The 57,671-nt window shown below is 42.6% G+C and carries 47 protein-coding genes (1 of these 47 running past the window's edge); 10 read left to right on the plus strand and 37 right to left on the minus strand.

All coding sequences use genetic code 11. The features are described 5' to 3' along the window. Positions 1-149: 149 nt before the first annotated feature. From EHR06_RS00905 to EHR06_RS00980, 16 genes are all read right to left on the minus strand, one after another. Positions 150-632 carry an SRPBCC family protein gene (locus EHR06_RS00905; RefSeq protein WP_135755306.1) on the minus strand — a complete coding sequence of 161 codons (483 nt, stop codon included), beginning with the start codon at positions 630-632 and terminating at the stop codon, positions 150-152. Then, a complete protein-coding gene (locus EHR06_RS00910; protein ID WP_135755307.1) occupies positions 619-948 on the minus strand; it encodes an ArsR/SmtB family transcription factor in 330 nt (109 codons plus the stop codon). Before EHR06_RS00910 ends, EHR06_RS00905 begins: the two co-directional genes overlap by 14 nt. A gap of 338 nt (positions 949-1,286) precedes the next feature. Continuing rightward, positions 1,287-3,524 (minus strand): GAF domain-containing protein, encoded by a 2,238-nt coding sequence (locus EHR06_RS00915; protein WP_135755308.1) that lies wholly within the window; start codon positions 3,522-3,524, stop codon positions 1,287-1,289. A gap of 2 nt (positions 3,525-3,526) precedes the next feature. Further along, a complete protein-coding gene (locus EHR06_RS00920) occupies positions 3,527-6,202 on the minus strand; it encodes a hypothetical protein (protein WP_135755309.1) in 2,676 nt (891 codons plus the stop codon). 192 nt (positions 6,203-6,394) lie between these two features. Then, complete coding sequence (gene atpC / locus EHR06_RS00925; RefSeq protein WP_020771277.1) at positions 6,395-6,775, minus strand: ATP synthase F1 subunit epsilon; 381 nt, start codon at positions 6,773-6,775, stop codon at positions 6,395-6,397. A 3-nt stretch (positions 6,776-6,778) separates the two neighbouring features. Next, a complete protein-coding gene (gene atpD, locus EHR06_RS00930; RefSeq protein ID WP_135755310.1) occupies positions 6,779-8,182 on the minus strand; it encodes a F0F1 ATP synthase subunit beta in 1,404 nt (467 codons plus the stop codon). Positions 8,183-8,203: 21 nt separating this feature from the next. Then, the gene (atpG, locus tag EHR06_RS00935; protein ID WP_086446203.1) at positions 8,204-9,064 is read right to left on the minus strand and encodes an ATP synthase F1 subunit gamma; all 861 of its coding nucleotides are present in this window, start codon (positions 9,062-9,064) and stop codon (positions 8,204-8,206) included. A gap of 13 nt (positions 9,065-9,077) precedes the next feature. Continuing rightward, on the minus strand, positions 9,078-10,592 hold the full coding sequence (gene atpA / locus EHR06_RS00940; RefSeq protein ID WP_086446202.1) for a F0F1 ATP synthase subunit alpha: 1,515 nt from the start codon (positions 10,590-10,592) through the stop codon (positions 9,078-9,080). Next, entirely contained in the window at positions 10,582-11,142 is a 561-nt protein-coding gene (gene atpH, locus EHR06_RS00945; protein ID WP_135755311.1) for an ATP synthase F1 subunit delta, read from the minus strand. The genes atpA and atpH overlap by 11 nt, the downstream gene beginning before the upstream one ends. A gap of 1 nt (position 11,143) precedes the next feature. Further along, on the minus strand, positions 11,144-11,671 hold the full coding sequence (locus tag EHR06_RS00950) for a F0F1 ATP synthase subunit B (protein WP_086446200.1): 528 nt from the start codon (positions 11,669-11,671) through the stop codon (positions 11,144-11,146). A gap of 2 nt (positions 11,672-11,673) precedes the next feature. Further along, complete coding sequence (gene atpE / locus EHR06_RS00955) at positions 11,674-11,964, minus strand: ATP synthase F0 subunit C (protein ID WP_008595212.1); 291 nt, start codon at positions 11,962-11,964, stop codon at positions 11,674-11,676. Positions 11,965-12,009: 45 nt separating this feature from the next. Then, on the minus strand, positions 12,010-13,056 hold the full coding sequence (atpB, locus tag EHR06_RS00960) for a F0F1 ATP synthase subunit A (protein WP_135755312.1): 1,047 nt from the start codon (positions 13,054-13,056) through the stop codon (positions 12,010-12,012). Between the two features lie 113 nt (positions 13,057-13,169). Continuing rightward, positions 13,170-13,523: a hypothetical protein gene (locus EHR06_RS00965; RefSeq protein ID WP_135755313.1), complete on the minus strand. Its 354-nt coding sequence runs from the start codon at positions 13,521-13,523 to the stop codon at positions 13,170-13,172. An 11-nt stretch (positions 13,524-13,534) separates the two neighbouring features. Further along, a complete protein-coding gene (locus EHR06_RS00970; protein WP_135755314.1) occupies positions 13,535-13,768 on the minus strand; it encodes an AtpZ/AtpI family protein in 234 nt (77 codons plus the stop codon). A gap of 4 nt (positions 13,769-13,772) precedes the next feature. Then, positions 13,773-14,768: a signal peptidase I gene (lepB, locus tag EHR06_RS00975; protein WP_244288455.1), complete on the minus strand. Its 996-nt coding sequence runs from the start codon at positions 14,766-14,768 to the stop codon at positions 13,773-13,775. Between the two features lie 119 nt (positions 14,769-14,887). Then, positions 14,888-15,244: a hypothetical protein gene (locus EHR06_RS00980; RefSeq protein WP_244288456.1), complete on the minus strand. Its 357-nt coding sequence runs from the start codon at positions 15,242-15,244 to the stop codon at positions 14,888-14,890. Positions 15,245-15,481: 237 nt separating this feature from the next. On the opposite strand from EHR06_RS00980, the gene EHR06_RS00985 reads away from it, so the two are divergent. From EHR06_RS00985 to EHR06_RS01000, 4 genes are read left to right on the plus strand one after another with little or no spacing between them, the layout of a single operon-like run. Further along, positions 15,482-16,285 (plus strand): aldolase/citrate lyase family protein, encoded by an 804-nt coding sequence (locus tag EHR06_RS00985; RefSeq protein WP_135755316.1) that lies wholly within the window; start codon positions 15,482-15,484, stop codon positions 16,283-16,285. Between the two features lie 3 nt (positions 16,286-16,288). Further along, positions 16,289-16,840 (plus strand): TetR/AcrR family transcriptional regulator, encoded by a 552-nt coding sequence (locus EHR06_RS00990; RefSeq protein WP_100768526.1) that lies wholly within the window; start codon positions 16,289-16,291, stop codon positions 16,838-16,840. 44 nt (positions 16,841-16,884) lie between these two features. Then, positions 16,885-17,886, plus strand: a complete 1,002-nt coding sequence (gene corA / locus EHR06_RS00995) for a magnesium/cobalt transporter CorA (RefSeq protein WP_135755317.1) — start codon at positions 16,885-16,887, stop codon at positions 17,884-17,886. Between the two features lie 10 nt (positions 17,887-17,896). Continuing rightward, positions 17,897-18,595 (plus strand): SDR family oxidoreductase, encoded by a 699-nt coding sequence (locus EHR06_RS01000; RefSeq protein WP_135755318.1) that lies wholly within the window; start codon positions 17,897-17,899, stop codon positions 18,593-18,595. Positions 18,596-18,792: 197 nt separating this feature from the next. On the opposite strand, the gene EHR06_RS01005 is transcribed toward EHR06_RS01000, so the two are convergent. Together EHR06_RS01005 and EHR06_RS01010 are read right to left on the minus strand one after the other, a co-directional pair. Continuing rightward, positions 18,793-19,533, minus strand: coding sequence for a LytR/AlgR family response regulator transcription factor (locus EHR06_RS01005; protein ID WP_135755319.1), 741 nt, complete (start codon positions 19,531-19,533; stop codon positions 18,793-18,795). Further along, positions 19,530-20,495 (minus strand): sensor histidine kinase, encoded by a 966-nt coding sequence (locus EHR06_RS01010; protein ID WP_135755320.1) that lies wholly within the window; start codon positions 20,493-20,495, stop codon positions 19,530-19,532. Before EHR06_RS01010 ends, EHR06_RS01005 begins: the two co-directional genes overlap by 4 nt. Positions 20,496-20,800: 305 nt before the next feature. Between EHR06_RS01010 and EHR06_RS01020 the strand changes: the two genes are divergently transcribed. Together EHR06_RS01020 and EHR06_RS01025 are read left to right on the plus strand one after the other, a co-directional pair. Then, the gene (locus EHR06_RS01020) at positions 20,801-22,243 is read left to right on the plus strand and encodes a hypothetical protein (protein WP_135755322.1); all 1,443 of its coding nucleotides are present in this window, start codon (positions 20,801-20,803) and stop codon (positions 22,241-22,243) included. Positions 22,244-22,253: 10 nt separating this feature from the next. Continuing rightward, positions 22,254-22,988: a FecR family protein gene (locus EHR06_RS01025; RefSeq protein ID WP_135755323.1), complete on the plus strand. Its 735-nt coding sequence runs from the start codon at positions 22,254-22,256 to the stop codon at positions 22,986-22,988. A gap of 62 nt (positions 22,989-23,050) precedes the next feature. Here EHR06_RS01025 and EHR06_RS01030 read toward each other — a convergent pair whose 3' ends face one another. From EHR06_RS01030 to EHR06_RS01055, 6 genes are all read right to left on the minus strand, one after another. After that, the gene (locus EHR06_RS01030; RefSeq protein ID WP_244288457.1) at positions 23,051-26,074 is read right to left on the minus strand and encodes an Ig-like domain-containing domain; all 3,024 of its coding nucleotides are present in this window, start codon (positions 26,072-26,074) and stop codon (positions 23,051-23,053) included. A 342-nt stretch (positions 26,075-26,416) separates the two neighbouring features. After that, complete coding sequence (locus tag EHR06_RS01035) at positions 26,417-29,515, minus strand: Ig-like domain-containing domain (protein WP_135755324.1); 3,099 nt, start codon at positions 29,513-29,515, stop codon at positions 26,417-26,419. Between the two features lie 32 nt (positions 29,516-29,547). Further along, on the minus strand, positions 29,548-33,318 hold the full coding sequence (locus EHR06_RS01040) for a hypothetical protein (protein WP_208757726.1): 3,771 nt from the start codon (positions 33,316-33,318) through the stop codon (positions 29,548-29,550). A gap of 425 nt (positions 33,319-33,743) precedes the next feature. Continuing rightward, positions 33,744-34,814 carry a TMEM43 family protein gene (locus tag EHR06_RS01045; protein ID WP_135755326.1) on the minus strand — a complete coding sequence of 357 codons (1,071 nt, stop codon included), beginning with the start codon at positions 34,812-34,814 and terminating at the stop codon, positions 33,744-33,746. A 752-nt stretch (positions 34,815-35,566) separates the two neighbouring features. Continuing rightward, positions 35,567-36,319 carry a beta/alpha barrel domain-containing protein gene (locus EHR06_RS01050; RefSeq protein ID WP_135755327.1) on the minus strand — a complete coding sequence of 251 codons (753 nt, stop codon included), beginning with the start codon at positions 36,317-36,319 and terminating at the stop codon, positions 35,567-35,569. Between the two features lie 4 nt (positions 36,320-36,323). Further along, complete coding sequence (locus EHR06_RS01055) at positions 36,324-36,662, minus strand: STAS domain-containing protein (RefSeq protein ID WP_008596972.1); 339 nt, start codon at positions 36,660-36,662, stop codon at positions 36,324-36,326. 73 nt (positions 36,663-36,735) lie between these two features. On the opposite strand from EHR06_RS01055, the gene murD reads away from it, so the two are divergent. Next, a complete protein-coding gene (gene murD, locus EHR06_RS01060; RefSeq protein ID WP_135755328.1) occupies positions 36,736-38,085 on the plus strand; it encodes a UDP-N-acetylmuramoyl-L-alanine--D-glutamate ligase in 1,350 nt (449 codons plus the stop codon). Positions 38,086-38,087: 2 nt separating this feature from the next. Here murD and EHR06_RS01065 read toward each other — a convergent pair whose 3' ends face one another. From EHR06_RS01065 to EHR06_RS01115, 11 genes are all read right to left on the minus strand, one after another. Then, positions 38,088-40,070 (minus strand): HD family phosphohydrolase, encoded by a 1,983-nt coding sequence (locus EHR06_RS01065; RefSeq protein WP_135755329.1) that lies wholly within the window; start codon positions 40,068-40,070, stop codon positions 38,088-38,090. 95 nt (positions 40,071-40,165) lie between these two features. Further along, entirely contained in the window at positions 40,166-42,517 is a 2,352-nt protein-coding gene (locus EHR06_RS01070; RefSeq protein ID WP_244288458.1) for a cyclic nucleotide-binding domain-containing protein, read from the minus strand. A 222-nt stretch (positions 42,518-42,739) separates the two neighbouring features. After that, positions 42,740-44,134: a flagellar hook protein FlgE gene (gene flgE, locus EHR06_RS01075; protein ID WP_135755331.1), complete on the minus strand. Its 1,395-nt coding sequence runs from the start codon at positions 44,132-44,134 to the stop codon at positions 42,740-42,742. A 30-nt stretch (positions 44,135-44,164) separates the two neighbouring features. Beyond that, a complete protein-coding gene (locus EHR06_RS01080; RefSeq protein ID WP_135755332.1) occupies positions 44,165-44,857 on the minus strand; it encodes a flagellar hook capping FlgD N-terminal domain-containing protein in 693 nt (230 codons plus the stop codon). 10 nt (positions 44,858-44,867) lie between these two features. Further along, positions 44,868-46,346, minus strand: a complete 1,479-nt coding sequence (locus tag EHR06_RS01085) for a flagellar hook-length control protein FliK (protein WP_135755333.1) — start codon at positions 46,344-46,346, stop codon at positions 44,868-44,870. Positions 46,347-46,467: 121 nt separating this feature from the next. Continuing rightward, on the minus strand, positions 46,468-46,665 hold the full coding sequence (locus EHR06_RS01090) for a hypothetical protein (RefSeq protein WP_086446179.1): 198 nt from the start codon (positions 46,663-46,665) through the stop codon (positions 46,468-46,470). A gap of 406 nt (positions 46,666-47,071) precedes the next feature. Then, positions 47,072-50,383 (minus strand): carbamoyl-phosphate synthase large subunit, encoded by a 3,312-nt coding sequence (carB, locus tag EHR06_RS01095; protein ID WP_135755334.1) that lies wholly within the window; start codon positions 50,381-50,383, stop codon positions 47,072-47,074. 70 nt (positions 50,384-50,453) lie between these two features. Then, the gene (locus EHR06_RS01100; protein WP_135755335.1) at positions 50,454-52,715 is read right to left on the minus strand and encodes a sulfatase family protein; all 2,262 of its coding nucleotides are present in this window, start codon (positions 52,713-52,715) and stop codon (positions 50,454-50,456) included. After that, complete coding sequence (locus EHR06_RS01105; RefSeq protein WP_135755336.1) at positions 52,696-53,280, minus strand: RsmD family RNA methyltransferase; 585 nt, start codon at positions 53,278-53,280, stop codon at positions 52,696-52,698. Before EHR06_RS01105 ends, EHR06_RS01100 begins: the two co-directional genes overlap by 20 nt. Beyond that, the gene (locus tag EHR06_RS01110) at positions 53,277-53,879 is read right to left on the minus strand and encodes a hypothetical protein (protein WP_425269470.1); all 603 of its coding nucleotides are present in this window, start codon (positions 53,877-53,879) and stop codon (positions 53,277-53,279) included. Before EHR06_RS01110 ends, EHR06_RS01105 begins: the two co-directional genes overlap by 4 nt. Further along, the gene (locus EHR06_RS01115) at positions 53,849-54,040 is read right to left on the minus strand and encodes a hypothetical protein (protein ID WP_100722977.1); all 192 of its coding nucleotides are present in this window, start codon (positions 54,038-54,040) and stop codon (positions 53,849-53,851) included. Before EHR06_RS01115 ends, EHR06_RS01110 begins: the two co-directional genes overlap by 31 nt. A 106-nt stretch (positions 54,041-54,146) precedes the next feature. On the opposite strand from EHR06_RS01115, the gene EHR06_RS01120 reads away from it, so the two are divergent. After that, positions 54,147-55,139, plus strand: coding sequence for a hypothetical protein (locus tag EHR06_RS01120; protein WP_135755338.1), 993 nt, complete (start codon positions 54,147-54,149; stop codon positions 55,137-55,139). 4 nt (positions 55,140-55,143) lie between these two features. Continuing rightward, positions 55,144-55,503, plus strand: a complete 360-nt coding sequence (locus EHR06_RS01125) for an LIC12806 family lipoprotein (RefSeq protein WP_135755339.1) — start codon at positions 55,144-55,146, stop codon at positions 55,501-55,503. Between the two features lie 160 nt (positions 55,504-55,663). Here EHR06_RS01125 and EHR06_RS01130 read toward each other — a convergent pair whose 3' ends face one another. Both EHR06_RS01130 and EHR06_RS01135 read right to left on the minus strand, forming a co-directional pair. After that, on the minus strand, positions 55,664-56,074 hold the full coding sequence (locus tag EHR06_RS01130; protein WP_135755340.1) for a type II toxin-antitoxin system VapC family toxin: 411 nt from the start codon (positions 56,072-56,074) through the stop codon (positions 55,664-55,666). Next, positions 56,075-56,305, minus strand: coding sequence for a type II toxin-antitoxin system Phd/YefM family antitoxin (locus EHR06_RS01135; RefSeq protein ID WP_135755369.1), 231 nt, complete (start codon positions 56,303-56,305; stop codon positions 56,075-56,077). A 220-nt stretch (positions 56,306-56,525) separates the two neighbouring features. Between EHR06_RS01135 and EHR06_RS01140 the strand changes: the two genes are divergently transcribed. Continuing rightward, positions 56,526-57,671: the 5' portion of an adenylate/guanylate cyclase domain-containing protein gene (locus tag EHR06_RS01140; RefSeq protein WP_135755341.1), read on the plus strand. The gene runs 900 nt beyond the window's last position; 1,146 of the gene's 2,046 nt are visible here — the first part of the coding sequence; its start codon is at positions 56,526-56,528; the stop codon falls past the right edge of the window.

Below are 57,671 nucleotides of genomic sequence, written 5' to 3' on the forward strand. Positions count from 1 at the left end.
ATTAACCCTCCTTTGCATACGTTTAGTGTTACCTATGTTCCCGGTCTATTTTGTTACCCATGTCTCCGGTTTGTACCAGGGTGGGGGCGATCTTAATACAATTGTAGGAACTCCTACAATTTCACTCTTCGCAAAAGATCGCCGGTTGATTATTTCAGTTTTTCCAAGTATTTTCCAAGGTTGCCGATATGTTGTTTGCCGCCTTCGATCGCACCGTATTTTTCATTCACTCTTTCCAGTTCTTCTTTGCTCGGGAAAATTTGCTCCATTATAAGATTTGTGCCTTCTCCAACTTCTTCGAATATAATTTTTGATTCGAAATGGACGTCCTGATCACCTTCTCCATCACCTAGATGTTTATAGTGAATGTGAAGAGGTTCTTTGATATCGGTGAATTGGATCTTGTTTTTATAATCATGTCCGTCCGGCCCGTGCATAATAAATTCCCAAATTCCACCGTTGGTAAAATCCATACGCTTAGTGGTTAATGTAAATCCGTCAGGTCCCCACCATTCCGCAAGATGTTCCGGGATCGACCATACTTCAAAGAGAAGTTCCGTTGGTACGTCGAAATATCTTTTATAAATGACCTTGTTACCTTCTATAATTGTTTCCACGTTATTTTTTATCACGGGTTCTCTCCTTTTTGATCTTTAATACGTATCGATCTAATTTATCCAGACGCTTATTCCATAGATCGATGATATCCAATAACCAATCTTCCATTTCGTTAATACTCGGACCGTTAAGACTATAGATACGTTTTTGCGCTTCCTTCTTCATGTTCAGAACTTTGGCGCTCTTTAATACTTTCAAGTGATGAGAAATAGCAGGTGCGCTTATTTTAAAATTTTGCCCGATCTCGGTCGAGGTGAGTTCGCCATTTTTGGCCACCAATCTCACTATTTCTCTTCTTGTATCGTCTGCAAGAGCGGCGAAAGCGTTCATAAATCTATTATTTAAACAGTTATTTAATTAAGTCAATGTTTAAATAATAGATTTTTTGTTTTAGGAATGAGGGCTTAGAGATCGGTTTATTAGAAGAGGAACCGGGACTCGAAGGCTGGTCGGATTTTGGCTTAAGAAGGGAATATTAGAGAAGTAGTTAGCGATGTTGGAATTCCAACATGAGTTTGTGGTGGAGGATTTTGTTGACAAAAGGAGAATTTTGTGGTAAGCGAAGAACGAACTCTCCCACGAGGCCCTCCTCCTCCACCCGAATCTGGGTGGGGGCGCCGGCTTGAACCATTGTAGGAACTCCTACGGCATCATCCAGATAAACTAAATCAGGATTCTTCTATTAGTTCCAACATTCTTTCTTTCTCTCTGGTATCCGCAGGATAACAAAGAGTTTGGTTGGCCGTAGAAGTCTGGAAGTCTTTGTTCTTTCTATCCAATTCTACGATTCTGTTTCGGATCTTACGAACTACGATCTGGGTCTCTTCCCTATCTTTTCCATCGAGGACAACTACGTATTTTCCTTGGCCGACTCTATAACAATAATCCGTTTCTCCCAGATTTTCCTGGATGGACGCTCTGAGTTCTTCGCAATAATGAGCAAAAAAACCGGCGCCTTTGATTCGGACCATTCTAGTTGTGTTTTGGACCTTGAAAACAGTAAGACTGAAAGGAGTTCCTATCTTAGTGGCTCTTGAGATTGCTTCGTCTATTCTGGATTCTACGGGACTGAACGGATCTCTGAATACCGCGTCTCTTTCTTCCAACATTAATAAATTAGAAAGTACCGGAGATGCAATTTCAGAAATACCAACTGCGGTTTCTCGATCCGTATCTGTCCAAGGTCTTTCCGTTTCGTGGATGAATAACATTCCCACAAGCCAATTCAGGTTTAAAAATGGAAGAATGTCGAAATCGTGCATGAGTCCGATCTCATCGTTGGACAATTGAGATAATAGCTCTGGATTTTTTCTGAAATTTGCGATCCTGAATACTCCAGGAACGTTAGCGACTATTCCAACTAAATTGGAATCCAATCCTAATCTAAATTTTCCGGAAGTATCCGGTGTAAGTAAGTTTGTTCCGAATACTTTGTATTCTTTTCTGGTGCTTCTATCTAAAAGCAGGAAACTCCAACGTCTTAGCCCGAGCTCCTTTTTTAATACTTCGACTAAATAATCATATGCCTCGTCCATATCTCGGACTCCGGCCAGGTCTCTTGCTGTAGCGAGTATTCTTTCGTTACTCTTGACAACTTGGTTCAGGCGATCGTTTTCTTGGTGAAGCGCTTCCAAGTCCATGATCCTTCTTAATACGGATCCTGCCATTTCTCCTACGATCTTCAAAAATTCCAGGTCTTCGATCGTATAGTCTTCGCCTGCGACCGTTTTGCTTAATATTATAATTCCATAAAACTCGTCGTAACTACGGATCGGAACGAGCATCTCTGCTTCCGTTTTTTCTAGGATCTCTTTCTCTTTTTTAGGAGGAGAATGTTTTAAGATCTCTTTCGCATATACTACGGAAGGTGTTTTTAATGCAGCTTGGTAACTTTCGTCCCCAACCTCTAAAACCCAGTCAGGATCCGCTCCGATACCTTGGGCCTCCACTACTCTGAGCACATCGTATTCTCCATTTGTAGAAGAGAAGACTACGATTGATTCGGCACCGATCTGCCCTTGGATAGAGAAACTTAAGTTCTCGAAGAAGTTGGTAAAATCTTTGGAAGCTGAAATCTCTTTAGAGATTTCGAATGCAGATAAATAGTTCTCCAATTTTTTACGGGAAGCGATCTGTAGATCGATCGGCATCGTAGAATAATCGGAATCATCATCGAATAAGAACTGTGCGTTCTCGGTATCGCTCTGCTCTTTACTGAAAGGACGAGTTGCTTCTTGGCTTGCTTGGTTTTCCGCGTCCTTAACCCAATCATCGAATGGATCTTGAATCGCATCCGGTTTAGAAAGTCCGAGAGGGATATTCTCTTCTTCCTTTGCTTCTTCCGCTTTAGACAATAATCCTTTGTGTTGAGTTTCTTCCGGAAGATCTCCGAAGTCCGCACCCAGATCCGAATCTTCCAAACCCAATCCGAGGTCGGGATCTACTCCAAAATCCGATTCTTCTTCCGTAAAAGAACCGAAGTCTGTAGAAGAAAGATCAAAGTCGCTGCTTACATCTTCTCCAAAACTTTCCTCGCCGAAAGCGGAGTCTGGGAAAGAAACTTCCGAATCTGAATCTTCTCCTCCGAAAGTTTCATTTGAAGTTTCTGTTCCGAAATCAATATCTCCGAAATCTGCAGAAGGAGAATCAAAACTAAAATCTTCATCAGAGGAAGTGGAGACAGTCGCAGGTTCGAAGTTAGTAGGGTCTTCATAGGCAGAAGATGCCTTCTCTTTTCTTCCGCCAAAATCCATTGCCTTTTCTAAAAGGCCTTTGGCACGTACTGCCATGGATTTTTTCAAAAGAGAAGGTTTTTCATCTCCGGAAACTGCAACCGAAGATGATTTAGTTCCGGATTCCAAATTCCCGGAACGAATAAGACGAGTGACCTTGTCTAATAGACCCATCGTCAAACGCCGATTTGTTTCATTAATTTCTTATAAAGTTCGAAATAGTCGGAACGAGAGAAGTCACGGATCATATCGTCCGGAAGATTTCCGAGTAACTCATCCAGATAGAGAAGAATTCGTTTCATCTCATCTTGGGTAGGAGTTGCTTCACCGGTTTCGACTTCTTCTGCAGCAGCTCCTGCTTGGCGGATCTCTTCCAGAGGAGAAAGTTCATTCTCGTCGGCATACTCGTCCAAGATAAAGTTCAGTTCCGATTCCGGAGCCAATTTTTCTATAGTCGGGATAATCTCCCCGCCCACATCTTCTGCAAAATCCAAACCTGAAATTTGGATATCATCTTCAAAGGAGCCCAATGCGTTCAGGTCGTTTGCTTCAGGAGGAGAAGATAATAATTGGTCCAAGTCCTCTGAATCCACCTCTTGCGGAGTTTCATCCGAGAGTAAATTCCCTAATTCGTCATTGGATAATGTGATCGGCTCATCCGCTCCTTCTCCCAGATCCCAATCGGAAGGTGCGGCAACGGAATTCTCTTCTCCTGTGCCAAGATCGTTGAGATCCGCAACAGGTCCGTCCCAATCTATATCATAATCGGTAGATACGTCAGGTGTCCCTATATCGTCTAACTCGTTGATCGGAAGTGAGATTGGTTCGTCAGAATCTTCCATTAGATCGGAAGAAGCGGTATCTACTTCAGGCTCTTCTTCCAATAAATGTCCCAACTCGTCTTCAGAAAGTGCGATAGGTTCATCCGCTTCTGCATCTAAACTGAAGTCTCCGAATTCTACAGGAGCAGCGTCTTCATGTTCCTCAGGTGGAGCATCCGCAAATATATCCGCATCCGAAGCTTCTTCTTCTCCGGAAGATAATAGGTCTCCTAATTCGTCGTCTGAGAGTGCGATCGGTTCGTCTTCTTCCGAATCCAAGGAAGAGACTGTTTCCTCTTCTCCGGAGAGTAAGTTTCCGAGTTCATCGTCTGAAAGTGCAATCGGTTCGTTATCATCTAAGTCGGAGGAAAGATCTAAAGAAGTTCCGGTATGTTCTTCTTCCTCTTCTGTTCCGGATGATAATAGATTTCCAAGTTCGTCGTCTGAAAGTGCGATCGGTTCGTCCGGATCGGAACTTTCGGAGAAGAAATCTTCTTCGGAAGTTTCCGTAGGAGAGAAGCCCAGCAGATCGGAATCGGAACTTCCTAAAATGTCCTCATCGCTTGCGGAAGTGAAGTCCCCTAAAGATTCTTCGAATGCTTTTTCTTCGGACTTAGCATTGTCTTCGAAATCTCCCAGATCCAATCCTGTATCCAGAGGATTTTCTTCTTCTCCCATTCCGAAATTGTCGAAATCTGAAACAGGAAGAGAAATAGACTCCTCTTCTCCGCCAAATTCGTCTTTGGCCTCTTCAGGCTCTGAATCAAAATTAAAATCGCTTAGGTCTAGTTCAGAAGAAGGATCAGTATCTTCTTCCATTCCAAACTCCGACTCTGCAGTAGGAGCTCCTACAGAATCAAGATCGTCTAGTTGGATACTTTCGATCTCGTCCTCATCACCTGAGGATAATAAATTGCCTAATTCGTCGTCGGAGAGTGCGATCGGCTCGTTTGCTTCTTCTATATCAGAGGAAGAAGTATGCTCTTCGGAAACCGAACCAAGATCCAGATCTCCAAAATCTCCCATCTCATCGAAAGAATTTTTGCTCTCTAAAGAAGGATCACCTTCTAAAAGATGATCCAATTCGTCCGTGGAAAGTGCGATGTCTTTCTCTTCTTCGCCTTCGAAATTAATGTCTTCGGTCAATTCGGAAGAAGGAGTAGATATATCGTCTCCGCCAAGATCTCCGAATCCTTCTTCTTCCATATTCGGACTGAAGTCTTCCGCCATGATATCGTCTAACTCATGTTCGGAGAGCGAGATCGGACCTTCGTCATCCGAAACGATTTCGTCTTCGAATGTTTTGGAACCTGAATCTTCCGGCGCGGAAACTTCTTCTTCGTCCATGGAGAAGTCTGCAAGATTGGAACCTATATCAATATTATGTAATTCGTCATCTGAAAGTGAGATAGGTGTCTCATCATCCAAGTCTGCGTCCGAGAGTCCGACTACCTCGTCTTGGTCGGAACCTTCTCCGCCCCAATCGAATGGTTGGTCGTCTGAATGGAATGCGGAAGACGGCACTTCTCCAGGCTGAGAAAAATCTCCCAGGTCCAAGGAGCCTAAGTCTCCGAATGCTTCCTCATGATCTTCTACGGAAGAAGTAGAAGGACTAGATTCTTTCCAAGAAGGAGCGGAGGAAGAAGATGTAGAAGGAGATAGATCATCGTCAATATCCAGAAGTCTGTCGATCTCAGCATCGATCATCGGATCTGTGAGTTCGAAATCGAAATCTTCGTCCAGATGGACAGACTCATCTAATTGGCTTAGGTCTGAACCGAAATCCGTTTCTTCCGGTTCGAAGTTCGGAATATCATCCGGATAATCGTCTCCGGAGGAAGCGAGTAATTCCTCAAAGCCTTCGCTGTCTGGAGAATCTCCCGGAACGGAATCGAAATTAAAATCGGAGGAATCCCCATCGCTAGCCAAGAGAGAATCTATTTCGTCCAAGCTCATTTCACTCGGATCAAAATCCTCTCCATTTCCGGCTGGAAACCCCTCTCCCTCGTCTATCGTAAAATCGTCCGCCATGCTTCCTACAGTATTCTAAAAATCCGTCTGTCTAATTCGGAGGATCTCCTAAGTTGCAGGAAATACAATCCGAAAAAATTTCGAGGCAAGTCCTCTATATTAGAAGACCTTCTCTCATTTATGGGACACTTCTTTCGGCTGAACCGATAGAAGTGTCCCTTTATAATTTTCGGAATTTGGAACCCCTAAATATTAGCGGGAAGCTGCTAAAATTCGGGTTTTTGCTTTTAGGACGAGAGTATTTTTCTCGCTGGAGGCAGGAAGAGCTTCCGCTTCTTCTAGGGCTTTTTGGGCGGCTGCAAGGTCGATATCTTCTTTCAGGCTGCCGTGGTCCGTCAAAATCGTAACTTTATTGTCTCTTACTTCGAAAAACCCGCCTTCGATTGCGGCGATTTTGGTTTTATTTCCTTGTCGGACTTCCAATACGCCGATCCCAAGCAGGGAAACAAGAGATGTATGGCCCGGATACACTCCGAAAAACCCTTCGCTTCCAGGCACGACGATGCTGTCCGCATCGCCGTGGAAGAGTAGTTTTTCTGGAGAGATTACCGATACGTCTAGCTTGGCTGCCATCGATTATGCTCTCAGGTTTTTGGACTTCTCGATCGCGTCTTCTATGGTTCCTACCATGTAGAAGGCTTGCTCTGGAAGATGGTCGCAATTTCCGGAAATCAACTCTTTGAAAGAGCGAACTGTATCCGCAAGTTTTACGTATTTTCCGGGAGATCCTGTGAATACTTCCGCTACGTGGAAAGGTTGAGAAAGGAATTTCTCGATCTTTCTTGCTCTCGCAACAAGAACCTTATCATCCTCGGAAAGTTCGTCCATACCAAGGATCGCGATAATATCTTGAAGATCTTTATAACGCTGAAGGATCCTTTGCACCTCACGAGCAACACCGTAGTGTTCCGCTCCCAGAACTTCTGCGTTCATCACGCGGGAAGTAGAATCGAGTGGGTCAACCGCAGGATAAATTCCTTTATCAGAGATCGCACGAGAAAGAACCGTAGTTGCATCCAAGTGAGCGAACGCGTTCGCAGGAGCAGGGTCAGTCAAGTCGTCCGCAGGAACGTAAATCGCCTGAACGGAAGTAATGGATCCCTTACGAGTGGAAGTAATACGCTCTTGAAGAGCACCCATCTCTGTGGAAAGAGTCGGTTGGTATCCTACCGCAGAAGGCATACGTCCGAGTAGAGCCGATACTTCCGATCCCGCTTGGGAGAAACGGAAGATATTGTCTACGAAGAGTAGTACGTCTGTTCCGATGGAATCACGGAAATGTTCCGCCATTGTAAGTGCAGAAAGAGCGACACGAAGACGAGCGCCAGGAGGCTCGTTCATCTGACCGTAACAAAGAACGGTCTTGTTGATAACTCCGGATTCTTTCATCTCTCTCCAGAGGTCGTTTCCTTCTCTAGTTCTTTCGCCAACACCTGCGAATACGGAGAATCCACCGTGTTGTTTCGCGATATTATTGATCAACTCTTGGATAAGAACTGTCTTACCTACTCCGGCTCCTCCGAAGAGTCCGGTCTTTCCACCTTTGATATAAGGTGCAAGAAGGTCGATAACCTTGATCCCTGTTTCGAATACTTCCGTTTTAGGAGAAAGGTCTTCGTAACTTGGAGCCGCTCTGTGAATAGGCTTACGCTCTTTCACTTGGATAGGAGCGCCTTCATCGACTGGATCTCCCAGAACGTTAAAGATCCTTCCGAGGGTTACATCCCCAACCGGAACGGAAATAGGAGCTCCTGTATCGGAAACATCCTGTCCTCGGACCAAGCCGTCAGTGGAAGAAAGAGCGATCGCTCTTACTGCACTACCACCGATATGCTGCTGCACTTCGGCGATAATTTTTTCCTTTTTGCCGTCTACGACCGCGTCGATTTCAAGCGCGTTAAAAATTTCGGGCAGATGTCCGGACTCGAATTCGATATCCAAAACGGATCCGATGATTTGTTTTACTTTACCTTTGCTCATCCAAGTACTCCAATACCAGAACTAGTTTAGCGAGTCCGCACCCGCTACGATCTCCGAGATCTCCTGAGTGATCTTCGCCTGACGAATACGGTTATAACCGCGGGTCAGAAGTTTGATCATCTCGGAGGCCGCGTCCGTTGCGGATTTCATGGCCACGCGCTTTGCGATCTGCTCGGAACAATTCGCTTCCAAGATCGCCTTTAAAAATGCAGTTTTTACCACTAAAGGAAGAAGTGATTCCAAAATATCAGCCGGACTTGGCTCATACAGAACATTGGAACCTACGTTAGCTTCTCCTTGTGCTTCGAACGGAAGAACCTTAGTAACTTCAGCCTCTTGGTTTGCAGAAGAATGATAAACTGTGGAGATAATTTCCACTGAATCCACTTCTTCACTTGCAAATAGACCCAAGAAGAAGTCCGCAAATTCTTCCGCTTCCTTGTAACCGGACTTGTCGTCGATATGAGTGTAGGATTTTTCTATTTTCTCTTTTGCGAATTGGAAATAGGAAATTCCCTTTTTACCTACGACAAAAAGTCGAACATTCACGCCCTGATCTTTCAATTCTTGGATGCGATTTTTTGCTAAACGGATGGTCTTGGAGTTATATCCTCCACAAAGACCTCTGTTTGCAGTGATCACAAGAAGAGCGATCGAACGGATCGTATTCGGTTTTCTTAAATAAGGACTTTTTACTACGGAAGCAAGGGATGCAAGCGCTCCCACCAATTCCTTAATTTTATTAGAGAATGGATGGGACGCGTTCACCCGATCGCTCAACTTTTTGGATTTAGCCGTAGCGACCATTTCCATAGTTCGAGTGATCTTCCGAGTGTTCTTAACGGAGCTGATCCGTTTTTTTATTTCCCGAGGTGTAGCCAAGATTTTTCTCCGCTTACTTCAGGTTCCTAACAAAGTCGGCTGCGATAGAGGCGATGACCTCTCCCAGTTTTCCTTCGTCCGAAATTTTCTTTTCGGTGCGAATAGCGTTCAATACTTCAGGTTGTTGTGTGCGAAGAACGTTTAATAAATGTGCTCCGAACTCTCTCACCTTAGGAACCGGGACCTTGTCCATATGTCCTCTGGTTACCGCGAAAATTTCGACCACTTGTTCTTCGACAGGATATGGGCTGGAAACAGGTTGTTTCAGCATCTCAACGATGCGATATCCTCTGTCCAACTGAGCCTGAGTGATTGGATCCAAATCGGTTCCAAGTTGAGCAAATGCTTCCAACTCTCTGAACTGAGCTAATTCCAATTTCATTTTTCCGGCGACTTGTTTCATCGCTTTGATCTGAGCGGCAGACCCCACACGAGATACGGAGATACCCACATCCACTGCAGGACGAACCCCGGATGCGAATAAGTTGGATTGCAGATAGATCTGACCGTCGGTGATCGAGATCACGTTAGTCGGAATATAAGCGGAAACCTCACCTTCTTGGGTTTCGATGATAGGAAGCGCGGTTAAGGAACCTGCTCCATATTTTTCGTCCAATTTAGCGGCTCTTTCTAATAAGCGAGAGTGAAGATAGAATACGTCTCCAGGATAAGCTTCGCGGCCCGGAGGTCTACGAAGAAGAAGACACATCTGGCGATAAGCAACCGCTTGTTTCGATAAGTCATCATAAACAACCAAGGTAGCTTTTTTCTCGTTATACATGAAGTATTCGGCGAAAGAACAGCCGGAATACGGCGCGATGTATTGCAGAGGAGCAGGATCAGCAGCAGTTGCGGAAACCACGATGGTATAATCCAGGGCTCCAACCGCTTTTAGTTTTTCCACGATAGTCGCTACAGTGGAAGCTTTTTGTCCGATCGCTACGTAAACGCAGATAACTCCGGAACCTTTTTGGTTGATGATCGTATCCAGAGCGATGGAAGTTTTACCGGTTCCACGGTCTCCGATGATCAACTCCCTTTGGCCACGGCCTATCGGGATCATTGCATCAATACTTTTGATACCAGTTTGAAGAGGTTCTTCTACCGGTTGTCTTTTAGAAATACCAGGAGCAGGACTTTCTACCGCACGAGTATGTTTGGTATTGATTGGTCCTTTTCCATCCAGAGGCTCACCGAGTGGGTTTACCACACGTCCGAGCATTTCCGGTCCTACCGGAACCTCTAAGATTTTTCCAATTCTTTTTACAGAGAATCCTTCACGGATGTTTTTATAATCTCCGTAAATGATCACACCCACGGAATTGTCTTCCAAGTTGAAAGCCTGACCGCGAACCCCGTTTTGGAATTCTACGAGTTCTCCAGCCATCACGTTTCTGAGACCGAAAACTCGAGCGATACCGTCCCCTACTTCCAGAACAGTTCCGACTTCTTCGACACCCAGATCTTTTTTATAATTTAAAATTTCCTGTTTGAGGACCGACGTAATTTCGTCTGTTTTAATTTTCATACACCACTCCGACCGGTAATTTGCTGTCCAGCAAGGTTTGCCTTACTTTCTTAAGTTGGCTTTTCATGGAAGAGTCGATCGCCAAGTCTTGGAATCTGACCACGAAACCTCCGAGAAGGCTCGGATCTTCACTTGCTTCCAAGATGAACTCCGATTTGAATCTTTCTTTTAATACTTCCCTTAATTTGGAGAGAGAAGCCTCATCCATAGCGGGATAACTTTTGACTTTCGCGCGAACTCTTCCTGCTTTACGATCCAGTTCTTCTTGGACAGCTTCGTGAATTTCGGAAAGAAATGAAAATCTTCCCCTACGAAGAAGCACCTGTAAAAAGTTCAGTGTGATTTCCGAAATTTTCCCCTGGAAGGTCTTTAATAGAACCGCCTCCTTATCTTCCCTTTTAACGGAAGGGGTATCGAAAAAATCGCGGAACTGAGGTTCTATCTTAAAAATACTTACGATAGAATCCAATTCCTGTTCGGCTTCTTCCGGAGAAGAACTAGCGTCCGCAAAAGCGGCCGCGTATGTTTTTGGGATCGCAGAATAGCTCATATTACGCGCTCAGTTTCTTGATCTTGCCTAACTCGTTCTCGATAAAGGACTTGTAATCGTCCGCTTTTAACTGTTTCTCCAGAACCAGTGCCGCGACTTGAACGGTCATGTCTACGATCTGTCCTTGGAGTTCTGCCAATGCTTTGGATTTTGCTAGTTCGATATCTTTCAGTGCAGTATCTTTAAGAGCCTTCACTTCTTTCGAAGCATCATCCAACATTTTGTTTTTCAGGTTAGTAGCGTCCGATTTGGCTTCCGCTACGATTCCGTTAGCTTGGTCTTTTGCTTGAGCGATTCTTGTTTCATAATCTTTCAGCAGAGATTCCGCCTCGGAACGTACGTCAGCAGCCTTACGAATATCGTTTTGGATGGTCTCAGCTCTCTCATCCAGAGCCTTGAGGATCACATCCCAAGCGAAAACTTTAAGGATAATGACGACTATCGTGAAGGTAATCAGGGTCCAAATGATCAGACCCGGATTAACGTCTAGTAGTGCGCCTAATCCCCTGTCAGCTGCCAAGAGAAACAAGATTATTTACCTTCAGCCGGTGCAGAAACTTCAGTTTTAGCAGCAGATGCTTTGCTAACTGCTGTATTTAGAGTTCCACCTGCGAGGAACGCAATAACGATTGCGAACAGAGCCGCACCTTCGATAAGGGCTGCAGAGATGATCATTGCAGTTTGGATTTTACCAGCTGCATCAGGTTGACGGCTGATTCCTTCAGCAGCAGAGCCACCGATTCTTCCAATTCCGAGTCCTGCGCCTAAAATAGCGAGTCCAGCTGCGATTCCTACTCCAATGTAACCTAGTCCGAATTCCATTTTATTACTTTCTCCTATTTGAAATCAAAACGCTTATAATTAAAATTAGTGCCTATGCATGCTCGAGCCCACGAAGAGCGAGGTTAGAAGAGCAAAAACGTAAGCCTGTAAGAAGGCCACGAATAATTCTAAGAAATAGATCGCGGTAGCTCCGAAAACCGAGATCGGCGCAACTCCCCAAGATTGGAATTGGAAGATAAATCCGAGCAACGCTAATATGATTACGTGTCCAGCGGTCATGTTCGCCAAAAGACGCACGGTGAGTGCGAACGCTTTAGCAAGTGGAGAGATGATAAACTCCAACGGCCACATTAGGAGGTATAAAGGTGCAGGAACTCCATTCGGAACGGAATGAAGAATGAACTTAGGTCCTTGGTAAACGAATCCTGTTCCGTAGATCAAAAGTAAAGTGATGAGTGCGAGTGTAACGGTAACGGAAACATCACCAGTTACTGTAATACCGTTCCAAACTTTTGCGATCCAGATCGGTTCGTGATGACCCGCATCCGAATGTGCTACTTGAACTTCTTCTCCTGCGTTTACGGATTCGATTCCAAGTTGGATCACCTCTCCTACCGGAGGAATGAGTCCCATCAAATTACAGAATAGAATGAAGAAGAATAATGTGAAAATATAATGATAATAAGAATGTCCGTGACCGTCTGTGTTTGCGTCCACCACATCTTTTTTCAGGAAGCTGATGAAAGCCTCGACTGCGTTTGCGAATCTACTTTGTATCTTTAAAGGATTTTTTGCGATCAAACGAGCCGCTGGAATAAATACGATTAGAAGAAGGAAAGAAACGATCCACATCATCGTAACACGACGAGTGATATGAAGATCTATACCGCCGACGAAATGGAATCTATGACCGGTAGAATGATCTACGAAGATGTTTTCTGCATGAGGATCAAAACCTTCACGTCCTTCGAAAACTTTCTTTCCACCCACATTAAAAGGGAACTCTGCATGGTCCATCAAGTGGTGAACCAATACCTCGTTCAGATCGAAAGGTTTAGCAGCTTCTCCCTCGGAAGCGAATAATGGAAGTGAGAACAATAATAATGCGGTTGCGAAGATTTGTTTCAACATACTTGTAAAGGATCCTCTCGTAAACGACAGGAAAGAAGAGTTTTGGGAGCACCACCCAGGGTTCTATTTCCCGCAAAGTCACTTTAAAACGTCTTTCATGGCGTTTTAAGGGGTCACCTTGCGAATACCAATATTAAAAGGTTGGCGAAATGGGCAATAAAAAAACCGATCACAAAACCTTCGCTTTCCCCTCTCCAGATAAACAGTACTAAAACGGCTAAATGAATAAAAAAAGACAGAACAGTCGTTCCAAATTGGAACAAAAATCCTTCTTTGGAATGTTTCCAAAGGTTATAAAATCTAAAATTATAAATGAATAGAGAGAGTATAAGAGATATTACAATTCCCTTCCAAAAGCCTGGGATTCCTAGCTCATAGAATCGAAAGCAAAGCCCAAGAATCAAAAGAAGGATTACAAAACCTAAATAATACTTTTTAGGTTGTAATTCACCGTCAGAGTCCTTCATCCCAAAGACCGCTAGTCCTTTTTGTCGAATTGGGAAACTCTAGTGAGAAGATAATAAATCCCGTAACCGAATCCGAAAATCGCCCCGAACAGGATCCCGAAAGGAGACCAACCGAAACGTCCATCCAGATACCTTCCTATAAAAACGGAAGCAATGATGATAAATGCAAACTCTGTCCCGACGCTAGCGAGCTGCCAGGGAGAAGCGTCCTTTTTTTCAGGAGGTTTTTGGTCAGGTTCGTCCATTCTATTATTCCAATACGGTCCCGATACGATACCAACGTACCTGCATTCTAGGAATTCTATAGAATATAGTGCTTTTGAACCAGTTCATATTAGAACCTATATCCCCACACTTAGACCTAAATTCTTCCGGATCGTATTTTTGGGCAGAGTCACCGTTCTGTCCTAGATCTTCTGCACTTTTATAAGCACATACATGGTCTTTCCAATTGATGGAGAAATAGATTAATGCTGCTTTTCCGAGTATATTGTCTCTTGGTACAAATCCCCAAAATCTGGAGTCGGACGAATTTGTGCGATTGTCTCCCATCATCATATAATGATCTTCTGGGATCACACAACCTGTGACCTGAAAACATTCTGCGTCTTTGAATTCGTGGGTATAAGGACGGGTATTTCCCTCGATCACATAATGTTCGAAGTCCGGTTTCTTTTCTTTAAAAAGATAATATTGGACTGCCGCATCGTCGTCCAGGTCATCGAATAGATTTCCCTTTTCTTCATCCTTGAAATCGTAAGCGGAGAAGTCCGTTTTTCCTTTTTCCATATATTCTATTTTACCATAGACTGTAGGAAATCCATCTCTCTCATGCAGTACCTTTACGATACGTATACGATCTCCGGGAAGACCGATCACTCTTTTTACGAATCTTTTAGGGAACCAACCTTCTTTCTCTTCCGGAGACACTGCTCCATCCGGAGGGATGAAGGTTACGATATCCCCTCTTTTAGGATCATCATATCTTTTGAGTTCTATATCCGTAAATGGAAGTCTGAGAGAATATCTCATCTTATTTACGAATAAAAAATCCCCTATCTTAAGAGTAGGGAGCATGGATCCGGAAGGAATATTATTCGCATCCAAAACTGAGGATTTAAAAGCTAAGACTAATAAAACGATAAAAAAGAAGGAAAGAGTGGAATCTACTGATTCTTCTCCGAATATTTCCTGGATCCAAGTTGGAAGTTTTTTCAAAAAGGTACTGCCCTTCGGCTGGCTCATAGGTCTATTGAAACGGTATCGGTATTTCCCGTCAATTCGGAAGATTGAGACACAAAGTTCCACTCACGCAGAGGTGCTAAAACGCAGAGGAAGAGGACACGAGTCCACGGAGAATCGATTTACATGCCACCTGTTTCGGTGACTAGGTATGTTTCAGCAGTCCTATCAAAACATAATTTTTCCACCCCACCTCCGTCCGGGTCAAAATAGCGAGGATTATCTCTGACTATAAAACAATCTTCTCCACTTTGATCGATACAATACTGGGTCGTAGTGAGACAAACAAAATAGTTAGCAACCGGATTGAATTCTTCCTTCTTTTTTCCTTTCAGCTCGTCTATGTCCTCCCCGGAACATTGGAAAAAGAGAAATAAACTAAGGGTCGGTAAAATAGGAAGTTTTTTGAGCAATAGGATCCCCGATTCAAATGTCTCTGCGAACCTTATCAGACCTATGCGATCGGAAATAAGTTCCATTCCTTCTCCACCTTGCTGCTTCGTGTGAAATTTTCCTATTTTTTGCTCACGCAGAGGCACTGAGTCACGGAGGGATTATGGTTTTACTACCCGCGAGTGATCGAGCCGGGGTCAAAAAATCGTTTTTGCGATTTTTTGACCGGAGGTGAGAGCACGGTCTGAGCTTGGCGAAGACGCGGCCCAAGCTTTTTTGCTAAAAATCCTTACTGTTTTTTCGAAAAGGACGATATTAGAAATGTGAAAGAGCAGATAGACCGCAAAATTATCGAACTTCGCCGCCACCTGATTTCTTTGAAACAGAGTTATCCTATCGTAGGATTGAAAGGAGGCACGGAAACGGAAGATATGGATTCTGACGAGATCCGAGCGCTTCATATCGTGGCCAAAGATTTGGTTCCGGTCACTGTGAAGATCGGTGGGCCGGAAGCTAGAACAGATATCCGTATGCTTGCTAAAGAAGAGATCGAAGGTATTTCCGCGCCTATGATCGAATCTTCTTACGCTCTCAAAAATTTTATTTCTACTCTTAAAAGTATGCTTAGCCCTGTGACTTTTTCCAAGGTGACTAAGGCGATCAACCTGGAGACTATCACAGGTTATAAAAATCTTTTAGAGATCGCCGACTCGAGTGCTTTCGAAGACTTGGATCAAGTGACTGCTGCAAGATCGGATCTTTCCTCTTCTATGGGAATGATCCCTGATGATAAAGAAGTGATGAAAGTCACTCGCACTATCATTGCTATCTCCAAAGACAGAGGTAAAAAAACTTCCGTTGGCGGAACGATCACTAAACAAAATTTCAGAAAGATCGCGGAAGAGATACGTCCTGATAAGATCAACTCCAGACATGTTTGTGTGGACGCTATGAAATCTTTGGAAAAATTTCCGGAAGAAGTAGCGGAAATTATGCTGCAATTCGAAATAGAATTGTATGATCTATTCTCTCTTTTAAAACCTGAGAAGGCCTACGGTTATAAGAATAGAATGGAAACCAATCGGGAAAGGATCGGCTCCAGAAAGGTTCTCTATTCCATTCGGTAAACAATGGCCAAAGATACAAGAGACTTAATCCTTAGAACTTCCCTCAAATTATTTTCAGAACAAGGGTATCACGGCTCTACCATGAGGCAAATCGCCCAGAGAGCCGGTCTGTCTTTGGGTCTTGCCTATCGTTATTTCGAATCCAAGGAATCCATTTTAGAAGGGATCATAGAATCCCATGATACGATCCTAAAAAAATATCTGCCTGAAAAATTGAATTCTACTGAGAATAGAGCGGAGTTGATCCAATTTTTAGGCGGACAAATCATTAAACTTGTTAAGGAAAATGAAGAATATCTTCGTTTGTATTGGAGCCTTATGCTCCAACCCAAGATACATAGATTAAAAAAACGGAATATTCATCTAGTGAATCTGATCTTTTATGAAAATTCCAAAAAGATCATCCTCGCCTTAAAACCGAATTATACCGAATTCGAAGTGAAAAATCTTACATCTGCTATCATCGGTTATATGATCAATCATTTGACCAATAAGAGAGAATTCACTCTGGAAGATTTCCGAGCGTATATAGTTTACGCATTAGAGAATACCTAAGGTTTAAAAAATCTCTCCGAAAAGATCCGTATTAGTAAAATCAAATGATACGTTTTCTTTCCTTCCCTACTCCCAAAGAAAAAAATCCTTCTTCTAAGGCGATTGCGCGTAAAACGGATACTGCATTCCAGAAAAATTTTTCCCTGGCAAAAACCCTGAACAAAGAGAAGGTCTGGATCGATATTGAAAATCCTACCTCGGAAGATCTTATCTTTTTATCTAAAAACTGCGGTTTCCACGATCTTGCGATAGAAGATTGTGTGAATAGGAACCAAAGGCCTAAGTTCGAAGATTATGAGGATCATGCTTTTATAGTTCTTCATAGTTTCAGATCGGAAGGAGAGCAGTCTTTTTCCGCTACGGAAACCCATGTATTTTTCAATCGTAAGTTTATTGTTTCCGTTCATGAACATAAGGAACCTTTGATCGATTCTCTTTGGCATAGAACTCTGACTGAGCTGAATTTTGCCTCTAAGGGAACGGATCATGTTCTTTATCTTTTATTCGATCTTTTGGTGGATTCTAATTTTCCGATCTTAGACCAGATCTCAGAACAGATCACAGATCTGGAAAACCAGATCCTGATCAGCGAGATAGAGCCCGACTTCATTACGAATATTCTATATGTGAAAAGGAATCTTGTGCGGATGAGAAGGGTCCTTTCTCCTCAGAGGGAAGTTCTGAATCTGATCATGAGGCATGAAGATAAATTTCTCTCACAAAAAGTTAGGTTCTACTTCAGGGATGTTTACGATCATTTGAGCAGGCTCGTAGAGACCATCGATATGGACAGGGATCTGATCGGGAACTCAATGGATGCTTATTTTTCCATTCTTTCCCAGAGAACGAACGATATTATCAAACGACTGACACTGGTTTCCATGATATTTATGCCTCTCACCTTTTTGACAGGGTTTTTCGGGATGAATTTTGCGGACCTACCGTATGGGAACAAGCTTATCCTAAGTGTCTCCCTTGCCACTATGCTCGCCATTCCTGGAAGTATGATTTTATATTTTAAATATAAAAATTGGTTCAAAGATTAGTCCAAGTCTTATGGACAAAAAAATTGCAATCGTAACCGGCGCGAGTCGAGGCATAGGCGAAGAAGTTTCCAAACAACTTTCCAAATCAGGGATCCACATCCTATGCGCTTCCCGCAAAAAAGAAGATTCTGAAAAAACCGCATCTTCCATCCAAAAATCAGGCGGCTCCGCAGAAACATTTGCACTGGATGTTTCCGATCCGGATTCCATCCAATCTTTCTTGAAAGATGTTCTAGCGAAGTATCCTAAAATCGACATACTAGTGAATAATGCCGGTGTGTATTTGGACAGTGGTTCTATCGAAAACACTACATTAGAAATGTTGCAAGGAACCTTGGATACGAACTTGATCGGACCTTTTCTTCTTTCTCAAAAGATCTTAGGTGTGATGAAGAAGAACGGCTATGGCAGGATCGTAAATGTCAGCTCAGGTATGGGTCAACTTTATGATATGAGTTCAGGCTATTCCGCATATCGTATTTCTAAAACTGCCTTGAATGCTCTTACTCGAATTCTTCATTCGGAATCTTCCGAAAAAGATATCAAAGTGAATTCAGTTTGTCCGGGTTGGGTAAGAACGGATATGGGTGGCAAGTCAGCAACTCGTTCCGTGGAACATGGTGCTGAGACTATCGTTTGGGCTGCACTTTTGGATAAGAGCGGGCCGAGCGGGATTTTTCTGAGAGATAAGAAAGAGATTCCTTGGTAGAAAGGTGCGGGAACAGAGGAGACTTTGTTTGTTGGAATTCCTACGTTGCATTTTCTTCTCCTCGCGGCAGAATGCAGAGTGTTAATCTTAGCTATGCTTTCGGTTTATATTGACGGTTTTGATTTAGGCTTCAGACTCGTTTGGCCTTACGGCCACCGACTCGCTTCGCGGTCCGAGCGAAGCGAGGAGCCGCCCAGTCACTTCCCAAAAAGCCCCTTGACTCCTTCCACAAATTCTCTTCCGACAGGAAGATTGGTCTCATCCTCGTCTTTCAGATAAATTGTATATGCACCGCCCGCTTGGGATTTTGCCGCGGATACAAGATTTCGGTTCACCATATGTTTTCTGTGGATGCGTAAAAAATCCGTCTTTGGTAATTCTTTCTCCAAGTCGCCGAGAAGCTTAGCGGTTTCATAATCTCCATCCTTGGTATGAAGGACGGAACGTTTTCCATTTGCGGTAAGATAATATAGATCCGCATATAAGACTCGATGGATCAAACCTCCATCACGAAAAACGAATACTGGATCCGGCTCACCGTTTGCTCTCGAACTGGAAATTGATTTTAGCTGCAGATGATGAAGAGCTCTTTCCATACATGCGGAAAATCTTTCCTTTGTGTAAGGTTTCAGAAGATAGTCGCAGGCTCCCACTTCGAATGCCTTGAGTGTATGCTCTCTGTATGCGGTAGTGAATACCAGTACCGGAAGATTGTCCCCAATTTCCTCCAAAACCTGTAATCCTGTTTTTTCCGGAAGATTAATGTCCAGAAATACCAGATCGAATTTTTCTTTTTTGAGAAGATCGATTGCCTGGGAGCCTGTTCTTGCGATCCCGCCTACTTCGAACTGGGGCCAGCTTTCTAAAAATTTGCGGAGAAGGTCCCTGGCAGGGACCTCGTCTTCTATCACTAAAACCTTATATAGCACGCTATTCATCTTGATGCGAATTCCAATCTTAATGTGGTGATCCCGGATTTATCTTTTTCTAATTTGAGTTCCGCTTCTCCGAAATTATACTCCAACCTGGATTTTATATTATTTAAGGTGCGAGAGAATTCGGATTTTTTATACTCAGGTAACAAATGATGTTCTTGTTTTTCGTTCCCATTATTTTTGATCTCTATTTTTATTCTTCCGAAACTTTCGGCGGCGCTGATCTCCAATATCCCTGCCTCGGAACGATTTTCTAATCCATGTTTAAAACTATTTTCAACTAACGGCTGTAATGTGAGAGGGGGAATTCTAAGTCTGGAAAAGTCCCCCACTTTTTTGATCTTGATCGTCAAAGAATCCGAAAATCGGATCCTTTGTAGTTCCAGATAATTTACCGTAAAATCCCATTCTTCCGAGAAAGGTATGGTTTTTTCGAAAATCCTATCTGATAGGAATCTATAAGTTTCTGAGAGTAAAATTAAAGCATTATCCGCTTTTTGAGGGTCTGTTACTAACAAAGAATGTATGGTATTCAAAGTATTGAATAGATAATGAGGGTCCATCCGGTTCTGAAAGGTCCTGTATTGGATGTCTTTCAGTTCACTTTCCATCTTCTTCCTTCTTTCTATCAGGATCTGCATGGATTTTTCTAAGAAAGAAATGAATAAGGCTAGTATTAAGCTGCTTAGAAGAATATTATAAGATCCTCCGTGAGGCCTTTCTACACCTTCTCCTGCCAATAATAATACATGGATGATCCCGCCTGACGCGACTCCCAAAACGGATGCGATTGCAGAAGCGACCACCAGAAAGGCACCCGTAAAAAATGCACCTTTGTTCATTCGATTCAGGAATTCTACCGAAAACTCCACAATGGAGCATACACAATGTGTGGTCACCTGGGTAGCCAAGAACACCTTCCAAAAAGGCGCTTTGGAATTATGAGCGACTAACAACGAATTCATTGTGCCGATCACCGTATTGATTGTTAACCAGAACAATATCTTAAAAGTGCGCATAGAAAGAATGGTCGAAAAGTTTTTTCCGGTCCCGACTCCACTGATCCTGTATTCTTTTAACCCGTCGATTCCCTTTTTACAATCTTATTCCAGGGAAAGTATCGTTTATTCCAATCGAATGAGAACTACAGAAATCGGATCGACCCGTTTGTTAAATACAAAGTCTGGTAGACAAGAGAGTCAGTATAAGTTTATCTAAACGAAATTTTTTCTTTACGACTTTTGTCGGCAAGTAATCGAGGGGGACCTCTTTGAAAAAGACATCTATTCGAAAACTGATCACCACTGCATGTTTTATTATGGGATCCGTAAGTTTATCCGCAGAGGAGATCGTTACCACTAAAAAAGACGAACCGGACGGCTTCTACGGTTTGAAGATAGGCGGTATCCTCTCCCCTTCTTATAACCAGAGAATGAGGGACGGCGGCTCCGGTCTTACTAATACATATCCGAATGAAGAGCCAGGCTTCTCCACTCCTTGGACACTTTTGACTATTAATAAAGAAATTAAGGAAACCGGTATCAGCCTGGAATTATGGGGAGAATTATTACGTTCTGCTCAAGTAAGCGCGGACACAAGAATGGATGGAGGAGTTAAATCCAATCCTTATATTTTAGGGATCAGAAGGGCACTTATACGCAAGACCTGGGAAACAGGACTCGGAGAGTATTCACTAACGTTCGGAATGCAAGAACTCCCACATACATACACCCAATGGAAAAATTATTGGAGATGGAGATATGTAGATAAAGGACCTCTTGAAAGTCTGGGCTTCGCTCCTGCTCCCGCCGATATCGGGTTAGGTGGGACCGGAAAATGGGATACTTTATCCGTCCAAGCAGTTCTCTCCAATGGAGAAGGTTACAGACAGACCCAAAACACCGACTCCACAGGTTTCGATCTTTCTTCCAGAGTTTCTTATGAACCTAAAATAGGAGAAGAGAATCGTATCGGACTTCATTTCTTTTATAGATCGGCTAACTTAACAGGCGCCGCTTCTTCCGATTGTAAGGAAGGAACAGCATGTCTTGCCTCGGATAATAACCCCGCAACCAGCCTCAGAAAAGATGTTCGTTCCTTAGAAAGTGACTCTTATGCTGTAGAAGCTAATTTTGATCGTAAAAAAATTCTGAACTTCGGACTTGGATACGTGTTCAGAAAACAAAAAGGCGGAGAAGTCCGGGATGTTTCCAAACCTTTCGGTGCGGTGACTCCTGGTTTGGATTCCACAGGAACTGCTGCTTACGCCTGGTTGTCTTTAGGATGGGGAGATTTTAGGATCGTGGGAAGATTAGAAGGAGGAAGCGGAAAAGACGGAGTGCTATCCGCAAACCGAACTCAAATCAATCAGATCATGCCGGGAAGTCCCGAGTCGGATTATTGGAATATACAAACCAATACGATAGGACCTCTGGTAAATTCTTCCGGTTATTCCGTTCGTTCTTCTTTCAGGAGAGGTTCCATATTCGCAGAATGGAATATTACGGATTCTTTACGTGTTTCCATTGGGTACACGGAATCCAGGAACAGAGATAAGGATGGGGGAAGAGAACAATCCTATGTGGACGGGTCCGGAAACGAAAGGACCAAAGCGGAATATGTACAACAATTCCAAGGCGGTGTAAATAACGGGATAGTATCCTATGGCCGCTTGACCAAAGAGTTAACTCTTTGGACCACCATCGAATTTTAAGGAGATATTTATGAAACTAAGAGTTTGGATGATCTTAAGCCTAGTTCTTTCCATCGGTTCCTTGGTTTTAGTAAGCCAAGAGAATAAGGAAAAGGACGCAAGAGTTTCCTTCCTGATCGGAAAAGTACAGCTACAAAAAGGCGGAAAGGGAAGTTGGAACATTTTAAAACAAGGGGATCTGGTTTCAGAAGGAGATATTGTTTCCACAGGGAACGCCTCTAAAACAACACTACTCTATAAGGGTTCCGAGTTTAAAATCCTTCCGAATACAAAACTGAAAATTTCCAGTCTGTACAATGAATCCAAAGACGGTAAACTGGAAGTACAAAGCGGATTTGCCTGGTTCCAACTTGTGAATCTAAAAGGCAAAAAATTCGAGGTAAGCACCCCCACTACCACTGCCGGCGTAAGAGGAACTGCCTTCTCCGCATTCCATGACCATAAATCCAAAGATTCTTCCTTCTGTACTTGTGAAGGTAAAGTTCTGATGAATGGAACAGGTGATCCGAAAGACGGAACCATGCAGGAAAAAGGAAATGGCGGCTATTACCCAGGAAGCGGAGAAGAGCCCAAAAGAAGTTCTTATGAAGGGATTATCGTAAAATTCAAATCTCTTCCTCCTTTCAAGGACCTGATGAAAAAGAATATTTCCCTAAAAAACTGTTTATCCTGCCATACACCTCAAGGTTGGACTCCCGAGGATTCCGTTCCGAGTGATGAGACTTACGGCGGGGGAAAAATGTAAATCTTTTATAAAGATTTTGGAATGTATGAGAGGCTCAAGGATCTGAGCCTCTTTTTTTTATCCTAAGGGCAGGTGATCGCGTTTCCAGGATTAGAAGCAAATGCTCCCTGGAACTGAAGTCCTCCGAATAAATAAGGATACGCTTCCGAATTCGGAATCGGAATAGTAACCAATCTCAGCTTATCCGTAGTAGATTGCAGATTACATTTATTCCCGGAGCTGACATTCGTGATCGCATCCAAGGTTAAGGAACTAGGCAGAGGCACCTGTCTTAACACGTTATTCACCAAAGGAACGATCAATGAACGGATCAAAGGATCTACCACTTGGAAGATCCCCTTAGGGTCCAGACCGAAAGGATTAAATGTAGGCCCTTCCAGAATATCCATCGTATAGGACATGCTTGCTTCGTCTTTTCGGATCACAAGACTCAGTGCGTTCAAATTATTATATTGAGGTTTTCCTGCAGGATCCGGATTCACGAAAGGAATAAAATTGAAGGACCCATCCCCTTTTATACTTACACGAACTGTATTCAGAAGATAACGACAACTGTTTGCAGCGCTATCTGCGGCCGCAGCGCTGCAAGGCACAACACTTCCATTGCCTACATCGGTTCCTGGAAGTCTTCTACCATATATTCTTAATTCCAAATCCGTAAAGTTCACTACCAAAGTGGGAAGAGAATTTGTTCCTCCGAATTTGAACTCACCATTCGGTGCATGAATAGCATAAACGTCAATGTCCACATCATCCTGTGAACTTACACTCGGAACAAATTTAGTCGGATCTCCCGGTTTTAAACCCACTAAAGGCCTGCCCGGAGATAGGATATTCAGTAAGGTTCCTACCTTAACCAACTCTTGGGTCAATTCAAAGAGTGGATCGGAACCCGCATACTGCTTGATCTGATTAATAAATTGTTTATTGATCCTTAAATTTAAGGCACCATTCTGCCAGAGACTATAAGCAGCTTGGGTCACAGTATCCGCATTCAATGTAAGAAGTAATCCAGGATTCGCATTACTTCTGGAGAATGGATATGTCTTTGCCATAGCGGTTCCGGTCGGTATAGGACGAGTGCTCACAAAACCGGCAGCTAATTGATGTCCATGATAATTCGGATCCGTATTTGCAAGAGGAGTTTTGGCAACCAAAGATACGCTAGCAGAAGTTAGTATTCCTTTATTCGTGCCGTCGGATTTTACTACCGCATCGTTTTGAGCCATCAATCTTAAAGACAATGGAAAATTATTCAAAGGTGCGGGTAAATAATCCGGTAGAGTCACATCCAAACCTGGATTATTCAAAGAAACTAATACAGCGTTCATTGCCTCCACGGATACCCTCTCCACAATATCTCTAAGCATTGACTGAGTGATATAAGGAGTTGCCTGTGGAACTGCGTTATTCGCCACACTCTCCGTAATTGGAGAAAGCCAAGAACCCAATGTATCCGTAGCAGCAAGTAGATTTACACCCGCTACATTTAGGTTATTGGTCCATTCTGAAACATAAAAGTTCCCGTTGATCCCATCCGTAGGTGTATAAGGAGTTTTGATCGCGACCGCGATTTTTCCGCTCGAATCAAAACTTGCGTTCGCCTTTGCTCTCGCTAAACGAGAAGTATAAGGTGAGTTCGGATTCAAAGTAGCCGTAGTAGAAAATCCGTATGTATCATCATTTCCTAATAAACAAGCAAGACCTGTACAATCATGAGAATATCCGATCGTAGTGATATCTATCACGGATCTTTTACCGTTCAGATCTACTCCCATTACTCCGTCCGCCTGGACGTAAATTGAGTCCGTAATATTCGTTGTATTATCCGGAGCCAAAGGAGGGACTACTACGTTATTGATATATACGTCCAGCCACATAGGAAGATTTCCTAAAAAGCTTGCAGTAATATTGAATGCGCCGGTATTTCCAGCGATCCCACAATATCCGTTCCCGAATTGACCCGCCATATCCCCATAGGTTTTTACATAGTTCACTGAGATCGGAAAATCATTCGCGGTAATAGACCAGAAATCTATACATCTTCTATCGGAAAAGTTTCCGTTACCATCGGGGTCCCTAAGAGGAGTAACATCCGTGGTTTTAGGAGATCCGGAAAAATCGTTAAATGTTTTATTCGTGATCTTAAAATCCGCATGAGCAAATCTTTGTAGAATATTAGAAAATAATTTTAAAGTCTGAGCTTCGTCAAAAACCGCAGCAGAAGCATTAGAGATCAAAGCGTATGGACTAGAATTTACTTTTCCATAATTGAATCCGAAGGATCTGCGGAATGTTTTTCCGTCGGCAGTGGAGATCTGGAATTCGTATGCGTTTCCACCTTGGTAAGGTTTTAATCCCGCCTTTGCTCCGGAAAAAGCGTTCAAATTCAAAGAAGAAGCTAAAGGTACAGTCATATCGCAGGGAGAAGCCGCGCAAATCACATGTTCCGCAGTGGAACCCATATGTTTTAATTTGATACTTTGGATCTGGTTCGGATTATTAGGATTGGTAAAACTTGCGTTCAGATTCATTGAAATCGTACCGGGAGTCGCATCCAAGTAAGTCAGGTCCTTTTGGGAATTCGCAGGACCCACTCCAGTACCATTTAAAGACATCGTAATATAATAATCCGGTTCGGTAGTAAAGCTGACAGTATAAGGTTGAAGACTTCCCCCTTCCAATCCTTTGGAAGCAGAGGTTAAGGTAAGCTTGTAAGTGGTATTTGCTTTTAATTCACGATACGGATCGAATACCAATCTTCCTCCGGACTTCCAATAGAATGTCCCTCCCTTTTCCGTAGCAGGTCCGGGAAGAAGCGTGCCGTTATCTTCCGTAAAAACAAAGTCCGCTTTTACAGTGCTTGAAAGCATCGGTTCAGAGAAGACGATCTCTAAACTTTTATAACGATCTACCTGAGTGAGACTGGCTAAATTCAGAAGGACCTGAGGTCCGGTGGTCCCGAAATCAACCGGTAAAGTGGCAGGAGTATCGGTTTCAGTATAATTAATATTATTAGAAGTTCCCGGAATAGAACCTCCATCATCGATAGGGATCCCTATGGAACTAAGAAAGGAATCGAGCATTCCTCCCCCCTTTTCGGAATCTTTACATCCCAAAAATAAAAGGGGTACTGCCAGACAGGTTATAACAACCGTCCGTTTAATAAAAATTCTATCTCTTTCACCCAATCCGGTAACCATCTTTTTTCTCCAGTCTTCAATCGCATGATTTCTTTCGAATTCGGCCGGAATCGGCACCCGTCAGTGCCTATCCAACCTCGGACAGGACCTTCTTCTTTCGAAAAACCGCCCAGTCCTTAAGAGTTTATTTTCAATTTTGGAGAAAACTCTTGGTTCAGGATTTATTCTATTTTTATAATATTACCTTTCTATACTTTTGCCTCTTTACATCCTACTTATATGCTATTAAGGACATTGCACAACCGTTCCCGGATTGGTAGCAGCAGCTCCTTGGAACTGAAGACCTCCGAATAGATACGGATAAGGCTCCGTATTCGGGATCGGGATAGTGATCAATTTCAATTTATCCGTAGTAGACTGAAGATTACATACTGCACCTGAAGAATAATTCGTGATCGCAGATACGTTCAGTGACTTAGGCAAAGGCACCTGACGTAATACGTTATTCACCAAAGGAATGATCAATGAACGGATCAGAGGATCCACTACTTGGAATATTCCTTTAGGGTCTAATCCGAATGGATTCACAGAGTTTCCTTCCAGAATATCCAGAGTATAAGCCATACTGTTCTCGTCTTTTTTGATCACAAGGCTCATCGCGTTCAAATTATTATACTGAGGTTTTCCACTAGGATCCGGATTCACAAATGGAATAAAATTGAAGGATCCGTCCCCTTTGATACTTACACGCACCGTATTCAGAAGATAACGACAACTGTTTGCAGCACTATCCGCTGCCGCAGAAGAGCATGTAATCGAGTTCAAGTTAGGGTATCCGATCGGAGTCCCATTCGGTCTTCTTCCGTAAATTCTCAATTCCAAATCCGTAAAGTTCACAACTAATGCCGGAATAGAATTCGCTCCTCCAAACTTGAACTCTCCGTTAGGTGCGTGGATCGCATACACGTCGATATCCACATCATCCGAAGCTTTTACGCTTTGGATCAGTTTGGAAGAATCACTCGGATTCAAACCGACTAAAGTATTTCTACCCGGAGCCAAGATATTCAACAAGGTCCCTACTTTTACTAACTCTTGAGTTAACTGGAATAAAGGATCCGTGCCTGCATACGCCGTGATTGAATCTATAAAAGGTTTATTGATCCTTAAATTTAAAGCACCGTTTTGCCAGAGACTATAAGCGGCCTGGGTCACAGTATCCGCGGTCAGAGTCAAAAGAAGTCCAGGGTTTGTGGAACTTTTAGAGAATGGGAAAGTTTTAGTAAGTGCATCTGCATTAGGAACAGGACGAGTACTCACGAAACCTGCAGCTAATTGGTGCCCGTGATAATTCGGATCAGAAGTCCCGAGCGGATTTTTAGCAACCAAAGCAACGGAAGCAGAACCAACTAACCCTTTGTTCGCTCCGGAAACAGTAGGAACCACATCCGTTTGGAATTTTAATTTTAAGGAAAGAGGGAAACTTTGAAGAGGAGCAGGAAGATAATCCGGCAATATCACGTCCAGACCTGGATTCGCTAAGGATGTCACGACCGCATTTAACGCATTAGGCGCAACCTTTTGCACAACGTCCTTTAACATGGACTGAGTGATCGCAGGTTTTAAAGCAGGGACCATATCGTTCGCGATGGACGCAGTTACCGAGGATAGAAGGTCCGCTGCCCAGGAAGTAGAATCTACATAGTCTACAGAATCCAAAGTTCCGGCATTATTCTTAACTCTCAAATGGTCGGACCATTCTTTCGTATAAAAATTGTCGGAGGCAGTGTTCGCAGGAAGAGCGGCTATAGTCAGAGGAGTTTTAATCGCGATATTAAATTCCCCATTCGAATCCACTACAGTGTTCGTATTTCCGACCGCAGCACGAGGGTTTGCGGTTTCATTCAAATTCACTTCTGCAATTGTAGTAAAATAGAACTTACTTCCGGAACCCACAAGCCCAAGACCGATAGAACTTCTGTTTCTTGCGATAATGGCAAGATTGATGATCGCCTTACGTCCGTTAATGCTAACCTTCAGGTTATTATTTGCAGGAACACTTAAACTTGCGGTGATAGTAGGATCAGCTCCGGTCATCGCAGGAATATTAACTCCTGTGATATAAACGTCCATATCGAAATCGGAACAACCTAAGAAACATCCGTTGCCTACGAATGCTCCAGGATTCGCTCCAGACCCACCGCAGTATCCATCTCCATTATCAGGATCAGTGGAATCCCCGAAACTACGGATAAAATTGATCTCAGAATGATAATCTATACAATAACTTGTTCTTTTAGCAGTACTCTTAGGAATATTAGAAAAATCTGAAAAGGACTTACCAACGATCTTATAATCGTTCTTTGTAAATCTCTCTAAAATCTGGCCGAATAATTTTAAAGCCTGAGTTTCATCTACGATCGCCGCCGCTCCATTTGTGATCAAAGCATACGGAGTAGTATTTACTTTTCCGTAATTGAATCCGAAGGATCTACGGAATACTTTACCGTTAGAGGTAGTGATCTCAAAGATATAAGCATTCCCGCCTTGGAAAGGTTTCAGTCCTGCCTTTGCTCCGGAGAAAGTGTTCAAATTTAAAGAAGAAGCAAGAGGAGCAGTCATATCACAAGGAGGTGCCGCACAGATCACATGCTCTGCAGTAGAACTTAAATGTTTCAGTTTGATCGTTTGAATAGGATTCGCGCCGCTGATCGGAGAAGTGAAACTTGCATTCAGATTCATAGCGATCGTTCCAGGAGCAGCGTCCGTATAAGTTAAGTCCTTAGAAGAATTCGCAGGACCAACCGCCGTTCCATTTAAGGTAGCACCGATCAGATAATCGGGCTCAGTAGTAAATTCTATTGTATAAGGTTGTAGGTTTCCGCCTTCTAAACCTTGAGAAGCACTAGTCAAAGTGAGTTTATAAGTAGTATTAGGCTTTAACTCTTTGTAAGGATCAAAGATCAATCTTCCACCGGATTTCCAATAAAAGGATCCTCCCTTTTCAGCAGCAGGCCCTGGCAATAAGGTTCCGACTTTTTCCTTCAGCACGAAATCAGAAGTCACTGTGGATTGAGTCATTGGCTCAGAGAAAACGATCTCTAAACTTTTATAACGATCCACTTGGTCGGTAGAAGATAGGTTTAATAATGCTTGAGGTCCTGTAGTTCCGAAATCCACAGGAAGAGTCGCCGGCTCGTCGGTATCCTTATAAGGAGTTAAAGACGCACTAGTGGGAAGGCTTCCTCCGGAATCGGTAGCGATACCGAGACTTGTAAAAATCGAGTCGGAAAGACTCGCTTGTTTTTCTCCACCGCATCCAATGGATACTAAGATTAAAGCGAAACCGGTAAGTAAAAATCCCTTGAGTGTTTGCGTCTTCATTTGTGTCGGTAGTCCCGTTATATATCTATTTTTCATCTTAGTGAGAATATCGCATTCATATCGTCCCAGTACGTCGACGTGGGCTGACCTTCATTCCAATTATCATAGAAGAAAGCGTCGGATCCGGAGAAACGCCGACCTCTTTCATAAATATCCCCAAACAATCCTATCAATGTTCCCGCGGAATACAGGAACGCCCTGTTATCCATAAGGGAAGTTTGGATCATATCGGATCTTAGAAGTACTTTAGTATTTTCGAATAGTTCTTCCACGGTGTATTGAGAAGACATGTTCGCATTCTTCTCTAAGAAACTGAAGAAACTGCCAGGCTTACCCAATTGGTAACCTGTTGCGTATAAATTCCTTCCGTAAGGAGCCATAGAATCCAAAACAGGAGGAAGGCTTGTCGTCACAATATCGGAAATAGTATAAGTTCTCGTATCCAGAGCGGAATTATTCGGATCAGTATCATCCCCTACGTAGAAGAGAGAAGAAACAAGATCCAAGGTATTCGTAATTTCAGCAGCTGTGAGTTGGATATCCAACAAGAGATCCAGGAGGAAATCTAAGGATTTCACCAAAGACCAGCCGGAAGATCTGGAAACGTAATCGCGGATCCTTCTTACCAGATCGTCCACTTTCACCCAAGAAGGAGCATACAGATCATTTCGAGGACGGTCATCGTATTTATCCGCAACACGATATACCAACCAATCAATTCCTTTGTCTATAGCGAACTGGTTCGGACAGTTGGTGTAGAAATTCGCTTCTCCACCACAATCCGACCAAAGTTTTGTTTGGCCCAAAATTCCGGAAAGGCCGCCCATCACCTTGTCTCTCGCATCCGTTTTAGCAGGATCCCCTAGATTCGTGGTAAACTTGATCAATCCGGAAAGAATATCAGTTTTACTTAATAGATCTAATGGACCGTCCGTCATACGATTTCGGTCGGTGCTTGTAGGTGTAGATGTTCCTTCTATCAGAATGCTCAGAAGGCTTCTGTAGTTTTTAGAAGGTTTGTATTCTACGGGAGTAGCGGACGGGTTCCTGAATCCTGTTGCTACTCCTACGGTACGGATCTGTAGAATAGAAGGTACGGCAGGAATATTATATACAGGTGGACCAGCGGTGGCAGGTAACGTTTTAGTTTCCGTAGTATCTAATCCATAGAAAAGATACGGCCTTGAGAATATTTCAGCTAAATTCGTTAATAATTTATAAGGATTCTTTCCTAAAGGTCTGTTTGCAGGATCTTTTGCATCGTCTCCTAAAGCTTTTGCCAAGGCTACGATGAAAGGAGTTAGACGATTTCTTTTATTCCAGTTAGTATTTACTTGAGAAGGAGGAGTATCAGTTGTTCCTAAGAAACCTAATTGTTTAATTGCTCCCGCATTCTGAGAGATAACCGGAGGGATCATCCCGTACACAGTGGTAGGATCAGGGATTAAAAGCGGGAAAAGAGCGGAATATACCGCAGTCACTTGAAAACTTTCGTCTCCAGCAAGTCCGTATCCCCAACCTTCCATTAAGAAAACGGAATCTCCCGGCTCATTAGAAAGATCTTGTAGCCCGGTTCCTTGGTCCGAATAATTTTTAACTTGGGTCCCCTTTTTAGCCCAATACCCATTAAAATTTATACAATCGTTTTTTAAAGGTCCGCAATTCGGAGCCAAATTCATCATTCCCATGATCCCATTGCCGATCGCTGTTATAAACAAAGCTTCTTCGTAAGTAACAGTAGCCGCTAATTTCGCACGGACAGGAAGAACTGCTACAAATCGTTTCTCATATAATAACCATTGAAGATTCTTATAAAATGCTTCTTCATCGCTTGCTACTTGGATCGGAGTAGAAACGGTTTCCGAAATAGAATAAAATCCTTTTGTTGCTCCCGGATTCGCAGTCGCAGGATTTGTGGCTCCTTCCTGAAAACCACCCATATAAATCCTACATTCGGTTTCAATTGCGGTAGCTGCATTTGTGACCGCAGTCCCGTTCGGATTCGGATCACATTTGAGACGATCCGAAGCAGTCATTCCGATTCTCGGGGTTACTTGGATATAATACTGGGCAGTATTCCAATTTGGCTGGTAATGAAGCAAATCACCGTTAGGAGCAATCGGATTTCCACTTCCGTCCTTTTTGCTATAGTATGGACCATAACCCTCCAGAGTAACTTTCACTACCCAATCCAGCATCCATGGGATCGTCTTGTTATACAGTTTATCGAAAGAAGACTCGTTCATCGCCGAGGTGCCGGTGGAAGTATCGGTGATCGGCAGAGTTTCTCCTCGAGAAGGAGCTTCTAGGATAGAAAGTACTCTCGTATTAAAACCTATTCTATATGCATCGGCAGTTGCCGGACCTGTATCCGGAGTATCATCTCTAAAAACTTTAGTAATTCCCGTATTTCCGCCGGTTCTGCTATTTTCAGTAATATTCTTAAAATTGAAATTATCAGATTCATTCGAAGCCGCGATGATCGAACCCATGCTAAACATTGAATCGCCTAGAGTAAGCTCTCCACCGGTTGTAACAGGACCGGTATCGGTTAACATATTATTTCTCTGTTGAGTCCCTACAGGATTCCATCGATATCCGTAAATATCCCCTAAGGTGATAACAATAAACAAGGTTTCTAAAGCGGAAACCGGGCGGCTTTCTATATCCGTCTGGCGGTTTCTTCCGTCTCCATCTAACTGCAAAAGATCCTTAAACGTCTGGCTGGAACCGGAAGAATTCCTCATAAAATCCAGCATATAAGCATTTTTAGACGTTTCTTTTAAAATGTTAACAGTAACATCTCCGGAAGGAATAATAAGTCCTTTTATTACGGAAAACAAATCCCGTAACATTGTTCTTAATTCAGTAGGTTTTAATGTGCCTCCCGGATTATTGTACGCCGCATTTGTAGAATATTCGTTAGCGGTCGGCTCCGCAGGAGAGGTAGTATTTGCAGTGAAAAAGTTCTCAGCATTTATTATAAAATTCTTAAATGATGTCTGAGGAGTCATTTGGTCCTCAAACCCGGCGGCCTTATACATCATCTCGCCGAAATCATAAACAAGAGAAATAAAACCTTCTTTTAAAGTACGATCGGTAAGGAGAGAAGGAGCAAAAAATCCTCCTAACAGATTTTCAACTCCGGTACGGAATGTAGTATTTTTACGTAATCCTTTATAAAGAAAATCTTCTATATCGTGAAGAGTATCCACGGAATCCGGATCGGTTAGAATGTCCGCAGTGTCGTGTATGGAGGTAGCGACTTGATTCGCCGTTTTAGTATTGTATTCGATCAAAAGTTGGTTCGCGCCAAGAGGCATTAAATTACGGACCACAGGTTTATTATAATGACGGATCTTCTCAAAAACAGGCTGGATAGAAGAATATGCAGCAGGATTCGAAGTCTGCATCTTCTCGATCATATCCGCAAGTCCCAAAGAAAGAGTTTGGACGCTAGTTCTACTCTGCAGCATAGCAGATTCTAAGGCGCGAATTGTGCCTAAATTGTCCGTTCTTGGCGCCTGGGAGAGCGCATCCCCCAGGGCTTCATTGAAGCCTACAGGGTCCATATTGGTGAAAAAACTTTTCACTACCGGATAAGGATTCAAAAAACTGAATAAAGAAACACCTTTGTAGTCATCAGTATTATCTGAGAATTGAGAAATTCCGTTCTTATCCGTTCCAGCATGAGAGCAGGCCGCAGATAATGATAATATAAGAGAAATGAAAATTATATTTTTCTTAAAATCCAGGAGTCGAAATTTCCCCCCGGTAACCTCTCCTATTGGCAGCATCTTCATCCCTTAAACCTCTCTGGGTCCATGTTCGCTTTTTTGAACAATTGTTATTTTTTGGAACCAGAACGGCTTCTATTTATACCGTGGCTCTAAAAAACCTTCAATCTTTTTTTATATCAATTGTTCGAATCGTGTATCGATCGCTATACTGGTACATATTATAACGGTATAGACAAGGACTTTTTTCACTATAATTGACAGTTTTTAGGATAACGTATGTTATTTTTAAATGACTTATGCGTCTCTTATTTTCTCAGAATTCCACTTAAAATCATGTTCTAAAGCATGATATAATCTAGGTTTCGAATAAACGCACGTTTACTTTTTGGAAAGTTTTTATTGACAAGAAGCGGTTCAAGAGACCGCAAAAAAAATAAAAAAGGCCGAGAAATCCCGGCCTTTTCTTTATTACATTTTGAATATGGAAACTAAGCTGTAGCCGCCCTCTTCTTATAGATAGCGTAACCAATTGCGGCAAGTCCCAATATCAGCCAGATATACCAAAACTTCACAAGAAGAATGGTAACAGCAGTGATCACGAATGCCACAACTCCAAACACTATTGAAAGTGCAGTTTTGCCCAATTCTCCCACAAGAGGAACAAAACTTAAAAGGGAAAGTAATGGTCCTGCGAGAAGATTGAAACTTACCCACATCGCGATAAAACAACCCAACCTCATCAGCCATTTAGTCGTATTATCATCACTTTGGATATCCTTCATAGTGGTCAGGTAATCTCCCACAGAAGCATTCAAAAATTTATTACCTTCTTCGCTCGTAAATTCTCCGATCGAACTTCCGCTGACAGATCCTACAAAAGTCATGTTCTCTTCCGGAACGGGAACAAGAGATACACTAATTCTTTCACAACCTTCCGTTTGGTCGCTCGCGCATTTTTGAGATAAGTAGATATAATCTCCTTCAGCAATCCCCTTAGACAAATCTCCAGATCCTGGGCTTACGGAAGGAACAGCGGAGGTTAGATCCACTTTACTCAAATTCACGCTGAAAATTTTGCCGTCTTCGGCCTTAACTTTCGCATCGGAAGCAACGGAACTTTTATCATCCACAGTCGCTTTATAGAAAGGTTTGGACTTACATGCAGGATCCTTGAAATTTTTAGGATTTTTAGGAGAAGAGATCCAATCCAATTCGCAGTCGTAGACCGTTTTTTTGGTTTTAGAATCTTCTTTGCTGGTTTCTTCCCAAGCGTATACTTCGGAAGATTGAGAATAGGAAATATATTTCCCAGGTTTTACGAATTCACCGCCTAATTCATCAGCACTCAATTTACCTGTAACGTAAGACGCAATCCCGGCTTTTGCCTGGGATGCAGGTAATGCACCTTTGAGAGCCGCACTTGCTTGTTCGCAAGTTTCCACTTGAAATATCAAATATAAGGAAAGGGGGAATAATACTACCCCAGTCAACATTCCTTTGAATGAGTCACCTATCGATCCGAATATGCTCGAACCTTCCCCTGATTCTTCAAACGCCATGTAAAAACCTCCCAACTGGCCTTAAAAAAGACGAAAGGGCATTCTACATTCCACACAATTCGGTAGGCAATATCTTTTTTCCAATCTAAAAAGGGAGAAGTTCTTCTCCAAACATACGTTTTAGAAAAGATAGAATGCGTTTTTTAAAAATAGGACGCGAAACTCCGGAAAATCTTAACTTGCAAGTAATTTCCTGGGTGTAAAGTTCCCGTGAATTACGGCAGTTCCCACAAAACTAAGTCGAGAATTCCAAGTTGAAAGAAGAAGGATTTTCTGATATAGAGAATGCGAGCTTTCCCACGAGGCCCTCCTCCTCCACCCGAACCAGGGCGGGGGCGATCTTCCATCCATGTAGGAATTCCAACAAAGAATATTCGGGCGGCCTCTCGCGAACTACACAAGGAGTGAGTCCGAGATAGTCGGATGGGTTTATCACGGGCATTCCAAGCAGTTCGGCGCTCGGTCGTGCTGCTTCGATTTCGCGTCTCGGACTAAAGATCTACGCATCTCTGCCGCGGGATTTTAATACAAAGTATTTTCTTTCACTTCCCTGCTCTGTGCACTCCGTGAACTCTGCGTGCAAAACTTGCAGCCCGCGGCAAGGATACGAAGGGCGCTAGTCCGGCTTGCCGGATGAGCGCGAATGCGCGAACCCGCAGTAGCCTGGTCTAAGCGAAGCGAAGAGCCGCCCAAACCTTTTCAGGTATATTCTAATTTTTGAATATTATGAAAGTTTTTGTGAAAACCCAAACTCAGAAAAGTTCCAACCAGGCTTTGCGGATATCCGATTTTTCCATGAAGTAGGTCCCGATGAGAGCGGCATCCACATGGGAACGGAACTCGTCCAGGTCTGCCTTACTCTTGACCCCGGATTCTCCCACCTTCACGATATTGGGAGAAAGTTTAGAAGCCACCCTAGGAACCAGCTCCTGATGGATGCTAAAATCGTCCAGGTCGCGGGTATTGATCCCTACTATGTTTGCACCTGCTTTGGCGGCGATGATTGCTTCTTCTTCCGTATGGATCTCTGTGAGTACATCCATATTATATTTTTTGGCTTCTTTGATAAGTTCGGTAAGTTTTTCAGGCGTAAGAATGCGTACTATAAGTAAGATTGCGGCCGCTCCGAATTCCCGGGCTTCTGCAACTTGTTTTGTATCCAGTATAAAATCTTTTCTTAATATAGGTATGTTTACCTGAGAAGAAACATTTTTGAGATCCTCGAGAGACCCGCCGAAAAACTTTTTATCCGTAAGAACGGAGATCGCGGTAGCTCCGCACTCTGAGTAAGTTTTTGCGATGGAGACGGCATCGTATTCCTGCCGGATGATCCCGGAAGAAGGGCTCATTTTTTTACATTCTGAGATGATTGAAAATTTGCGGGAGCGAAGTGATTGCCATAAACCTACTCCGGAATAGGGAGCAGGTTTATATTCGGGAATGGTCTCGATTTCCCTTTTTTTTTCTTCTACGATTTCTTGGAGAACCCGATGTAATGTCCTCATCGGCTTATGCACGAAAAGTTCGAAGCGCCTCGTCCTCTGTTTCTCGGATATCAAATAGAGAAGTAAGTTCGATCACGTCGAATATTCTTTTTACCGCAGGTTTGATCCCGCAGATCTTGAGACCGCCTTCTTTTGCGTTCAATTTTCTGAGTGTAGAAATGCAAGCCCTGAATCCGGATGAAGACATATAGTCCACATCTTGCATGTTCAAAATAACCCTGGTATGTCCTTGGTTATCGATTAGATCGTTCAGATTTTCTTCCACCTCGTTTGCGATAGAAACGTCCAAACGTCCCTTGAGGTAAACTATTAGAACTCCGTCCTGTACCTTGTGATCGAGCAAAGGAACCTACCCTTACGATAATTTAGAGACAATTCTCGACGCAAAAAATAGCCTGTCAACCAAGTTCCCCAAGATGAAGAATTTTCCGACCTCCTTATTAGGCCAAAGAGTCCTGGTTCTCGGCGGGGGAGTTTCCGGCATGGCGGCTCTCCGACTCTTGAAAGAGAGACAGGCGAATGCTGTTCTTTGTAACTCTCAACCTGTTCCGGATTCGAATGTAACGTTCGTAGGTGAAGATGTAATTTTAGCGGACCTTCTTCCAATCGCTCTCATCGTAAAAAGTCCGGGCGTTTCTCCTGCCCATTCCGTAATTTCACAAGCTCAATCTCTCGCGATCCCGGTAGTTTCCGAAGTGGAATTAGCGAGAGCGTTCTATTCCGGAAAATTGATCGGAGTCACAGGCACTGACGGAAAATCCACGACAACTTCTCTCACCTCTCATTTAGTTTCTGCGGATTTTCCCGGGGCAACTGCCGGAGGAAATATCGGTTTAGCATTCAGCGATTTTTGCCTAAAACCGGTCCCACTTTCAGTGCTGGAACTTTCCAGCTATCAGTTGGAAGATTCCGGTCCTTTAGAACTTAATGTATCTGTAATATTAAATCTTGCTTCCGATCATTTGGAAAGGCATAAGAGCCTGGATAATTATTTTAATGCCAAAGTCAGGATCGTTGATTCGTCTAACCCTCGTCATACTCTGGTGACCAGCTCCAAACTTTTTAGGGAAAGGATCCAGAAGTTTGCCTGGTCCTGTAAGATCGTGGTCTTCGGAAGAGAGCAAGGAGTGGACGCATTCATCTCGGAAGAAGAAAGAACCATCAAAACCGCAAATGCAATTTATGATGCTAAAAATTTCCCTCTTCCGGGAAGTCATAATTTGGATAACCTGGCTGCTTCTATCTTAGCCTCGGAAGCGATCGGTGCAAAACCGGAACATATCCAAAGTTTGATCGGGACCTTCAAAGGCCTTCCCCATCGTTTCCAATATGCAGGTAAAGCGGCGGGGATTTCTTTTATCAATGATTCCAAATCCACCAACCTTCATAGTATGCTTGCGGGTTTAAACACTTGGAAGGACAAAAAAGGCACATTTTTGATCTTAGGTGGAAGGCCTAAAGCGGAGCCGTTAGAACCCTTAAAAGAATTTTTAGCCTCGGGAATAGGCTGGGTATTACTGATAGGGGAAGCAAGAGAAACCTGGGCGCCGGTGATCTCCCCTATCTTAGGCTCTCATTTGATCTTAGCGGATAATTTAGAAGAAGGTTTTTCTCAGATCAAAACCGCTGTACGCTCTGGAAGGGCGAGAGTGTCATCAGTCGTATTTTCGCCGGCATGTGCTAGTTTCGATCTATATAAGAATTTCGAGGAAAGAGGAGAACATTTCTTAAAATTAGTCTCCGATTGGGCCAAGGAAGAACCTTAGATCTATTTAATATGTCCTTGGTGGTTTAATTTTTCCCATACCTTGGACTCTATGAATACTTTTAATAGATCTCCGTCCAAATGGTTTTCCTTGGCTTCCATTTCCAAAATGTCCAAGGCCCTATCTACCGGAACCGCTTTCTTATAAGGTCTGTCCTGATCGGTTAACGCATCGAATATATCGGAGATAGTCATGATCCTAGATTGGATCGGAATATCATCTCCGGAAAGTCCTCTTGGATATCCTGTTCCGTTTAATTTTTCGTGGTGAGCATGAGCGATCGTCGGTACCATTTTGAGATCATTCGTCCAAGGGATCTTACTTAGGAACTGGAATGTATGCTCCACATGCGACTCAATTTCTTTTCTTTCATCAAAATCCAAAGAACCTTTTTTGATGGTTAAAAATCCAAACTCATAAGGAGAGATAAGCTCTAAATTTTCCCCTTCGGTGGTGATATATTGCATCTTGGCGATCTCTTCTAAGAACTGAGAGTTCGCCTCTTCCAATATGGAAGGTTCGTTACTCTGGCTGATGATCTGGAACATGGAAGTGAGTCTTTTACATTCTTCATTAAACTCGAACTCTATCGCTTTTTCAAAATCCGAATATCCGGTGGGACCGTGTTTTTTTAAATATTCCACTTTTCTTAAGTTCAATTTAGATTCGAAATCTTTCTTTAAGTAGCGGAATCTCCAATCGATCAGACCGATCTCCAGATCTTCTAATTTTTTGGCCTTAACCAAAACCTTTTCTCTTACCCCTACTTTTCCGAAGTCATGAAGCAGGGAAGCGTACCGGATCTCTTTGAGTTGCTCTTTGGAAAACTTTGTTTCCTTATATTTTCCAAAATCCACTCGATCTAATGTTTCTGCGAGTCCCACAGTTAATACGGCGACTCTGAAAGAGTGACCGCTTGTGGTCGGGTCCCTCGCTTCGATCGCATTTACGGATGCGGTCACAAATCCTTCGAATAAAGTTTCGATCTCTCTTAAGAGATAATTATTCTGGATGGCGACCGCCGCTTGTCCTGCAACCCCAAGCACCAACTGAGTGGAATAATCATCGAAAGGTTGGATCTCCTCCCCTTTCATCTGTTCCACAGTCAATTTCTGGCTAAAATTCCTTTTGCGGTTGATGAGCTGAAGAACTCCGACTACATCTCCCCTATGACCTTTCATAGGAACTACCAGCATAGACTTTGTATGATAGTTCGATAATATATCAAAATTACTATTAAAGGAGAATTCGGCGTCCTCGGGCAGGTCGTAAACATCTTGGATGTTCAGGACTTTACCGGTCTCTGCAACATAACCTGCAATACTTGATTTATTGATAGGAAGAATGAACTCTTCCGTATCTATGCTCAATGCAGAAATTTTAAAACGTAAATTTCGAACAAATCCTATATCGTCTTGTTCTACCAGATACAAGGACCCGGAGTCAGCGTTACAGATCTCTCTTGCGCTGTATAAGATCTCCCACAGTAGTTTATCAAAATCTTTTTCGTTTGCGAGGCTGATACCGATCCTGGTCAATCGGTTGATCTCATATTTTGCAGTATTGATCTTATGCAATAGATCAAACTGATCCGTGATCATATGAAGATGTAAAAATCCGTTTGCGAAAGTTTTGGAAAGATGAAGGTCGGAAGTGATCTCGGGCAATATTCCGAAAATCAGATCATCTTCGATCTCGGTATTTTTATAACCTTCATAACCAAGGTCGGCATTCAAAATGAATCTGGCCAAGATCAGAGGATTCATCCTAAGCTGTTCCCTGATCTTACTATGTTCCGACTCTAATGTTTTGTCGGAGATATAAAATAAAACGTCTACGAATTGAGGAGTGTCCCTGATCTCTGCAGACTCGAAAAAGTCTTTCAGATTGATTAGCTCAGCCGTCATCTTGGTGCGGAGGATCGAAAGTCTTCCTGCAAGAGTCACGGAATCCGTTACGATATATTGCTTAAACTTGGATTCCATCCTGATTATCCCATCCTAAGCATCTTTTAAAATCGTGAAAAGGAGTTTTTTTCAAGTTTTGGCCTTAGGTGATCCTTCTAAAAACGCCGTTTGGTCTAATTCTTCCTTTCTGAATATACTTTATCTTTAATGGTCTTGGTCCAATCCTTTACGGATTTTTGAGAATGCTCATAGCCTATCTCATATAATTTTTTGTATTCATCCCAATCGAACGTAGAAAAATCTCTCACTGGTAATTCGACGAATATATCAGAATTTTCTTTTGTTTTAAGAAGATTATTCCGGCTGGATAATAACATGGATCTCATGAACAACTCACCTATATGAGGGAAAGAATATTTATCTTCCTTCTTCATGAATTGATTTCCTAAAAGTTTTAAGGCAGAAGGTCCTTCTCCCGGAAATCTTGACTCGACTAATAATCCGTAAGTTTGGTCCTTATTCGGTTGAGAACCCGCTCCTAAATCTACTGAGATCAAAACGTCTGCACCTTTTCTTCTTACCAAAGAGCCCGGAAGATTGTCCCAAAGTCCACCATCCACATACAAGGCTCCTTCAGTGTAGAACGGAGGAAAGATCCCCGGTATTGAAGTGCTTGCTCTGATCGCTTTCCAAACTTCTCCCTCTTCGAATACTTTCGGTTTAGAATTCGTAAGATCGCAGGCCACGGCTAAAAAAGGGATCAATAGTGTTTCTATCTTCCTATTCCCGAAAAATTCTTTGATTGCCCTGGAATATCTGGCACCTCTTAAAATGGAAACGAATGGAAGAGTGTAATCTCTTGTAAGTTTTGCTTCTATCCAAACTTCTTTGATCAATCTGAGAGATTCGTCGAATCCATAACCCATCGCGAACAATCCGGCCATGATGGAACCGGAACTAGTTCCCCCGATCAGATCGATCGGTATACCTGCCTCGGTTAAGGACCTGAGTAGTCCTAACTGTGCAAAACCTTTTGCTCCTCCGCCGGAAAGAGCAACTCCTACGGACCTGCTTTCCAATCTTCTTGCGATCCGATCGAATTCTCCCGCTCTGCCTTTTCTCAAGATGAGTTTTTGGCCCGGCAATTCATGCAGAGTATTCTCTAATTCTTCCCAGCGATTATAAGAATCCTCCAAATAGATCACTGATTCTTTTGTAGTTTCGCCCAGACTTTCTCCCTGGATCAGGTTCCAAGAATAAGAATTTTTTAATATTGGCCGCCCGGTTTCTGCAAGAAGAAGGATACGATCCGCTTGTCTAAGACTCGCTTCCGTCCAAAGAGGATCTCCCGAAGGTCCCACTTCAAATACTACGTTATCGTATTCCTTCTCTAATCCTCCGAACCAAGAAAGAATATCAGGTATCCCGAATCGTATTCCGTTTTTTTGATAGACCTTCTTATCCTTTAAGAATTTGGAAAGTTTTTCCTCGTTTACCGGAAGTGCAGAGCCGAAAGATTTTAAGGATTTAGAAATTTCATTCGAAAAATGACGTAAAGGAAAACCTTCCGTGATCGGGACTAGTGCGATCGTATGTACTTTTCTGCCAAAGCGGGAAGATTCTTTATTTTTCTGTCCCAATCTCCTGGCGATCGTTTCAGTCACATGAAATAACGCTTCCGGAGATTCGGAGATAAATTTCCTAAATCCGTTCCGGGAGATTTGGATCACCTGAGAAGAGCGGACTGCGTATACGGAAGCGGAACGAGGTTCTCCTGTTAGAAGGGACATCTCCCCTATGATATCTCCTTTTGCAAATTCTCCCTCGCCGGTGATATTTCCTTGTTCGTCGGAAACACTGTATCTAAATCTTCCGGACAATATTACAAAAAGTGAATTTCCAGGTTCTCCCTGGAGCATAAGCCTTTCTCCGCCTGGAACGTACAACCATCTCAAGTAAGGAGTCAATTCTCCTATCTTTTTACGATCTATATGAAATAATAATTCCAGATTGGAGATAAATCCTAAAAGTTCCTTATGACTAGGTTCATAAGAAGCCATCCTGAAAAATCTTTTAGTCTCTAATCTTTCCTTCCAACGTTTAGAAGTTTCAGGATTTTCAGTTTCCCATTTATGCCAGTTCTTAGCGCTGATCCTCAAAAGTTTGGAGTCCGTTTCCGTCCTTACACCGAACTTCCCTTCTTTCCAATGAAAGAATCCAGCCTCTCCAAAATGAGAGCCAGGCCCCAGGCTTCGGACCATTAACTCTTCTCCGGAGGAAGCCTTAGTGAATTCTTCACATTTTCCTTCTAAAAGAAAATAGAACCAGGCGGAAGATCTTTCGGAAGCAATTAGAACTGTGCCGGAGCTTACTGATCTATATTCGAAAAGTCCCGCAAAAGAAGAGGTCTCTTCCGGGTTCCAGTCCCGGAACAATTCCTGGTTGGAAGAAAATACGGATCCGAACCGTCCGTCTCTTTCTTTGGATTTGTTAGGCTGAGAGCCAATTCTTTTTCTCTTCTTCACTATTTTGGACTCTGGTATGAATTAAAAAACAAACTAGAGAAAAGTATAAGAACTGCATACGGAAATACTTCTGTTTTTGTCATAAAACGTTACGAATGTTTTGGGCGGTCCTCACCGGCTTTTTGCCTCTGCGTGACCTAAATTATCCTGCTAAAAGAAAAACGCCCGAAGGACAGGATCCCGCGGGCGCAAACAAAATGAATAGGAGATCTAAATTAACGATTAACGTTTCAGACCCAGGACTTCCTGTAACATTTGGTCCGTGGTAGTGATCGTTCTCGAGTTCGCTTGGAAACCTCTTTGAGTAACGATCATATCGGTAAACTGATCGGAAAGATCCACATTCGACATTTCTAATAGACCTGCGTTGATCTTTCCTCTACCTGCGACACCTGCTTCACCGATCATAGGCTCACCGGAGTTATTGGAGAATGCGAACATTGTATCTCCCGCCTTATCCAAACCGGCCGGGTTATTAAAAACTGCAGTTGCAATTCTTGCTAAAGGTTGTTTGATCCCGTTGGAATAAACACCCGTAACGGTTCCTGAGTTATCAATGGAGAAGGACTCCAGATATCCCATGGTGTATCCGTCTTGTTTCACAGCTTTAGTAGTAAAATCGGAAGAGAACTGAGTGATCCCGTCCACCATTCCAGCCTCACCTAAAGCAAGATCAAAACTTTGCACTTGTGGATTTCCTGGAAGTTTGAAGGAAACTTTAGCGTTCAGCTTTCCGGTGTTCATCACATCCGTTCCGTCGGAAACATAAACGATCTTTCCATCAGGAGTGAATCCGAACTCGAGCTCGGTCAATCCCGGCATTTGAGTGTTTTGTCCGCCTGTTGCTGCAACATCCACTGAAAGTTGAGTAGAATCCGTTAAAGACGTTCTTGCTTTCCAAGTATTCTCGCGAACTTTGTAGAATTCCATTTTGAATTCTCTCTCGGCACCTTGGTCGTCAAAAACTTTGATAGTAGTTACATGTCCTCTTCTCGCCTTAGGATCAGGATCATTGATCATTGCGGTGATCTCTTCCGGAGTTGCATCAGGCGGAACAGCTTGCACGGAAGAATTCAAGTTGGATCTGAAATCCACTTTGGAAGTAGCTCTTGCAGGCTCTTTAGAATATACCGGAATTACTATGTCTTCGATAGAAGCGGAAGAGTTGATGTATTTATTCCCTTTTTCATCGAGGCGGGAATTCCAACCTTGCACCTTCAATCCGTTTGCAGGGTTCACATAATAACCGTTCTTATCCAAGTTAAACGCACCGGCTCTTGTATAGAATTGTTTGTCCCCGTCTTTAACGATAAAAAAACCTTCTCCGGAAAGCGCAACATCTGTGTTTTTACCAGTAGTCTGTAAAGAACCTTGGGTCATGATCTTATCGATCGCAGCGATCAATGAACCAAGACCGACTTGTTGAGGGTTGACCCCTCCGATGTTCTCCTTAGGCTCAGAAGCTCCTCTTAACTCTTGGGAGATCATGTCCTGGAAAGTAACACGCTCCGTTTTAAAACCGTGGGTGTTCACGTTGGAAATATTGTTACCGATTACGTCCATCCGCACTTGGTGGTTTTTTAAACCGGAAACTCCTGAATAAAGGGATCTCATCATGGCGCTTATACCTCGAAATTTTCTATTTAATTAATAATTGCTATCGTTCGGTTTTCCAGGAAAACTCCAGCCTGGAGCTCCGGAACTTGCTTCTTCAAAACCGGGATCTTGGGAAGTTCCCATATTCTGATTTTGTAATGATTGAGTTGTTGGAGTTCCTACAGCGGCATTAGAAGAAGACCCTAAACCGGCCTTAGGAGCAGGCGCTCCCTGCTGCCCCTCTGCTTGATTGATAATTGCAGGATCAGTGATCAAAGTGATCGCATCGATTTCTACAGTTCTACCGTTTACTCTTACGAAAGATTTACCTTCTCCGTCGAAGAATAACGCGCCCGCAGTTCCAACCACATTCTCTCCGGTCACAAAATCAGGACCGGATACGATCTTACCTACAAGAGAGAAACTTTGGCGATTGGTCATCTTGCCGATCCCTTGAGAGATATTATTCATCTGCTCTAAGGAAGAGAATTGTGCCATCTGCGCGATAAAGTCTTGGTCCTTAACAGGATTGGTAGGGTCTTGAGAAGAAAGTTGAGTGATCAACAGTTTTAGAAAATCATCTTTTCCTAATGCTTTCGCAGTGGAACGGACCTCGATACCTTGGAGACCGCTTTTTTCTTCCTTCTCCAATTTATCAAAATGCTTCCTTAAATCGTAACTTCTGTCTCCTTCGAGATAACGGCTACGTGTAGCTTCATTAGAAACTGCGTTTGCTTCAGGCATGATCCTCTCCTTAAACCAAGATGTTTAAGCGTTTATCAGTATTCTTTTCGGCAAATTCCAGATTTTCGATAGAGTCCATTTCTGAAACTTCTTCCAAATCGGAAGAATTCGAAAAACCGGAACTTTCAAATCCAAAACCTTCTTGGTCAAAGAATCGAGAAGAATCCTGTCCATCCCAACTCATGCGCAATGAATCCTCGGATTCAACGATCAAAGACTGCAGATCCAATCCTTGTTCTTTAAAATCTTTGCGAAGTTGTTCCAGATCACCTGCGAATAATTTTCTCACCTGATCCGACTCTACCAAAATTTTACCTTGGACCTTATCATCTTCTACAGTAATACGTAAGGAAACTCTTCCCAACTCTCTCGGGTTCAATCTAAGAGTGGCCTCTGATCTTCCGTTCTCAACAATATTCAATTTTGCTGATTGAACTAATCTCTGAAAGTTTTCCTTCATCTGAGAACGATCCATATTAGAACCTGGATTCGTTTTGGAAGGTTTTGAATTTTGTCCTGAAATCTCTTGGTTTTTCTCTACGGCACCAAGACCTGCTTTTAGCAGAGTAAATGTAGTCTCGTTCCCGTTTCTTTGAGAGAAGTCTTGGTTCTGGGAACCTTTACCGGAAGTATCGGACTTGGAAGCTTCTTCTACCTGAGCCGCTTTAGCCGCTTGGTTTTTGGAAACCATAGAAAGAGTTTCCTGTTTTTTCTCCCTGGTGATCTTCCAATTATCCGATTCAGGAATGAAATTTTCTTTATGAGAATCTTTTAATACGGTTAATATCTTTTCTTCGTTTGCAGGTTTGGAAAATTTGCGCGCTTCTTCCAAACTTTTTAAACCTTCATCCAGACTTTCTTTCTCTGAAGTTCTTTTGGTTTCTTTAAGATTACGTTTTTCTTCCGACTGATTCGATTTCAGAACGGAAACATTCCCCGCTTCTTCTTTTTGTTCAACTTTGGGAGCTTCTTCTTTGGAATGTTTTTGGATCTTTTTGAATGATACAGATTCTTCTTGGTTTGCAGCGCTCGAGATCTCTTTCTCTTTTTTGGCCTCGAGTCCCGCCAAGAACACACTCATCTGAGTAATAAAAGGGGAATCTAACTCTTCTGACTCAAGCTCTGCATCGATCTCTTCTTCCGGATCAGAATTCGTTTCTTTCAGTTCCGCTTTTTGGACCTTCTTCTCAGAAAGACGAACTAATTTTTCATTCTCTTCTTCCGAATCGGTTTCTTCGACTTCTTCCTCTTCGGATCTTACAAATAATTCAGGCTCTTTGGATTCTTCCATTTCGGAAGGTTTTTCTTCTTTGATCTCAGACTTCTGTCCTTCTTCCAGAACCTTTTGGGAACGAAGTTGGATGGACTTCATTAGGTCCATAAAACTCACGGAAGGAGCGGAAACTTTTTCGGAAACGTTAGTTACCTTTGGTTCCGCCGAAAGTGAATATCCTTCTTCTCTGCCTGGTCCTTCCGTTCTGATCTGCATAGTTCGCCCCTTGCAGTATAAGGATCGTAAGATCGCAGATTTCCTTGATATAATTATAAGATTATCTTCTTCCTTTATCGGATTATGTCGTATTGACTCCGCCTTTGGTAGGAACTACTTCTCAATTATAACCTGCAAGTTCTTCCAAGATCCAAGCATGCGCATCCTGAACGGTTTTATGTAGGTCCTCCAACTTATGAAGATCCATTTTCAACGAGCCGTTCTCAAAGTGTAGATGCACATGTCCGCAATTGGCACACAGATCCACTATAAAGTAGTTTCTCTCGGAAATCCGGATCGGGCGGCAGTATTCTTCCATATTGTCCTCTTTCCTCGAATCATCTTTTTTGGTTGAAAATTGTCAAATTGATTTTGAGTCTCATTATTGACAAATATTGTAGGCCTGTCGGAAATTGATAAAATTAGGAAAGGTTCGGGCGGCACCGCTCGCGTTGCGAGGGTCTTTTGAGCGACCCATAGGGAGTGAAAAACCCGAAGTAAATTTTGCTATTTCATATCTCTGTGTGCTCCGTGATCTCTGTGCGAAACTTTCTATTTTTTCGGTTCGCACGGAGGACATAGAGATCACTGAGCGACAGCGATCGTAGCGGAAATCCGGCGATGCACCATCACATAGGCGAGGGTCTTATATTAAGAAAACGTTATGGTGCTTCGCTGATTGAGCGGAGAGCGCGGTTCTCGCGAAGCGAGAAGTCGCCATAAATTTATTTGCCGCTATGGATCTCTTGCAGAGAACGAATGGTGAAACCTTTATCGGTCATCTCCACCATTCCTTTGATGAGAGCCTTGGCTGCACTCGCAGTGGTCAAACAAGGGATCTTATAACGGATCGCTGCTTGGCGGATCGCAAAACTATCATCTCTGGTCACTCTACTAAGAGGAGTATTCAATATAAGATGGATCTTATTCTCTCTGATATAATCCAATGCAGTCGGGAACTGATTATCGTATACCTTATTGATCTTAGAAGATAGAATTCCATTTTCCGATAAGAATTTATGAGTTCCTTCCGTAGCGATCAGAATGAATCCTAAATCGGAAAGATCCTTAATATACTTCAGTAGATCCTTTTTGTCCTTATCATTTACGGAAACGAATACTGTCCCCTGAGAAGGAAGTTCTTCTCCCGCCATGTATTGAGACTTTAAGAACGCTTCTCCCGCAGTGTCTGCGATCCCCATCACCTCTCCCGTGGATCTCATTTCAGGTCCAAGGATCGTATCCACTCCAGGGAATTTATTAAAAGGTAATACCGCTTCCTTCACGTTTACGGTCGGGAACACCATTTCTTTCGGAAGAGGAAGTTGTTTTAAAGTCTCTCCCATCATGATACGAGTAGCGTATTTTACAATAGGATGACCAAGCGCCTTGGATACGAAAGGAACAGTTCTGGAAGCTCGAGGATTTACCTCGATCACATAAACAACTTCTTCCTTAACCGCGTATTGGATATTGATCAGACCCTTAACTTGTAATTCTAATGCGAGTGCTCTTGTGGCGCTTCTGATATCATCCAATACTTTTTTAGATAAGGATTGAGGAGGAAGAACGCATGCGGAATCTCCTGAATGGATCCCAGCTTCTTCGATATGCTCCATGATACCTGCGATGAATACATCCTTGCCGTCGCAAAGTGCGTCTACGTCCACTTCTACAGCGTCTTCTAAGAAGGAATCTATGAGTAGAGGCCTGTCTTCCGAAATTTCCTCGGCCTTCTCCATATACTTATCCAGCTCTTTTTCTTCGCTGATGATAAGCATCGCTCTTCCACCCAATACATAACTTGGGCGGACAAGCACAGGATAAGTGATATTATTTGCGATCTTTCTCGCTTCTTCCATAGAAGTAGCGATACCGTTCTTAGGAGAGATCAATTTCAGTTTTTCTAATACTTCTGCAAAACGTTTTCTATCTTCCGCTCTATCAATAGAATCAGGGCTTGTTCCTAAAATGGGGACTCCCCTGCTTTCCAGATCTTTTGCAAGTTTAAGAGGTGTCTGCCCGCCGAACTGGATAATCACTCCATCCGGTTTTTCCTTTTTGTAGATCTGAATTACATCCTCTAAGGTCAGAGGTTCAAAGTACAATCTGTCGGAAGTATCATAGTCGGTAGAAACCGTTTCCGGGTTGGAATTCACCATAATGGATTCCACTCCCAGATCTTGCAGAGCAAAGGAAGCGTGGCAGCAGCAATAATCGAACTCTATCCCTTGCCCGATCCTATTAGGCCCACCGCCCAGAATGATTACCGATTTTTTAGAAGTTACGTTTGTTTCGTCTTCTTCATCGTAAGAAGAGTAAAAATAAGGAGTATAAGCTTCGAACTCACCTGCGCAGGTATCGATCCTCTTATAGATAGGTTCTATTTTAGAAGATTCTAATATTTCTTCCAGGTTCTTTTCTTCTTTTTTGAGAATGGAACCTATCTCCGCTTTTTTCTTATCAGGAGTCTGGGAAGAAGATAATATCTTTTCTATCTCCGCTTTTTTAGAGAGGAATGCCAATTGTCTATTGGAGAATCCCGCTTTTTTCAGTTTTCCTAAGGTAGAATTTCCTTTTTGTATGAATTCTTTTTCTAAATTCTGAAGATCTTCGAATTGGTATAAGAACCAAGGATCTATTTTGGAAAGGTTATGGATCTGTTCTACGCTATAACCTTCTTCCAGAGCTTTTTTGACGTAGAAGATCCGTTTATCATTCGGTCTGCGTAAGAATGAATCTATCCTTTCTTTTCTTTGAGGAACGGATAGATTATGGAATTCGACTAACTCCGCAAAATTTCCGTCGGATCCAAAACCGAAACGATCGATTTCCAAGGAACGCATCGCTTTTTGGAAACTTTCCTTAAAAGTCCTTCCGATTGCCATGGCCTCTCCCACGGCTTTCATTTGTACCCCTAGGGTATCATCTGTCCCAGGGAACTTCTCGAAAGCAAATCTCGGAATCTTGGTCACCACATAATCAATGGATGGCTCGAAAGAAGCAGGAGTGACTCTTGTAATATCGTTTTTGATCTCATCCAAAGAGTAACCGATGGAGAGTAACGCAGCGATCTTTGCGATCGGGAATCCGGTAGCCTTTGAAGCAAGCGCGGAAGATCTAGAAACACGAGGATTCATCTCGATCACGATCACGTCGCCGTCTTCCGGATTCACTGCGAATTGGATATTGGATCCGCCTGTTTCCACTCCGATCTCTCGGATGATACTGATGGACATATCCCTTAAATTTTGATATTCTTTGTCTGAAAGTGTCTGCTGAGGAGCAACTGTGATAGAGTCTCCCGTATGAACTCCCATAGGATCTATATTCTCTATAGAACAAATGATCACTACGTTATCCGCGAGGTCTCTCATTACCTCTAACTCGAATTCTTTCCAACCAAGAACGGATTGTTCTAATAATACCTGGCTAATCGGAGAAGCCTTAAGACCTTTGCCGACCACTTCGTCGAAGGTTTCTTCGTCATAAGCGATCCCGCCTCCGGTCCCGCCCAGAGTGAATGCAGGTCTTACGATCAGAGGTAGACCTATCTGAGCCTTGATCTCTGCCGCTTCTTTTAAATTGTTTGCGAGCCCTGAACGAGGAACTTTTACCCCGATCTTCTCCATTGCTCTTTTGAAAAGTTCTCTATCTTCCGCCTTTTTGATCGCGTCTATTTTGGCGCCGATGAGTTCTACATTATATTTTTCTAATACCCCAGCGTTATGACAGGCCAAAGCAAGGTTTAATGCTGTTTGACCTCCTACAGTAGGTAGGATCGCATCCGGCTTTTCTTTTTCCAAAATTTTCTGGACGACTGCGACAGTCAGAGGTTCCACATAAGTGGCATCCGCAAGATCCGGGTCAGTCATAATAGTAGCAGGATTGGAATTGAGAAGAATGACTCTAATTCCTTTTTCTCGAAGGGCTTTGGCGGCCTGGGTGCCGGAATAGTCGAATTCACAGGCTTGGCCGATAACGATCGGCCCGGATCCCAGGATCAGAACGGAGCGGAGATCTTCCCTTTTGGGCATATTATTTCCAGGATTTTTATTCTGGCCTGTACTTCAAGTCTTTCCGGACAAGAAAGAAAAAACAGTTCGATCAAAGCTCTGATTTTGGGAGAAAATAATCTCCCGCCTTCTTCCATTTCCCAGAACCTATCAGTAGGAGTTCCAACTGACGCTGCAAATTCCCGCAATAAGAAGCCGGGAGAGGTTTCGTATTCCACGGATCGGAAATCCTATCATAGCAGGTATACAAAACACCGCTGGGGCTCGGAACATAGATCAGCTTTTTGGTCCCGGTTTGGAGCATTCTATGCTTAGAAAAAAGAACGGTCTCTTTTGCATAAGGATCTGAAACAGTTACACTATTCCCGTCATTCGGATCGATCGTATGCAGTTCCAGAATATTCGGATAACGGATACGATCCTTCTGAAAAAAATGATCTCCTCGGTCCGAAAACCAAATCCCAGTCTCTGAATACACAAAACGATCTTCTGCCCAAGTATCTGTCTTTGGAAGTTTAGTCAGATCTTTTCCTCTGAGAGAAAGTTCCCGGTTTGTAGGAACTCCGACAACGGACAAGATCGTAGGAAATACATCTAAGGAAGTTGTGATCCCTTTAAAATTACGGACTTCTTTTCTTTCGAAGGACTTAGGGAATTTGATGATAAGAGGGATTTTGGTCACACCCTCCCCTCTCAAATGTTCTCCATGACCGTGGCTATGATCCTCTTCGAACAAGGATTCTCCATGATCGGAGGTGAGAATGATAAGAGTATCGTCGTATAAACTTCTTCTTTTCAGTTCTTCCAAAATTTTCCCCACGGAAAAATCAAAAGCGGTCAAAGAAGCGGAATAGATAGAACGAATTTGCTCCTGCTCTTTTCTATCAGGCTTATCGGAATTACTAGGATCCACAAAACGGAAATATTTAGAAGGTCCGTAATAGCTCGGATCCGTATTCTTATAAAAAGGATAAGGCGGACTATAAGGGAAATGAGTGACTGAAGAAAAATACAGACCAAAAAATGGACGATCTTTTTTATCAAACAAAGAGAATAGATCGGGAAGAATGCGAGAATCATCTCCCAAGCTCGGAAGAGATCTGATAGAAGAAAGATATTCCCCTCCTCCGAAAAAAGTTCCGGTCAAAACGGGAAGAAAAAATACCTGAGACTCGATCGTCCTCTGCTGGGTCAAAGTTTCCGCGCTAAAATTAGGAGCATACACATTTTGAAATCCCCAATTCGCTCTCGGAAAAATATCTCCCGCAAAAGAAGAGACCACGAATGTTCTATGAGATTTTCCTAAAATACCCGGAAGTGTAGGAACAGAATTCCCCAACTTAGAACGATCTTCTTTATCTGGGAACATGTCTTGTATTCCATGTTCAAAAGAATATTTTCCGCTTAAAAAATCCGCCCAAGAAGGAAAAGTTCTCGGGATCGTAGAATGATGGTCTAAAAATACGAGAGATTCGGAAGCAAGCCGGTCTATATTCGGGGTTTTATCCTTCTCCCCTTTTACAAAACCTAATTGGTCCTGACGAATACTATCCGCAGAAATGATAAGCACATTCGTATTGGAAGAATGTTCTAATACTTCTTTAGATACAGGGTTCTCACTCAGGGATCTGTTAAAAAAAGAAAATCCAAAACCTAAGAGAACAATCGCAAAAAAGATCAGATCTTTTTTAGAACGAGAAAATTGAATACCAAAGGAATAAAATGCAGAAGCAGCCAAAACTCCCCAAGCAGATCCCAAAAGGTGGAAAGAATAGAATAATATTATAAAAATAGCATATCGAACCAAAGACTCATAAGACTTAGATTTCCAAAATGATAACCCGGTTCGAACGACCTGCGCCGCTAAAAATAAGAACAGGATCGATTTAAAGAAGAAGGGAGAAAAATGATCCGTGATAAAATATAAGAACCCGACCATCCAAGAATGTCTATAATAGAAAAATTCCCCATATACCTGCGGATATTCCGAAACGGATCCGCAAAACAAAAGAAAAAGCACTGAAAATAAAATTAAATAGATCTTATACAGCTCGATCTTCTTTCCATTCTTCCATTCGGAAAAATCAGGACCTAAAAATAAGATCGCCACACCTGTAAAAAACGAAAAAGAAGAAGAGAATACTCCGCCTAAATCTCTCAATAATAAAGGGATGAGTCCGTAAAAAAGAGAAATAAATTCGCTGATATCCACTCCCATCACATGCAAAGAAGTATTGGTGAGTAAACATAAAAGGGTCAGAACGAATACGAAAATCCCGGAATGGATCCAAGGATTTCCGGAGTTGAATTCCGATCGGATTAAACTTTTAAATTTAAGCCAGAACTCTGACATTCAAAGTATTCCTTCCGAAAGAACGAGGAGTAAATCCTTCCCAGTTCAAAGGAAGAGGAGATTGAACAATAATTGCCGCCACACCCGGTTCGTTCTGGGCAATCTCTTCTACTACATTTTTCAATTTTTCAGTCTTCTTGTCCCAGAAAGAATAAGGAGGATCCATAAAATACACTTTCGTTTTTTCGGGAATATCGAAGCCCGAATGGAATCTGAAAGCGTCTTTACGTAAAACTAAATGAGGTTTTCCTAATTTATCTAAAACACCTTTTAGACTTTCGAATCTGTCCCAGGCAAGTTCCAAAAATACCGCTCTTGCAAAACCCCTGCTTAATGATTCTATCCCCATTTGGCCGGAACCTGCAAATAGATCTATAAATGCGGAATCTTCCAAATTCAAACGACCTTGAAGCTGCAACGATTCAATAATATCGAATAACGATTTCTTAATGATCGCAGGAGTAAAATTACTCTTCCCCTCAGGGCTGACTGGAGAAGGGATCAATCTCCCCTTCAATTCCCCGGTTTGGATCCGAAGACCTTTTGATTTTTTTCCCGGTTTCATTTTTCCTCTTTTCTCTTTTCCAGACCTATCTCTAAGATCCGGATCCGTTTTCCCAGTTTAGAATCCGAGGCCACCGATTTGAGCTTTGCCAGAACGGAACTCGCGGCATCATATTCCTGAGAAGAATACAATATACAGGCATATGTGTAAACACCTTCGGAGTACCGAACGGAAGACTCTCCCTTAGTTAGGAAAATTTTTCCCCAACGAGTGCCTGATTCATAGGATTCTAAGACAAGTGCACGTTCTAAAAATAAAAAAACAGAATTATAAAAAATAGAAGGTTGATCCTTAGATCTGGAATAAATGCTTAAAAGAGTTTTATCGATCTCTTCCAAACTAGATTCGGAGGCAACATACAACAAAAGGATCTTGTAATCCAGCTCTCCGGATCTAAGACCAGATCTGGAAACTTTTACTAAGGTATCATAGTTTCCTTTTTTATAATATTCATACACTTGATCGAAATCAACCGAGTGGACGGAATTCGAAAATAAAAAGATTACTGTAAGTATTAAGAAAGCGGCCCGAATTGATGCTTTAGAAAAAAAGCCGGACCGCAAAAAGATTAGAGTTCGATTACGTTTGAAGAGCCACACATGGAGCAGATATGATTTTCTGGGCCGTCATAAGATCCTTCTGCATCATCTTCCCAACGATGATCACAATCCTCGCATACAAAAGTTACGGCGTCCTCGTCGAGATAATCCTCGTCGCCGTCTGTTTCGTAATCCTCGTCAAAATCATAATTATAAGGCATATTTACACGGAATCCAGGAGGGGTTCGAGAGTCAAGCTAGAGTAGGAATTCCAACCCCAAAAAATAAGTGAAAGGTCCAGGCTTTTTTCAGAATCTGACTTTATACATGCTCTACCAAGCCAACCACAGAAGTTACAGAAAAAAAGCGAATTACAAACCCTTAGTGTTCTTTTTGATCCTGCTAGGTTTGGCGGGGATCGCGTTTTTTTTCAGACAAGATATCAAAAACCTGTTTGCAGGAGACAGACGTTTACTTCTCGAAAAAGAAAGAAAACTACTCCAAGAAGGGATCGTAAAAGGTGAGCCTAAAGAAGGAGAGATCAAAGAATTCAAATCTACCGCAAAAGATTTTGTCACTTCCAATCCTAAAGAAGGGATCTCTTACCATTATGCGGCGCTTTCCGGATATTACGAATTTTTACTATTAGGTTTCAGATTCGACTCTGTTACTCTTTCCAAAATTGCATACACAGGTTTCCAAGAATTTTTAGAACAAGATAGTTCTTATCTTCCTCTTGTAGAGGATTCGTACAGACAGGCCTTAAGAGCACAGGCGATCGATCCTGAATTTTTAGAATCGACTGACAACCGTTATCTGATCGCATTCGGAGAATCCATCCGACAAAAACTGAGTCGTTCCGCGTTAAATAAACTTCTGATCTCCATTGAACCCGAAAAATTAAGCCCTGAATTGAAATCAGGTTACGCTTGGACCTGCTTGGTAGGAAGTGCGCTGTCCGGAAATACCGAATTCTTAAAAAAGATACTTTCCCAACAGGATATATCAGGTTCTTTACTTCTTTCCGCAAGAGAATCAGATTTTCTGATCGCATTATCCGAATTCAGAGCGGGACAATATGTTTCTTCTTTGAATTATTTAAGAAGGGTCAAAAATGCGAACGAGGACTTTTTAACAGGAAGTTCTAAAATTTTAGAAGCAAGGATTTTCTATTACCAGAACCTTTCTCCGAAGGCGATCGCATTATTGGAAGAATATTATCCTAATTCAGGGGACAGAAAGGAAGAAGTTCTGAATCTCACAAGAGAGATACTTTCCAAAAACCAAACCTTGAAAACAAAACTTCCTATAGAGGATTAAGAAAATGAAATATTCTTTCTCTATTCTACTTTTAGCGTTTTTGGGATGTGGAATAAAACCTGTTCCTCCTCCTGCGGGAAAATTCTGCGAGCCCATGCTCAAAAACACACAATGTGTATATCTGGACTTCAGAAATGCAAAGGCCATTTTAGAGGATAAGGAATATCCGATGAAGTCCACAAGCATATTGAATTTTTCCTACAAAGTGGACGAAGTATTCTACGAAGTAGAAGTTTTGAACGAAAACCGTGTCAAGATCACAGGTACAAACGGATTCCAAAAGACATTATTAAAACTAAAAGATAAAGACGAGAGAAAGAAAGAATACGCTAAACTTTGGCAGGCAATCAAGGATCTGTTTTAAACTTCGCTTATATACGCGCTCGAAGCACAAGTAGCGGGCTATACTCGCTTCGCTCGTGAGACCCGCGAAGCGGACTATACTCGCTTCGCTCGTGAAACCCGCGAAGCGGGCTATACTCGCTTCGCTCGTGAAGTCAAATATCTAATACTTAGATATTTGACTATAAAGAGATCACCTTTAGGTTTCCCTTTTTACCGTATTTAATGATTTCTTTATCTTTGGTAACTAGCTCCGCATTCAAAACTCTTGCAGTTGCTACGATCATTCTATCCGCCGGATCTCCGTGAAAGGAGTCGGGCAAATTTACACTTTCTACAATTACTTCAGGACTTAAACGATAAGGTTGGATGCCTGGGGCGTTATACGCATCTTGCAGCCATCGATTTAATGTCCCTGAGATCTGTATCCTTTTTTTGGCTACGAGCATCCCTACTTCCCAACCGGATATTTCGGAGATGAATATTCCTCTTTGAGGGATATGCCTGTATAATTTCCTAAGAATGGGTTCTTTTTCCATTTTAGGATCGCCTTCCATAAGCCAAATCCAGGCATGTGTATCTAGAACGATCATCTATTTGAGATCCGCATCCCAACGCAGACCTAGGCTTGGAACGATATCCTCGTTCTCTTGGATCCGTCCTTTTAGATAACCGAATAAACGGGCCGCAGTGCTATCTTTGATAGTCACGAGCTTAGCCACCGGTTTTCCATGTTTAGTGATGATCACTTCTTCCTGGGTTTCCTGGACCCTGTCCATTAGGCTCAGACATTTGGTTTTGAATTCGGCTGCGGAGAGTTGCATGCTCGAATTATAATATGACCAGTCATCAGTGTCCAGTTTTTTATTCCGAATCTCTGTTCCGTGAGAATTTTCAAAAATTTTCTCGGAAAAACGATTTCTCTTTCGAACTACTCGAATGAGCGATGCGAGTATTCTTCTATGAAATAATTTCAGAAGAACCGACCGGATCACAAAAAATGCTGGCTGGAACAGGTTTTTTCTCCCTTATTGATCTACGCATATGAGTGATTCAGGTCGTACAACTCGTTTTTTCATTTTAGGAATTCTACTTTATTTTATATCCTTCTCCGCTTGTACCCAAGCAAAAGCTAAAGAAAGACCCAAGGCTGAAAATGGGACCTTAGATCTAAGCAATTGGGATTTTGAAAAAGACGGAACAGTTGAATTAAACGGAGACTGGAGATATTATTGGAAGGAACTCATTCCTCCTAAAAATTTCCAAGACGATCTTGTCTCGGATCCAAGCGGATTCATTCCTGTTCCGGGTGTATGGAACGGTCATCTTTTAAAAGGAGAACCTTTACCTGCAATAGGTTACATCACCTATCATCTAAGATTATATCTTCCTGAACATTCTCCTGATCTTGCGATACGAATAGACGACGGCCAAGGCTCCGCTTACTCCTTATACTGGAACGGAAAGTTAGTCGCTTATAACGGGCATCCAGGGCCTTCTCCGGAAGAAGAAAGTCCTGAATATCTCGCTCAAACAAGTTCCGTTTCCTATTCCAAACAAGTGGATCTAGTGATGTATATTTCGAATCACTATCACAGAAACGGCGGTTTTCAAATGCCGATCTTACTCGGCGACTCTTCCGAAATTTTTGCGGCAAGAGACAGGAGTAGAATGGTGAGTGCATTTTTGGCCGGATCCTTACTCATCATGGGCTTATATCATATGGGCCTATTTTTATTCCGTAAAAAAGAAATGGAGATCCTTTGGTTCTCCCTTACCTGTCTTGCAATCACTTCCAGGGTATTTTTCAGCGGAGATAGATTTATAGGAGAAGCTCTCAGGGACGCTCCTTGGAATATCATGGTCAGAATAGAATATCTTTCCTTTTATCTAGGCGTTCCGTTTATGGCGATGTTTATGAGAACTTTGTATCCTGCTCAGTTCGGTAGGACTGCCATGATTATCATTATGTCAATCTCCATCCCTCCGTGTCTTTCCATTATAGTACTTCCTCCCGCGCTCTTCAGTTATACCCTTCCATATTACCAAGCACTGATCGTATTCTCAGGAATTTATGGGATGATCATGTTGACTATAGCGATATTCAAAGGTTTACAGGGCGCAAAACTGATGTTGCTCGGCTTAGGGATCTTCTTCGCAGCCATATTAAACGACTTTATTTTTTACCAA

Origin of the sequence: Leptospira dzoumogneensis, from assembly GCF_004770895.1 — a bacterium.
Taxonomy (GTDB): Bacteria; Spirochaetota; Leptospiria; order Leptospirales; family Leptospiraceae; genus Leptospira_B; species Leptospira_B dzoumogneensis.

Excerpts from the sequence above, each read along its gene's own strand:
- EHR06_RS01135 (WP_135755369.1), bottom strand. The coding sequence starts at position 56,305 with ATGCAACTCTCCGCAGCCGAATTCAAAACCAAATGTCTGAGCCTAATG.
- EHR06_RS01120 (WP_135755338.1), top strand. The coding sequence starts at position 54,147 with ATGCTCTACCAAGCCAACCACAGAAGTTACAGAAAAAAAGCGAATTAC.
- corA (WP_135755317.1), top strand. The coding sequence starts at position 16,885 with ATGATACGTTTTCTTTCCTTCCCTACTCCCAAAGAAAAAAATCCTTCT.
- EHR06_RS01000 (WP_135755318.1), top strand. The coding sequence starts at position 17,897 with ATGGACAAAAAAATTGCAATCGTAACCGGCGCGAGTCGAGGCATAGGC.
- carB (WP_135755334.1), bottom strand. The coding sequence starts at position 50,383 with ATGCCCAAAAGGGAAGATCTCCGCTCCGTTCTGATCCTGGGATCCGGG.
- EHR06_RS01065 (WP_135755329.1), bottom strand. The coding sequence starts at position 40,070 with ATGGAATCCAAGTTTAAGCAATATATCGTAACGGATTCCGTGACTCTT.
- EHR06_RS01030 (WP_244288457.1), bottom strand. The coding sequence starts at position 26,074 with ATGCTCGATTCCTTTCTTAGTTCCATAGGGATCCCTATCGATGATGGA.
- EHR06_RS01005 (WP_135755319.1), bottom strand. The coding sequence starts at position 19,533 with ATGAATAGCGTGCTATATAAGGTTTTAGTGATAGAAGACGAGGTCCCT.
- atpB (WP_135755312.1), bottom strand. The coding sequence starts at position 13,056 with ATGTTGAAACAAATCTTCGCAACCGCATTATTATTGTTCTCACTTCCA.
- murD (WP_135755328.1), top strand. The coding sequence starts at position 36,736 with ATGAAGAATTTTCCGACCTCCTTATTAGGCCAAAGAGTCCTGGTTCTC.
- EHR06_RS01035 (WP_135755324.1), bottom strand. The coding sequence starts at position 29,515 with ATGAAGACGCAAACACTCAAGGGATTTTTACTTACCGGTTTCGCTTTA.
- EHR06_RS01025 (WP_135755323.1), top strand. The coding sequence starts at position 22,254 with ATGAAACTAAGAGTTTGGATGATCTTAAGCCTAGTTCTTTCCATCGGT.
- EHR06_RS01050 (WP_135755327.1), bottom strand. The coding sequence starts at position 36,319 with ATGAGGACATTACATCGGGTTCTCCAAGAAATCGTAGAAGAAAAAAAA.
- EHR06_RS00980 (WP_244288456.1), bottom strand. The coding sequence starts at position 15,244 with ATGGAACTTATTTCCGATCGCATAGGTCTGATAAGGTTCGCAGAGACA.
- EHR06_RS01085 (WP_135755333.1), bottom strand. The coding sequence starts at position 46,346 with ATGCAGATCAGAACGGAAGGACCAGGCAGAGAAGAAGGATATTCACTT.
- EHR06_RS00970 (WP_135755314.1), bottom strand. The coding sequence starts at position 13,768 with ATGGACGAACCTGACCAAAAACCTCCTGAAAAAAAGGACGCTTCTCCC.
- EHR06_RS01100 (WP_135755335.1), bottom strand. The coding sequence starts at position 52,715 with ATGTCAGAGTTCTGGCTTAAATTTAAAAGTTTAATCCGATCGGAATTC.
- EHR06_RS01040 (WP_208757726.1), bottom strand. The coding sequence starts at position 33,318 with ATGAAGATGCTGCCAATAGGAGAGGTTACCGGGGGGAAATTTCGACTC.
- EHR06_RS00965 (WP_135755313.1), bottom strand. The coding sequence starts at position 13,523 with ATGAAGGACTCTGACGGTGAATTACAACCTAAAAAGTATTATTTAGGT.
- EHR06_RS01130 (WP_135755340.1), bottom strand. The coding sequence starts at position 56,074 with ATGATCGTTCTAGATACACATGCCTGGATTTGGCTTATGGAAGGCGAT.
- EHR06_RS00990 (WP_100768526.1), top strand. The coding sequence starts at position 16,289 with ATGGCCAAAGATACAAGAGACTTAATCCTTAGAACTTCCCTCAAATTA.
- EHR06_RS01010 (WP_135755320.1), bottom strand. The coding sequence starts at position 20,495 with ATGAATTCGTTGTTAGTCGCTCATAATTCCAAAGCGCCTTTTTGGAAG.
- atpH (WP_135755311.1), bottom strand. The coding sequence starts at position 11,142 with ATGAGCTATTCTGCGATCCCAAAAACATACGCGGCCGCTTTTGCGGAC.
- EHR06_RS01045 (WP_135755326.1), bottom strand. The coding sequence starts at position 34,814 with ATGGCGTTTGAAGAATCAGGGGAAGGTTCGAGCATATTCGGATCGATA.
- atpC (WP_020771277.1), bottom strand. The coding sequence starts at position 6,775 with ATGGCAGCCAAGCTAGACGTATCGGTAATCTCTCCAGAAAAACTACTC.
- EHR06_RS00910 (WP_135755307.1), bottom strand. The coding sequence starts at position 948 with ATGAACGCTTTCGCCGCTCTTGCAGACGATACAAGAAGAGAAATAGTG.
- flgE (WP_135755331.1), bottom strand. The coding sequence starts at position 44,134 with ATGATGAGATCCCTTTATTCAGGAGTTTCCGGTTTAAAAAACCACCAA.
- lepB (WP_244288455.1), bottom strand. The coding sequence starts at position 14,768 with ATGAGCCAGCCGAAGGGCAGTACCTTTTTGAAAAAACTTCCAACTTGG.
- atpA (WP_086446202.1), bottom strand. The coding sequence starts at position 10,592 with ATGAAAATTAAAACAGACGAAATTACGTCGGTCCTCAAACAGGAAATT.
- EHR06_RS00915 (WP_135755308.1), bottom strand. The coding sequence starts at position 3,524 with ATGGGTCTATTAGACAAGGTCACTCGTCTTATTCGTTCCGGGAATTTG.
- EHR06_RS01090 (WP_086446179.1), bottom strand. The coding sequence starts at position 46,665 with ATGGAAGAATACTGCCGCCCGATCCGGATTTCCGAGAGAAACTACTTT.
- EHR06_RS01080 (WP_135755332.1), bottom strand. The coding sequence starts at position 44,857 with ATGCCTGAAGCAAACGCAGTTTCTAATGAAGCTACACGTAGCCGTTAT.
- EHR06_RS01105 (WP_135755336.1), bottom strand. The coding sequence starts at position 53,280 with ATGAAACCGGGAAAAAAATCAAAAGGTCTTCGGATCCAAACCGGGGAA.
- EHR06_RS01115 (WP_100722977.1), bottom strand. The coding sequence starts at position 54,040 with ATGCCTTATAATTATGATTTTGACGAGGATTACGAAACAGACGGCGAC.
- atpD (WP_135755310.1), bottom strand. The coding sequence starts at position 8,182 with ATGAGCAAAGGTAAAGTAAAACAAATCATCGGATCCGTTTTGGATATC.
- EHR06_RS01125 (WP_135755339.1), top strand. The coding sequence starts at position 55,144 with ATGAAATATTCTTTCTCTATTCTACTTTTAGCGTTTTTGGGATGTGGA.
- atpE (WP_008595212.1), bottom strand. The coding sequence starts at position 11,964 with ATGGAATTCGGACTAGGTTACATTGGAGTAGGAATCGCAGCTGGACTC.
- EHR06_RS00920 (WP_135755309.1), bottom strand. The coding sequence starts at position 6,202 with ATGGCGGACGATTTTACGATAGACGAGGGAGAGGGGTTTCCAGCCGGA.